We start from the raw sequence: 57,671 nt of genomic DNA on the forward strand, positions 1-57,671 counted from the left end.
CGTCACCTACGAGCGGGTGTTTGTGATGAAACTGAATGCCAACGGGAATCAGATCCTGTGGAGCACGATTCTGGACACCCATACGGGTGATGGCAACGGTAATGAACTGAATGTGGGACTGGCAGTAGGCTCGGACAGCAAGCCTGTCATACTGATGTCTACTACCACGGGTGCTGTAGGTGGTACTCCTGGCAATATTCCCCCTTCCTATACAACGCCAGGCGCCTACCAGCCCGCCACGGCAGGCTTGTTCGATGCCTATCTGGCGAAACTGTCGGCCGATGGCGGCACGGTGGAGTGGAGTACTTATTTCGGAGGATCGGGCAGCGACATAGCGGTTGTTGGTGGCGCAGCTCAGCCCATAGGTATCGACGGCAATAATAACATATACTTCACGGGGGTCACCAACAGTGCTGACCTGCCGGTCACCGCGGGTGCTTATCAGTCGTATTACAAGGGGAGCGATGACCAATTCATGGCGTCATTCAGCCCGACGGGATCCTTGCGTTGGAGTACCTATTTTGGCAGTAGAGGCGCTGATCGAACAACAGCCGTAGAAGTCGATGCAGACGGCACGTCTTACACATTGGGCTCGACCGCTAACCTCTCCAGCTACCCGCTGACGGTCAACAGTGTCCCAACTAGTTACACCGCCCGCGCAACTACGGTAGTCAAACTAAGCAGCACGGGTGCCTACCTGGCTTCAACGGCTGTACCATTCGATATTCTAGCAGTGAGTACAGCCGGCGGCGGCATTGGCGCGTACCCAATGGCTTCGGATGGTACCGGGGTCTACTTTCCGGGCCGGGAGTTACTGGTAAATGCTACGCCAATTCCGTTCACGGGGGCGCTTCCTCCGGGGGCGACGGCCACCTCAAGAGTTGTTCCGCTGATTGCGATTAATAAGTCCGATCTGTCGCTCAGGTACGTTCGAGCAGCCGCTAATGCTACGGAAGTAGATTTTCCGTCGATAGCGGCCAACGGCAATGGGAGCGTGATGTTACTGGTGCGGGGCCGGGATAACATCATGACGGGTCCCCAGTACATATCGCCTGATGCTTGTATCACATCGCCCACGCCAAACCCTACCATTAACACGAACCCAACGTACATCGCGACGTTCAACACCACGACCGGCGATACGCAGTACGGCAGCTTCGTCAATTTCGTGGCCATGTCGGTCTATAATCCATCGACCCGCATTTTGCTGAAGGGGTGCAATTTATATGTGTATTCCACCACGACTGGAACCAATGCCAAGTATTACCCTTGGACGCCGTCGGCTTATGATGCGAGTGGGAACACCATTACGGGGTATTCAGGCCCGAAGGCCGATCAGGATTTGTTGCTCGCCAAGTTTGGTCCTGTAAAACTGAAGCAAAACACCCTCACGTTTGCAGGGAGCAGCACTACCTACTGTGCCAACTCGGTGGTGCCGGCCATTGTCGGGAACGATGCTTCGCTGAACCTGAACATCCCGGCTACCAATCAGGCCTCGCAGTGCCCCCCGCAGGTGTTCTACCAGTGGCAACGGGGCAACAGTGCGGGTGGCCCCTGGACCAACGTCACCAACGCAACGGGTAAAGATTATGCGCCCATCTGTACGGGTGGGACATCGTTTTACCGGCGTATCGCCTACTGCGCCAGCTACTGGCTCGGCAGCGCCTGCAAGGACTCGCTGCTAAGTGTGGCGGTGCAGGTAAACTGCGGCGGCAATGCAACACACCGCACCAACATCGACCCGAAACCCTACGCGCATTGCGCCGGGTTGCCCATAAGCCGCACCTTTGCTGTAGTGCCGGGGGCCGACGGGGCTAAACCCGCCTACACCTACCGCTGGGAAAACGCGAGTAGCACTACCGTGTCGAGCGGAACCATTGCCGCCAACGGTACATCGCCCATTCCGACTGGCTTCACCCAGGATGGTACCTATTATCTTTACGCAACCGACGCACGAGGCTGCACCAGTAAGGATACGCTTCAGTTGACCACCTTGAGCTTACCGGCCGCTTCCAGCACAACCCTGGTTACCTGCGGCGCCCCTACTGTCAAACTGGGCCCTCTGGACGCACCTGATTTGGCGGACGATCAGACCCTGACGTTTACCTGGACGCCCGCTACCGGCCTGAGCGGCACGACTATCCTCAATCCGACCCTGAATACATCCGTAATTCCATCCGGCGGATCGGCGACCTATCGACTGACGCCCACGCTGGACGGCGTCGCCTGCGCGTCTACGTCGGTGGTGGTGGTAAATACAAGCCCCACCCCCTTACCTGCCCTTCCCAGCCTGACCGCCTGCCAGGGGGATAACCTCACGCTGGGGCAGGGCATCACGCCCGACCCGTCCTTCACCTACCAATGGTCACCCGGTACCGGGATCGTATCGGGATCGGCCGTGCCGACCACGCTGGCAACCGGTTCGCTGGCTCCGGCATCCGTGAACGCCTACACGTATTACCTGACAGCCTCCCAGGTCAGTTCGGGCTGTTCGCTAACGACATCCCAGAACGTCACGGTGTATAAGGTGAGCAATAACGCCGTTGCGGGCAGTTATCCGGTCATACTCTGCCCAACCGATGCGAACAGCACCGCAAGCTGGACATTTGGAACCCCCGCCGAAGCGGGCATTGGCTATACCTGGACGGCCGTTGTGTCGGCTACCGCTACCGACGCCGGTACACCGACCAGTGCGCAGGCCGTGGCGCTGCTGAGCAATTCAACGGCCAGCACCACAACATTCCAGATTCCGAGCGGGGTGGTTTTCCCCAACGGCGGCAAATCGAAGTTACCGTACACCATCACCTACACTCGCACCAGCTACAACCTGGCCAACCCAAGCTGCAGCCGTACGGATGTGATCGAAATCCGATACTCACCGGCCTGCGATGGCAGTGGCGACGTCCCGTATTGCCAGCTTACGCTCCCGGCCGGGGCGGAAGGGGTTTGTGCCGGCGCTAACACGGTCATTGGCCCCACCCAGGCGGCTACCGGCGTAAATTACTACTGGTCGCCGATTGCCGGGCTGAGCGATGCCCAGACTAGTGTGCCCCTGAGCGGCACCGGCCCGTTCTCGCCCTACGTAAAAGCGAACCCCACCACCACGACATCCTACACGTTGACGGCCGTATACCCCGGCGGGCAGGTTTGTCGCCTAGTTATCAAGGTGTTCGGGGCTGCTACGTCGTTGCCCACGCAGAATTTTCCCAACAATGTAGCGACCTGCGCCGGACAGCCGGTTACGATCGGTGGGGCGGCCATACAGGGGTATTCCTACCTGTGGACACCGCCGACCGGTCTGTCGAGCACAACCCTATCGCAGCCGACCTATACGCCAGGTACGTCTCCGTCGGCGCAGTTTATCGTCAAAATAACCGACAAGGTCTCGACGTGTTTCATTTACGACACCGTCAACGTGGTGGTGCGAACCGTTGCCGTACCCGTTGGAGTAGGCGGTACGTTCTGCCGAACGACGGGCCGATCGGTGACGTTGGGCACGGCGGGACCCGCCAACCTGACCTATTCGTGGGCTGTAACGGCGGGAACGGCTACCATCGCCTCGCCCGGCAGCAGCACCACTACGGCGAATATTCCGGCTCAGACAACCGACGTGGTTTTTCGACTAACGGCCACTGACCCCATCACGGGCTGTTCGAGCGTGTCGAGCGTCACCTACACCAGTGTGGCTAATCCCACCCTCAGCCTGACCAACCAACTGCTGAGTTGTCCGGGGGGCGCGATCAATATTGGCAGTGAAGCCAATGACCCCACGCTGACCTACGCCTGGACCTCCACCTCGAGTGGGAACGGCCTTACCGCGTCGGAGGCGGTCAAGCGCAACCCGAAGGTGACGACAACGGGCAGCGGCCCCTGGATTTATACCGTTACGGCGTCTTACAACGGCTCGTGTGCTACCACCCAGAGCGTGACCGTTACGGCCGCGCCCACGCCTACGGTCAACACCGTTAGTGGGGCGCCCTGTTCGGCTACAGGTGTGCTGCTGTCGGTAACTAACGCGGGCTCCCTGTCAGGCTATACGTACAGTTGGTCGCCGTATGCAGGCGTACTGGACCCCCCGGTTGCCCTGTCGACAACCGGCACGTCAACCAGCAGCATTCAGGTGTATCCGAGCGTAGCGACGTCGTACACCCTCACCACGACGGCCCCCGGGGGTTGTGTGCAGCGGTTTGTTTTTAACGTACCGGCGCCGGCCTATACCGCCCAGGCCAACCCCATCAGTATCTGCCTGCCCCGCACGACTAACCCTACCGTTGGGCTGAGCAACACCATTCCCACTGGGGCCACCGTTTCGTGGACGACCGTTTCGGGCTACACAAACCCCACCACCGGCCGGATTTCCAACACCGCCGCGGCCAACTCGACCTTCATCGTCACGGACAATCCACCCTCGGGCATTTATAAGTACCTCATAACGGTCAACTACGGTAATGGGTGTTCATCGACAGTGGAGCAGGATATTACGGTGAACAGCATAACGCTGGCCGCCGGAAGCGACAAAGTGATTTGTGCCAATACCTGCGTTACCATTGGGCCGGATGTGAACGGGCCTTACAATTATAGCTGGAGGGCGGTGCCCAGTTCGGCCGCTACCGATGCGACGATCGACAACCCGGCTAATTTCCAGACGCTGGTCTGCCCGACGGGCACCACGACCTACGAGGTAACGGCCAGTGACCCGGCTTCGGGCTGTACGCTTACCGATCAGGTTTTGGTAACGGTAACGCCCTCACCCACCCTGACGGTGAATTCGTCCATTACGGCCTGCCAGAATGCGCAGGGAACGACAACGGTGAGCCTGGCGGCGGCAGCGGCTCAGAGTTCGGGGACTATTAGCTACTGGCTCGATGCCAGCGCCCAGACGATCCCGGTATCAAACACGGCGGCCGTCCGGGCCGGTACGTATTACGTCAAAGCAACGACGAGCACAGGCTGTACGACGATTCTCCCGGTGTCGGTGAGTTTCAATCCGCTGCCCGCCATCGCCTTTGGTACACCCGCCTGTCGGCCCAACAGCACGTTCTCCGTGCGCTTCACCGTTTCGCCGGCTACGGCTACGGTAACGGCAAACCTGGGGACGGTACAGGGCGACAGTGTCTTCAACGTACCTGCGGGACAAACCCTTACGCTGACCGCCAGTTCGAGTGGGTGTGTATCTTCCACTACCATAACGGCCCCCAATTGCTGCTCGATAGCGGCTGCCCTGACGTCCGCCACCATCTGCACAGGCCAGTCGGCGACGCTGACGGCTACGGGCGGCACCAGCTATACATTCACAGGCGGTATGGTCAATACCACGGGCAGGCTGGTAGTGAGCCCGACAACGACGACGACCTACTCAGTGACGATAGGTAATGCCAGTGGTTGCGTAAGCACGACTACCGGGACAGTAACGGTGAACCCGTTGCCCACGCCCGCCTTAACGTCTTCAACCATCTGCGTGGGCCAGTCAGCGACGCTCACCGCTACGGGTGGTACGTCATACACCTTCACGGGTGGCACCGTGACTACCACCGGTAGATTAACCGTGAGCCCGACCAGTACGACGACTTACTCAGTAACAGTGGCCAACGCCAGCGGTTGCATAAGTACGACCACGGGCACGGTGACGGTCAATTCGTTACCGACGGTCAGTGCCACGTCAGCTACGGTCTGCCAGGGTCAATCCGGCACATTGACCGCTAGCGGGGCCAGCACATATCGGTGGAGCACGGGCGCCACCACGGCCTCTATCTCGGTGAGCGTGGCAGGACCGTATTCAGTAACAGGTACGTCGTCGGCGGGTTGTTCGGCCACGGCCACCGGCAGCCTGTCGGTCAACCCACTGCCGGTGGCTGCGCTGAGCTCGGCCACGATCTGCGCGGGCCAATCGGCCACGCTGACGGCTACAGGGGGCACTAGTTATACCTTCACAGGTGGGACAGTAAATACCACAGGCACCTTGGTGGTGAGTCCTGCCAGCACGACGACCTATTCGGTAACAGTGGCCAACGCCAGCGGCTGCGCGAGCACTACCACAGCCACCGTAACGGTGAATCCATTACCGCTAGCCTCGCTCTCGTCGGCCACGATCTGCGTGGGCCAGTCAGCGACACTCACCGCTACGGGCGGCAGCAGTTATAGCTTCACGGGCGGTGTGACCAATACGACCGGTACCTTGGTAATCAATCTGGCTAGTACGACGACCTATTCGGTAACAGTGGCCAACGCCAGCGGTTGCATAAGTACGACCACGGGTACGGTGACGGTCAATTCGTTGCCAGTGGTCAGTGCCACGTCAGCTACGGTCTGCCAGGGTCAATCCGGCACATTGACCGCCAGCGGGGCCAGCACATATCGGTGGAGCACGGGCGCCACCACGGCCTTTATCTCAGTGAGCGTGGCGGGTACGTATTCGGTAACGGGCACCTCCTCGGCGGGCTGTTCGGCCACGGCTATAGGGGCGTTGACGGTCAATCCCCTGCCAGTGGCTGCGCTGAGCTCCGCGACGGTCTGCGCGGGCCAATCAGCGACACTGACGGCTACGGGAGGGACCAGTTATAGCTTCACGGGTGGTGTTATCAACACCACAGGCAGTCTGGTGGCGAGCCCTGCCAGTACGACGACCTATTCAGTGACGGTGGCCAACGCCAGCGGCTGTGTGAGCACCACCACAGCTACCATAACGGTGAACACCCTGCCAGTCGTAGCAGCTACGTCAGCTACAATCTGCCAAGGCCAGTCAGCGACACTGACGGCCAGCGGGGCCAGCACCTACCGCTGGAATACGGGAGCTACTACGGCCTCTATTCTAGTAACGGTAGCGGGTGTCTATTCGGTAACAGGTACGTCGTCGGCGGGTTGTTCGGCCACGGCTACAGGGGCGTTAACGGTCAACCCACTGCCGGTGGCCACCATCAACCCCAGCAGCGCAACCATCTGTCAGGGACAGACAGCTACGCTGACGGCCGGGGGCGGCGTGGCCTATGGCTGGAGCACAGGGGCCAATACCGCCACCATAACGGTTAGCCCTGCGGTAACAACGACTTATTCGGTAACTGTCACTAACGCCAGCGGTTGCGCAAGTACCACCGCGGCCACTGTTACCGTCAACGGTCAGCCTCAGATCAACCAGATACTTCAGGGGGCCTGCATCGGTAACACCAGCAGTTTGACAGTCGATGCCACGAACGGTGGCAATGGCACGCTGGAATATAGTCTCAATGGTGGCGCTTTTACCACAACCAACAACTTCACCCTTAGCGCTGCTACGTCAACTACTGCAACCGTCGTGGTGCGTACTCAAGGAAGCAGTTGCTCGGCGGTTCAGTCAGTGGAGGTGAATTGCGCCTGCCAGACTCCGGCCAGCCTGACGCTGCTGCCCGCTACGCCGCAGATTTGTGCGGGTAGCTCGGCCAGCCTGACGGTAGGAGTGAGCGGGGCAACCTCGGCCAGCCTGACTAGCAGTGGCAGTGGGGTGTTTAGCCAAAGCGTGATCAATGGCGGGCAGACGGTGAGTTACCTGCCCTCTGCAACCGACGTACAAGCGGGCAGCGTAACACTAACCATTACGAGCGCAGACCCCGATGGAGTGGGAAGCTGCCAGTCGGCGAGTCTGAGCCGTGTACTAGTTATTAACCCCCTTCCGGTGGTGGCCGTAACGCCCCAGTCGGCCACTGTGTGCAGTGGGGCGTCGGCTATCCTGGCAGCCAGCGGGGCTAGTACGTATCGGTGGAACACGGGCGCCACCACGGCCTCTATCTCAGTGAGCGTGGCGGGTACGTACTCAGTGACAGGTACGTCCTCGGCGGGCTGCTCAGCCACAGCCACGGGTACGTTGACGGTCAATCCCCTGCCGGTGGCTGCGCTGAGCTCCGCGACGGTCTGCGTAGGCCAATCGGCGACGCTCACCGCCACGGGCGGCAGCAGCTACACCTTTAACACGGGGCTAATGAATACCACCGGTACCTTGGTGGTGAGCCCCACAAGCACGACGACTTACTCGGTGACGGTGGCTAGCGCCAGTGGCTGCGTGAGCAGCACCACGGGTGGGGTGACCGTCAGCGCCAGCCCAACACTGAGTGTGAGTGGGGTAGGGGCCAGCTGCACGGGGGGGATCGCTAACAGCGATGCCCGGCTTGTGCTGCTGGGCAGCAGCGCGGCCAGTCGCTACAACGTTAGTGTGGGCAGCAGCTACAATGCGGCCTCAGCGCTGTTTGGCACGGATCAGGCGCTGCCGGCAGTGGGTGGGTCGCTGCTGAGTGGTCAGGCCAACCCGGGGCTGGCTGCGGGTGTGGGCTACACGGTGCGGGTGTATTCGGCCCAAGGCTGCTACAACGACGTAGTGGTGGTGATTCCGTCGGCAACGTGCGAATGTCCACCGGTCACATGCGTCCCCATTTTGATCAAGGTCATCAGACGCTGATCTGACGCCGGTTAGGTTGGAAGTAGTGTTTATAGTCCAGCCAAACCAGCAGTCGAACGATGGGCTGAGCCACGCCAACGGACCTGCGTTGGTCATGCGGGCGTGACAAGGGCCGATTAATCGTGAAAAAGGCGACTTCACTACGAAGTCGCCTTTTTGATGCTTGTGGAAGGATTAGCACATCGACGCTTTTGACAGAAGCGATGTTTGCTGGTTTTCGTAGAAATTGAACTGATTCATGAGGCTCCGGGCAATCTGCCGCAGCGCCTCTTCGGTCAGGAAACCCTGGTGGGCCGAGAGCAGTACTTTGGGATGGCTCCGAAGTCGGTTCAGTAGCGGATCGTCGATGAATTGATCGGAGAAATCGTAATGAAAAAAGGCCCGTTCCTGCTCGTACACATCGGCGGCGTACCCAGCCAGCCGGTTATTGTCGAGTGCGTCGAGCACCGCCCGGGTTTTGACCAGCTTGCCCCGCCCCGTATTCACCAGCCAGGCCGATGGCTTCATGAGGGATAGCGTTTGGTCGTTGATCAGGTTTTCGGTCAGGGGGGTAAGCGGGCAGTGTAGTGAAACAACGTCGGCTACCCGGAGCAGTTCCGGCAGGGCCATGTAGTGTACGCCCCGGTCGAGCAGCGAGCGATCGGGTTGGATGTCGTAGGCCAGCAGCTTACACCCAAATCCCTGCATGATTCGGGCAAATGCCTGGCCGATATGCCCGGTGCCCATAACCCCGACCGTCTTGCCATGCAGGTCGGTACCCGTGAGCCCGTCGATGCGGAAGTCGCCCCGCAACACGCGTTGGTGGGCGTCAGGTACGTGCCGGATCAGGCCCAGCAAGAGCGCCACGGCCTGTTCGGCTACTGAATGGGGCGAGTAGCCAGGTACGTGCAAAAGCGTCATACCCAGGTTGTTCAGAGTGATCAGGTCCACGTTGTCGATACCCACGCAACGCATTCCGACCACGGAAACACCCAGCCCGTTGAGGGTTTCGATGACCGGGCGGCTGAGGTCATCATTGACAAAGGCACAGACCGCGCGGTGGCCCATCGCCAGCCGGGCGGTATCGAGGGTAAGCGGCTGGTCAATGTACGTAAGGCGGTGATGGCTGCGATACTGATCGAACCACGTCTGCTCGAAAGGGAGTGTACTAAAAAAGGCGATGTTCATGGCATGATTCGGTGCTGATTCATGCCGATAAAACTGCCGGTTAGCCGGTGAATAAAGCCTGACACAGGTCAGCGTCGTCACTGACTTTGCGACTACGCATCGGGCCGGTTCAGCGTGGTCGGGTGTGCGACCAGTGGAAACCGGACCTGTACCGTGGTGCCAACGCCCTCCTGCGAGTCAATGAGCAACTGGCCGTTGTGCAACTGGACGATGCGCTGCGTCAGGGCCAGACCAATACCGTGGCCCGGTGCCTTGCTCGTGGTATGCGACGAGCGGTAGAACGGCTGGAACAGGTGGGGGAGATCGGCCGCCGGAATGCCATAACCTTCATCCCTGAACGTTAATTGAACCTCTTGCGGCGCGAAGCCAATCCGAACGTCCATGCTGTGGTCAGCCGAATACTTACAACCGTTTTCAATCAGGTTCTGGAACGCCGTCCGCAACAGCGCTTCGTCGCCCGGGATGGTCAGGTCATCGTCCTGATCGGGCAGGTTGTCGAAGTCAATCGTCACCGTGCAGTCGGGCGATTTCTGTAGCAGGTTGGCGCGGGCCTGCCAGAGTAGTTCGTCGAGGCGGGTGGGTTTGAACGACACGCGCGACGCATCCGAACTGGCGCGGGCCAGATCGAGCAGCCCATTGGCGAGGTCGATCATTTTCTTTACTTCCTCCAGTACCTCGTTGATGGTCTGCTCGTAATAAGCGACGTCACGGGGGAGCATCATGGCCACGTCGAGGTTGCCCCGCATAATGGCTAGTGGCGTTCGTAACTCGTGCGACGCGTGGGAGACGAAACTGCGCTGACTGATAAAGGCTTCTTCGAGCCGGTTCAGCATCATGTTGAAGGTACGGGCCAGTTCGGCCAGTTCATCGCGCTGACGGCTGACGTGCAGCCGCTGATGAATGTTGGTGGCCGAAATGGTATTGACCTGCTCGATGATCTCCGACACAGGCCGCAGGGCGTCGGAAGCAAACAGCCAGCCCGCAATGCCAACCACCAGCAGGCTACCGAGCCAGCCAAAAAAGAGAATTTCGCGCAGGTGCAGCAGTTTGTTGAAGCCGTAGCGGTCGTAGGCCGAGGCAATCACCACAAGCCGCTGCCCATCGCGGCTGCGGTAGTTTACGCCGAGTGTTTCGGTGTTTTCATCGGTCAGGTGCAGCTCGTGACCCTCACGAATGTGGTTGAGCTGAGGAGCGGGCAGGAGGGGGGCTTCGCCTTTCCCCACCGAAAAAATGACCTGATTGGCCGGGTTGTAGATAACGACGTGCTCGTTGGTAAGCAACGGCAGGTCATTGCGGGCCACTTCGCCGGCGTCTTCCCGCACGCGGGCCGTGGTGATGGCTTTTTCGCGCAGCCGGTCGAAAAAGTCAATTTCCCGATATTGATTATAGAGTAAATAGATCGACAGCGAAAAAAGCAGCAGAATCGACCCAACGAGCAGTGAAAAAAGCAGCGTCAGCCGGGCGCGAATGTTCACTCTTCCTTCATGATATAGCCCATCCCGATCACCGTATGGATGAGCTTGGTCGGGAATTCTTTGTCGACCTTTTTACGGAGGAAATTCACGTATACGTCGATCACGTTGGTGCCGGTATCGAAGTGAATATCCCACACTTTTTCGGCAATGTCGATTCGCGACACTACCCGACCCCGGTTGCGCATCAGGTATTCGAGCAGGCCAAATTCTTTGGCGGTCAGTTCGATCCGCTTGCCGCCGCGCCGCGCCACTTTTTCGTTAAGGTCTAGTTCAAGATCGGCCACGCGCAACACGTTGATTGTGCTGCCGCTGTCTGAACTGCGCTTGTGCAAGACCCGGATGCGGGCCATCAGCTCGCGAAACTCAAACGGTTTCACCAGGTAGTCGTCGGCACCGGCTTCAAAGCCCGACAGTTTGTCTTCGACTGAGCCCATCGCCGTGAGCATCAGGATGGGGGTTTTGACCTGTTCCTGCCGAATGGTTTGCGCCAGATCGAGGCCGTTTACTTTGGGTAGGTTAACGTCGAGGACGATCACATCGTAGCTGTTGGTCAGCGCCATAGTCCGGCCAATCTGCCCGTCATAGGCCAGATCAACCTCACACCGTTGCTCTTCCAACCCTTTTTTGACGAAAGACGCCAGCTTCGGCTCATCTTCCACAATCAGAACTTTCATATCGGCAAAGTACATCGTATCGACAAAAATTAAAAGGTTGAACTGACCTACTTGATCTATTAACTGAGTATACGGTAAGGTCGAGACGGGCTCGGTTTTGGGGCACTTTTCGGCAACGAACGTATTGCTCCATGATTAAATGGCGTGAAAATGGGCGTTAAAAGACTATTAAGCAGCTGAAGCCGTTGGGGAGAGATCATAACCAACTGGTAGGTTTTGGCGTTCTGCCTCTACTAGTCGATCTCTATTATTTACTCTGCGTTATGACATCCCAACCTGCGCGCCCCTCGTCCGACGAGATTGAGGCCGAAAAATTACCCTATCCGGCTCGGCAGTCGGATATGAAACAGCAGCCCCAGACCGATCTTTCCAGTTACAAAGCCGCCAATAAGCTAGTGGGCCGGGTGGCGCTCATCACCGGTGCCGACTCGGGTATTGGCCGCGCCGTGGCGATTGCCTTCGGTATGGAAGGTGCCGACGTGGCGATCCTCTACAACGAGAACACCGAAGACGCCGCCGAAACCAAACGGATGGTGGAAGAAAAAGGCGGCCGTTGCCTGGTGATTCAGGCCGACGTGCGCCGTTCCGAGCAGTGCAAACAGGCCGTCGAACAGGTCGTTGCGGAATACGGCAAACTGAACGTGCTGGTCAACAACGCCGCCTACCAGATGGCGCAACAGAAGCTGGAAGACATCACGGAAGAGCAACTGCGCCGCACCTTCGAGACCAATATTTTTGGCTATTTCTTCATGGCACAGGCCGCGCTGCTGCACCTGCAGAAAGGCGATTGTATCGTCAATACGGGTAGCATTGTAGGCATCGTGGGTAACCCGATTCTGGTTGATTACACGGCCACCAAGGGTGCCATTCACGCGTTTACCAAATCGCTGGCCATCCAGCTGGGCGAGCGGGGTATTCGGGTCAATGCCGTTGTGCCCGGCCCCGTCTGGACGCCCAACATTCCGGGTACGATGCCCGAAGATGAAGTCAAGAATTTCGGCCATGAAGTGGCCCTGGCCCGCCCCGGTCAGCCCGATGAACTGGCGCCAGCCTACGTGCTGCTGGCCTCGGCCGATGGCAGTTTCATGACCGGCTCGCTGGTGGAAGTAACCGGCGGCAAGCTCGGATAAGCCGACACAGGTTTGAGCATTTGAGTTTGGCGTTTTCAGTTAATTGGCGCTCAAGTAGGCTTGCGCCAGCCAACCGGAAACGCCAAACGCAAAACTCAAACCGGAAAACTATAAACTCAACACGCCCCCATGTCCCCTTTACTCGACTCGCCTTTTGTGAGTTCGGCGACGCGTTCGGCCCTGCTGGAACGCTTACAACCAACCACCACACCACCGCGCTACTTCTCCGGCCCGGAACTGACGCTGCTCCAGGCCGTTGCCCTTCGGCTGGCCGGCCCCATGCCCGCCGCCGGGCCGATCGACCTGGCGAGCCCCATCGATGAACGGCTGGCCGACCGAAAATCGAACGGCTGGCGCTACAACGATATGCCCGCTGATGGCGAGGCCTACAAACTAGGGCTGGCGGGCATCGACCAGCACGCCCAACGGCGATTCGGGCAGACCTTTGTGGCTCTCGCCGATGCCGAAAAAGACACCATCCTGATCGACGTACAACAGGGCGACGTACCTGACGACACCATCTGGCAACAGGTAGTGCCGAAGCGGTTCTTCGAAGAACTGCTGACCGAAATCACCGAGTACCTCTACGCCCATCCCCACATTCAGGAAGCCATCGGGTACGTTGGTTACGCCGATCTATGAAACACTACACCACTGAAGAAACCGTCGACGCCGTTGTCATTGGGACCGGCGCGGGCGGTGCACCGTTGCTGGCCCGGCTGGCCAGCGCAGGCCTGTCGGTCGTGGCGTTGGAGGCCGGCCGGTTCTGGGATCCCAAACGCGATTTTGCCACCGACGAACGCAAGCAGGAATTTCTGTTCTGGAACGACGAACGCCTCAGTGCCGGTAACGATCCCATTGCCTTCGGGCGCAATAACTCGGGCATTGGCGTGGGCGGCTCGACCCTGCACTTTACCGCCTACACGCCCCGCGCCCAACCCGACGATCTGCAACTGCATACCGAGTTTGGCAAGGGCGTCGACTGGCCCCTGGCCTTTGAAGAGATCGAGTCTTACTACGATGAAATCGAACAGTTTCTGGGCGTGTCGGGGCCGTCGCCTTACCCATGGGGACCAGCGCGGCGGAAGGCCTACGCGCTGCCACCGCTGCCGCTGAACAGCGCGGCCGTTCGGATGCAGCGCGGCTGTGCCGAATTGGGCATCCGTACGTCGCCCGCCGCCAATGCGGCGCTGTCGGCGCCCTATTACCAGCCGGGCGTGGGCTGGCGACCCGTCTGCACCAACCGGGGTTTCTGCCAGGCGGGGTGCAGCGTGGGGGCCAAAGCCAGCATGGACGTGACCTACCTTCCCGTCGCGATGGCGAACGGGGCCGAAATCCGGTCGGAGTGCTTCGTGACGGAACTGCCGCTTGATACCCAGGGCCGCATCCGGGAGGTCGTGTATGTGCACAACGGGCAGACCTACCGGCAGCGTTGTCGGCACGTCTTCCTATGCGCCGGGGCGCTAGAAACCCCGCGTTTGTTGCTGCTCAATGGGCTCGCCAACAGCAGTGGACAGGTGGGCCGCAACCTGATGGCCCATACCGGCCCGCAGGTGTGGGGTACGTTCGAGGAGCCTACGTACCCACACCGGGGGATACCCGGCGGGCTGATCTCTGAAGATACGCACCGCCCCAAAGACCGTAGTGGTAACCCCGTCGATTTTGCGGGCGGGTACCTGCTTCAATCGATCGGTGTGATGCCCGTAACCTATGCCTCGCAACTGGCCCGCACCAACGGCCTGTGGGGGCAGGCGCTGCACGACGCCATGACGGCCTACAACCACACGGCGGGGATTAATATTCTCGGCGATTGCCTGCCCTACGATCACAACTACCTCGAACTGTCGGACGAGCTCGACAATCGGGGCGTGCGCAAACCGCGTATTTATTTCACCAACGGGGAAAATGAAAACCGGCAGATCGACCACGCGCTGGCGCTGATGACCGACATCTGGCAAGCGGCGGGGGCCAAAACAATGTATACGGTGCCCCGGTCGGCCCACGTCATCGGTACGTGCCGGATGGGCCACAGCGGCGACGCGGCCGTGGTTGACCCCAATGGCCGTTCGTTCGACGTACCCAACCTCTATATCAGTGATAATTCGACGTTTCCGTCGGCCCTGAGCGTAAACCCCGCCCTGACAATCATGGCGTTGTCGCTCCGAACAGCCGACCAGTTTTTAGCGCGATGAGAGGTGGGTTATGAGCTAAGGATGGTGAATTATGAATTAGATCAAAGCACACAGGTACGTTGTCTGGCTAAGCCAATTCACAATTCATCATTCCAAGCTCGTAGGCCCTCCCGCATCGCTCTTTTTCCACACAACGTACCATGGATTTTCTGGGACATATTAAGAAACACTTTGGGACTGGGAACTACGAAGGTGACCAGTTTGGCGGGGCTAGCGGCGGCGATGGCAGCGGTCTCCCGGATGGCTCCCCAACCAATTTTATGTTTGCTACGGGCATCGAATGCTCGTATCCTACCATCAATGGCGGCAAAACCCGCCGCGACCAGCTGCGCGAATGTGGTCATTATGACCGCTACAAGGAGGATATCGGCCTGGTGAAAGAGTTGGGGCTGAAAGTGTTGCGCTACGGCTTACCGTATCATAACATCCACTTGGGGCCGGGTAAATTTGATTGGGAGTTTGCCGATCTGGCGATGGCTGAAATCCGGCGGCAGGGCATCACGCCCATCCTCGACCTGATGCATTTTGGCGTGCCCGATTGGGTGGGCAACTACCAGAACCCCGAGCTACCGGTGCTGTTTGCCGAGTATTGTGCGGCCGTAGCCGAGCGATACCCCTGGGTACGTTACTACACGCCCGTCAACGAGATCTACGTGACGGCCCGCCACAGCGCTAAAGACGGTCTCTGGAACGAACAACTCCGCGATGACCGCTCATTTGTGACGGCCCTGAAGCATACCGTGGCAGCCAGCATTATGGGCACGCAGCAACTGGCCAAACGCCGTAACGACCTGATTATCATTCAGAGCGAAAGCGCCGAGTACATCCACGAAGTGCGCGCCGTGCCGTCTGCCGAGATCCGGCTGCACAACGAGCTGCGCTTTCTCTCGCTCGACCTGCTTTACGCCCATGCACCCATCGCCGACGTAACGCTGTACCTGCTCGACAACGGCATGACCCGCGACGAATACAACTGGTTTATGGCCGGGCAGCCGCCGGGTTATCAGGTGATGGGTAACGACTACTACGGGCGGAATGAACAGATAAAACTGCCTGATGGCAAGCTGTTTAGCTCAATGGATGTGCTGGGGTGGTATCAGATCACCAAAGAGTACTACAACCGGTATAAGAAGCCGGTCATGCACACCGAAACTAACGTGTTTGAGGCCGACGATGCGCCCATGTGGCTCTGGAAGCAGTGGATCAACGTGATGCAGATGCGGCGTGATGGCACACCCGTACTTGGGTTTACTTGGTACAGCCTGATCGACCAGATCGACTGGGATACCGGCCTGGCTGAAGAGAACAACCGCGTCAATGCCTGCGGGTTGTATGACCTCGACCGCAAGCCCCGCCCGGTGGCCGAAGCCTATAAAATGCTGCTCAAAGAGTTTGGGCAGATTACCATCGTGCCGTATGGGCAGATGCTCGAAATCACCGATCGGCCCGCCCGCATCAAAGTCGACGCTTAATGAAATTAGTCTTTTTGCATTATTTCGGCGGGTCGGCGGCGTCCTGGCAGTACGTTATTGACCAGCTTACCCCCGACTTGGCCAGTTACGCGCTCGACCTGCCCGGCTTCGGCGCAGCACCGGCGCTGTCGGCCCATCAGACCGTCGACGACGTAGCCGACGCCGTGGCCCGCCAAATTGATGGTTGGGTTGGTCAGGAACCCTTTGTGCTGGTGGGGCATTCGATGGGCGGAAAAATCGCGCTGGCGTTGGCGGCGGGTTCTGCGCAGCGGCCGGCCCTGGCGGGGTTACAGGGGCTGGTCCTGCTGGCCCCGTCACCGCCTAGCCCCGAACCCATTCCCGACGAAACGCGGCGGGAGATGCTCGCCCGCCCCGATCAGACGCCCGACGAACGCCAGCAAACGGCCGAAAAAACGGCGACGACCATCACGCATCAGGCCATCAGCCCTACCATGCGGCAGCAGATCATCGCCGATAACCTGCGGGCCTCCACCGAAGCCTGGGTCGCCTGGGCTGCGGTGGGCAGTCGGGAAGATATCACGAGCCGGATGGACCGCATTGCGGTGCCGGTAGCCATTCTGGCCGGCGATCAGGACGAGGCACTGCCGGCCTCGGTGCAGCCAGAGCAGGTGGTGCCCTGGCTACCGCAGACCACACTGCGGGTGGTGAGCGGCGTGGGGCATCTGTTACCCTACGAAGCACCGGGCGTGGTGGCGGCCAGCATTCGGGCGATGGCCCTACCGCTCACTAACTAAAAGACCAACGCCTGAACAGACGTTGGTCTTTACGAGTAAACCGAATGCATAAAGGGAAAGGTATTGACAGATGAGGCTGATTAGTGAACGACGACAGGTTAGGTTAATAAGCGATTTCGCAGATGCGCTTCACCCGATCGCGTGACCGCTTCAGGCGCATCTTGACGGCGCTGTCGTTCAGGTTGAGGCGATTCCCGATCTGCCGAACATCCAGGCCGTCCTGGTATTTGAGGCGCAGAATGGCGGCATCCTGATCCGAAATGCTTTTCATGGCCCGCCCCAGTTGTTGCAGGGATGGCTCGAGGCTCTCGGCCGAGTCGTCGGTGTGGTGAAACATACCGTATTCGGTCATTTCATCCATACGGGTGGTCGGAATCCGTTTGGCCAGCCGTAGCTGATCCAGGCAATAGTTATAGGCAATGGCGTAGAGCCAGGTAGAGAAGGTAGAACGGCCCTGAAAACGATCGAGGCGGGCAAACATGCGGATGAAAATATCGTGGGTAAAATCGTGGGCAAGGTCCGCATCTTTTGTCATCGACAAACACCGACGGTATACCTTTTGCATGTAACGATTATACAGGATTTCGAAGCAATAATTTGGGCGAAGGGTGAAGTACTGCTGGATAACCTCTTCGTCAGATAATAAATGTTTCATAACTTGTTCGTTGATGGCAACGCCTTCACTTTAGGGTTAAGTCATTAGCTGCGGATGACGTGACAAAAGTGTGTTACCTTCACGCATTCATATGAATGTATTCGATGAACTGCATATTTTGTCCGTTTTTTGGGAGCGTCTGCCGGATAGCGATGGCCGACTGGGTTCCGAATCAGCGCGGGCAGGCAGCGACCAGCGTTAGTCTTTCACCTCATTTTTGAATGAAAGGATTTGTTTTTACGGAGTTTCTGGAGATGGTCGAAGAGGCACACGGCTACGAGTTAGTCGATAAGCTGCTGCTGGAAAGCCATCTGCCGTCAGGAGGGAACTACACCTCGGTTGGTACCTACGACCATGCCGAGATGATCGCGCTGGTCAACAAGCTGAGCGAGCACCTCAACCTGCCCACAGGCCAGTTACTACGTACCTACGGCCGGTACATGTTCGGCTCGTTCAAGCGGGACTATGGCCTGTTTATCGACAAGGCCGATTCGGCATTCAGTCTGCTCAGTTCCATTCAGCAGTACATTCACGTGGAAGTACGAAAGCTGTATCCCGACGCTGAGTTACCCCATTTTACCATTACACAACCTGCCCCCGACCGTCTGGTCATGCATTATGAATCAGAGCGTAAACTGGCCGATTTCGCCCACGGCCTGATCGAAGGCTGTCTGGCCCATTTTGGCGAAGAGGCTGTTGTGACTGAGTCCAGACGGGCTGCTGATGGCAGCGACGTGATTTTTGAGATTACCAAGAAAAGAAACGAGTAAACGGTTCGTAGCAACAGGTACAGGCAGGTATGGAGAATATTGGTATGCTGAAACGGCGATTGGCCCGCGAACGGGCTGCCCGGCGCGAAGCAGAACGGTTGCTGGAAGTAAAGGCACTGGCGCTCTACGAGGCCAACCAGCAGCTACAGCACCTGAATGAAAATCTTGAGCAGCAGATTCGGGCCAAGCTGGAAGAGCAGCGCGCCAACGAACTGCACCACCGGCAACTGATTGAGTCGGTACAGGACCTCATTTTCAAAGTGTCGCCGGCGGGGCGGTTTACGTTTGTGAGTTCGGCCGCCGAAAAAATGCTCGGCTATTCCGAAGCCGAATGCATTGGCATGCGCGCTACGGATCTGGTGCAGCTAAGCCACCGGCAGGCCATGGTCGAGTATTATACCGACATGATTGCCCAGCAGCGGGAGAGTAGCTATGACGAATTTCCAATAACCACCAAAGATGGCCGCACCATCTGGATCGGGCAGTCGGTACGGCTGGTGGCCGAAGCCGGGCAAGTCGTGGAGATGGTGGCCGTTGCGCGCGATATCACCGACCGGAAACTGGCCGAAGTGGTACTGAAAACCACCCAGGTACGTTTGTCGACGCTCATCACCAGCCTGCAATCGGGGGTGTTGGTGGTCGACGAGCAGGGCCGGATTCTGCTCATTAACCAGCTTTTCTGCGACATTTTCAGCCTTGATCTGCAGCCCGATCAACTGACGGGGCAAGACTCAGGTACGTTGTCGGAAGCCTCGATGCGGGCCGTTGAGAACCCCGAAGACTTTCTTGTACAAACCCGGTTTCTGCTGAGTCAGCGGCAAACGTCGGTGGGGGAGGTGATCAACCTCAAAAACGGCCGGATTCTGGAGCGCGACTACATTCCGCTGTTCCTGAATGAGCAGTATCTGGGGCATCTCTGGCAATACACCGACGTCACCGAGAAGCACACCGCCCGCGAGCAGATTCGCCGCAGCGAAGAGAAGTACCGGGGCATCATGAACAACATGGAGCTCGGCCTGCTCGAGGTAAACAACGAGCAGATTGTCGTGCGGGTCTACGAGCGGTGCTGCCAGATGCTGGGCTACCGTGAAGATGAACTGCTGGGGCAGCACCTGTCTGACCTGCTGGTTCCCAAAGAGTTCCGGGAGGTGATCGACCGGCAGCAGCAGCAACGGCTGCGCGGCGTAGGGGGGTCGTACGAGCTTCAGTTGCTTAAAAAAGACGGCTCCCGCATTTGGGTGCTGGTGAGCGGCGTGCCCATCTACGACGAAGAAAGTCGATTGGTGGGGTCGATGGCCATTTACTACGACCTGACCGAACGCAAGCTGCTGGAAACGGAGCTGGCCAACGCCAAGCAGGTTGCCGAGGATGCCCGGCAGGCCGAGAAGCAATTTCTGGCTAACATGAGCCACGAAATTCGGACGCCCCTCAACGCCATCATCGGCATGTCGCACCTGCTGTTCGATACGCAGCCGACCTCGCAGCAGCGCGAATACATTGATATCCTGAAAACGTCGGCCGACTTTCTGCACGGTCTGATTTCGAACCTGCTCGACATGACCAAGATCGAGGCGGGGCGCGTGGAAGTAAACCCCCGTCCGTTTGATCTGGCTGGCCTGCTGCGTTCTACGCAGAAGGTGTTCGAGATGAAGCTTCAGGATCGGCCTATCCAGTTCCACATTATGCTGGATGCCCGCATCAGTGGCAATTTCATGGGCGATGAGGTGATGCTGAACCAGATTCTGACCAACCTGGTCGGCAATGCCGAGAAGTTCACCGAGGTGGGCAGCATTCAGCTGACGGTACGGATCCGGCACGAAGACGCCAACAATATCTGGGTGGAGTTTGCCGTGGCCGATACCGGCATCGGGATTCCCGCCGAGAAAATCGGGTTGGTCTTCCAGAAGTTCAAGCAGGTTAACCCGCAGGGCCATAAGCACAAAGGCACGGGGCTGGGGCTGGCCATCACGAAGGAACTGGTCGATCTGCTGGGCGGCACCATCAACGTAGAGAGCCGCGCCGGGCACGGCAGCACGTTCACGTTTGTGTTACCTTTCCCGAAAATTATGGCGCCCCTGAACGCCAACCTGATCGACGCGCCGCCGCCCGCCAGCGTTAAGCCGGAGGTGGGGCACGTGCTGGTCGTGGAGGATAACCTGATGAACCAGAAGTATATCGGTAGCCTGCTGCACAAGTGGCAGGTTCGGTACACCCTGGCTTCGGATGGGCGACAGGCCGTGATGGAGGCCCGCCGCCAGCGGTTCGACCTCATTCTGATGGATATTCAGATGCCGGTGATGAACGGCTACGAAGCCACCGTAGCTATTCGGAACACGCACAACCCCAACCAGCATGCCCCCATCGTGGCGCTCACGGCCTCGGCCATGCTCGACCACAAGAACGTGGCGCTGGAAGCGGGTATGACCGATTTCCTGACCAAGCCCTTTGATCCCGGTCAGCTGATGTTGCTGTTGCGGCAGTATCCGCACAGTGAACCCGGCGAACAAGGCGGTTTCCAACTGGATCGTAACCGGCTGACCGAATTGTATGGCGATGACCGGATCGCGGCCGCCGAAATGTTCAATACGTTCTTGACCAGTATCGTGCCCGACCTGTTGCAACTACCCGGACTCTGCCGCCAGCAAAATTGGCCTGAGCTGGTGCGACAGGCCCACAAACTAAAACCAACCCTGGGTATGGTGGGCCTCACCCGGCTCGAAAACACCATGCACCGCCTGGAGAAAGCCTCCCGGCACGCAGCCGACCCCGACCTGGTGAATGTATACTGCCAGGAAGTGGTCACGGCGCTGCAAGAGGCGATTCCCCTTTTAGAAGATGAAGTTCAGCTACTTAACGAGACCTAACCTATGCGTTTGAGTTGTATCATAGTTGAAGACGAAATCATGTCTCGAAAGCAGCTACAGCGGCTTTGCGAGGAACATGGCAGCTTAGACGTATTGTCCGCTTTCGACAACGCCACCAGCGCGTTGGATTTCCTCACCGAACAAGCTGTCGACCTGATCTGGCTCGACGTGGAAATGCCGGGCCTGACGGGCTTCGGCCTGATTGAACAGTTGCCGGCGATGCCGTATGTGGTGCTAACGACCAGCAAGACAGAATACGCCTTTGAGGCATTCCAGCATCAGGTGACCGATTACCTCAAAAAACCCGTAACCCGCCCCCGCTTTAACCTGGCCGTTGAAAAGGTGCTCGAACTGAAAGCGCGGGAGAAAGCCAATGCCCCCGTCGCCAATGAACGAAAAGAGATCTACGTAAAAACGGAAGGCCGTTACATTCGCCTGCCCTTCGATGCGATCGATTACATCGAAAACACGGGGGATTACGTGAAAATCGTTACCAACGGCCAGACCCACATCGTCTACGCCACCATGAAGTACATGGAGGAAAAACTAGGCGAGCAGTTCCTGCGGGTTCACCGCTCCTTCATCGTGCATCTGGATAAAATCGTTGATATCGAGGAGAATACGCTCGTGGTGAAGCAGAAAGTAATCCCCATCAGCCGGGCCAACAAACCGGAGTTGATGAACCGGCTTAATTTGCTGTAACGCGTTCTGCGTGTAAAGTTTGAGGTGTAAAGTTGGCCGATGCAAGCAACATATGCGTCGGCCAACTTTACACCTCAAACTTTAAATGCGAAACTTAACTTTGCGCCGTAACGAACGTGTTTAAGAGTCAACATGGAATACCGCATAGAGAAAGACACGATGGGACAGGTGCAGGTGCCTGCTCACGTGTATTGGGGTGCCCAAACCCAACGCTCCATTGAAAACTTCAAAATCGCGCAGGACATCAACAAAATGCCGCGCGAGATTATTCAGGCCTTTGCGTACCTGAAAAAAGCCGCCGCCCTGACCAACCTCGACGCGGGTGTGCTCTCCCAGGAGAAATGCGACCTGATCGGGCGCGTTTGCGATGAACTGCTGGCGGGCGAACTCGCCGATCAGTTTCCGCTGGTGGTCTGGCAGACGGGCTCCGGCACGCAGAGCAACATGAACGTCAACGAGGTGGTGGCCTACCGGGCGCACGTGCTCAACGGCGGCTCGCTCACCGACGAAAAGAAGGCGCTGCACCCCAACGACGACGTAAACAAGTCGCAGAGCAGCAACGACACCTTCCCGACGGCCATGCACATTGCGGCCTACAAAATCCTGCTCGACGTCACGATTCCCGGCATCAAGAAACTGCGCGATACGCTCGACGCTAAAGCGAAGGAATTTATGCACGTGGTGAAGATCGGACGTACTCACTTCATGGACGCGACACCGCTGACGGTAGGGCAGGAGTTTTCCGGGTACGTGTCGCAGCTCGACCACAGCCTGCGGGCGATCAACAACTCGTTGGCGCACCTGAGCGAACTGGCGCTGGGGGGTACGGCGGTGGGTACGGGCATCAACACGCCCCCTAACTATGCCGAAAACGTAGCCAAACACATCGCCAGCCTGACGGGACTCCCCTTCGTTACGGCCGAAAACAAGTTTGAAGCCCTGGCCGCCCACGATGCCATTGTGGAGGCCCATGGTGCACTGAAAACGGTAGCCGCCAGCCTGATGAAAATCGGCAACGACATCCGCATGTTGTCGAGTGGTCCACGGGCGGGTATTGGTGAGCTGTTTATCCCTGACAATGAGCCAGGCAGCAGCATCATGCCGGGTAAGGTCAACCCCACGCAGTGCGAAGCCATGACGATGGTGGCCGCGCAGGTGATGGGTAACGACGTCGCCATCAACATCGGCGGCATGACCGGCCACTTCGAGCTGAACGTGTTCAAGCCGGTGATGATCTATAACTTCCTGCACTCGGCCCGCCTCATCGGCGACGTTTGTGTGTCGTTCAACGACAAATGTGCGGTAGGGATCGAACCGATTCGGGCCAATATCGACAAGCACGTGCAGAATTCGCTTATGCTGGTAACGGCGCTGAACACGAAGATCGGTTATTACAAAGCGGCCGAGATTGCGCAGACCGCCCACAAAAACGGCTCGACGCTCAAAGAAACGGCCGTGCAATTGGGTTACCTCACCCCCGAAGAATTCGATCAGTGGGTGATTCCCGGCGACATGGTAGGTACGTTGCCGGCCTAACATAGCCAATCTAATTTCAATGGAGTGCTGATGCGAAGTTCATGGCTTCGCATCAGCACTTTTTTATGGTATTAGGGCCGCGGAAATAAAAAAAGGATATATTGGTTACATGCTCAAGGGTGAAAAGCGATATTTTTGTAGGATAGGATAACGTATACGGGCGGTACAGGCTGAAGCGAAAAGAGTATGAATGCGAGTTTATTGGGCGTAATTGGTTGTATATGGAGTGTAGCCGTGCACACAGCCACTGCCCAGACTAAGGCAGTTGACCCGCCTGGAGGCCAGGTAGAATACCGTGACAAAGGGTTGTATTTTGAAAAAATCGTCTACGCTGATAAGCCAAGGACCTATTTTACGATCAATACGTACCTGAAAGACAGCACATTATACAGTATCGAAACGTATAAATATGTTGAACGAGAAGGGCCAACTGGGTTTTCGGAATATGGAACAGTCCGGCATGGCATGACAAAAATTCTGTATCCAGATGGGCGCCTGCATGTGGTCCGTAACTATAAAAAAGGCCGTCTGGACGGACCGTTTATCGTGCATTATCCGTCGGGCGTAATCAAACGAAAAGAATTCTATCGGCGGGGCGAATTGCAGAAGGGTACGTGCTATGATTCAGTAGGCGTACCTACGTCGTATGAACCGTTTCTCAAGCCACCCACGCCGACGGCGAGCTTGAATCAGCTCCGGGTGTATTTGGAAGAACGACGATTGCCCATTTTCAACCGATACACCATGCAGGGGCTGGTGCAACTGGCAATCAATCAGGCGGGCGAAGTTGCCACGACGACGTGCCACTTAACCAAGAGAGACCCACTGATTGCCAGACAAGTTAAGGACGTAATCAGCGCAATGCCGCGTTGGGACGAACAGAAGCCGAACTGGAATCCAGGCACCGTGGATGGCACGCCTATGGCCTCAGAATGGGTGATACAGATTTATAAACAAGATAATGGGCTGAAAATGGTGCTGCCCGTCCCTGACTGATTGGTTTGCATGCCTACAAGTGCCAACCTATGGATTGTAGGTAGCCAAGCTCGATAGAGGGGCCATTTTACACGTACGCCACTCCTACTAAATTCGATCTTACCAGTCGTTAGCTAACTAGCCAGATCCCGTTGTTCGCAACAGGATGCCCTTAGGCCAGAACAGGACAGATTTATGTAATTTCCCTGAAAATCAGGGTATTACGAAAACAGGCGCCGATACACTTGTCAGTTGTCTTCCGTTGTCGAGTTCAACCGTTATCGTAAAACGATGCCGGACTATCTGATCCGGGGCTACCTGTAGTTGCAAGATGATGCGGTCATTGGCAAAGCGTGCAGCTGTCGCTAAATAATTGGTTACCGATTGGGTATATGCACCATCGTACGGAAAAATGTGGATGAATGGGGCCAGGTTTGTACCCGCAGGTAGGCCCGCGCTGTATGGCTGGTCGCTAGTGATGGTCATAGCTTTCAGTTTATCCAATGGACTATTGACAGGATCGCAGGCCATCAAACTACTGCCCCCCGCTGTTACCTGACTAACAAAGATTGGCTTGGCCAACAGTTGTAACTCAAGCTTCTGATAGGGTATCGTATCATTGGCCGATACCCGGCTAACCGTTGATTGGTCGGGACGTGTTTTCTCGTTACGGAATAAATCAAGTTGATAGGTATCAATACGATACGAAGAGCCGCGGCAACCGTCCCCGCAGCCGATGAGGCCCGTCAACAGGGCGGGACCAAGTGCGAGCATCATGAAAAGGACAACGCGCTTCATAAGCTGATAGTATGTTTAAAGTACACCCGGTTAGGACCTCGTCACGTTCCTAACCGTTGTAACCTGCGACTGTATTTAGGGCACGATTTTTTGATAAGACAGATAATATAGCCTGTATGAAATAACAATCATTGATGAATTGATTCTTCAAAAAAAGCCCGGCCCCTTCACTATCGATGATTTTGCACGAATCACTGCTGGTAAAAGGGCCGGGTTTCCTTACTCTGCTAGTTCAAACATCGCTTCGATTTCAACGGAGATGTTGCCGGGCAGCGAGCCCATCCCGACGGCGGAACGTACCCCGACGCCGTTTTCTTCGCCCCAGATCTGTAGGAAAAGCTCGCTACAGCCGTTGATGACTTTGGGGTGTTCGCCAAACTCGGGTACGGCATTCACCATGCCCAGTACTTTTACCACGCGTTTGATGCGGTTGAGGCTGCCGAGCGCCGCCTTGAGCGTAGCCAGAATGGCCAGGCCCGTTTGCTGCGCGGCCGCTTTTCCGAAGTCCATGTCCACGTCGGAACCCACGCGACCGGTCATCAGACTGTCGTCGGGCATGTACGGGCCATGCCCCGATACGTAAATGAAATTGCCGACGATCAGGCAGGGTTTGTAGACGCCCTTGGGTGCTGGAGCAGGTGGAAGCTGGAGGCCGAGGGCCGCGAAATTTTCGTCTGGAGTAGTCATAATGCGTTTGACGGTTGTGGTGTAAAGTTGGTTGGTGTGTACGGGCTACTAATCGATGGCTGCTAAAACCCGCTTTACCATGCCATCCAGGGCTTTATTGTCGATCCAGCGGACCACCATCACCAGGTCATGTTCGGCGTCGACGTAGACCATGTTGGTGCCATTGCCGAGGTGGTAAAAACTGCTGGCCGGCGCCGAGGGAAGCAGCTTGCGATCGGTATTCAGGAAGTAGTTCATGTAGCCGTAAGTGGGTTGGGCCGGTGTCGGTGTCGTGGCCTGCGCGATCCACTGCGCCGACAGCAGCTGCCGGCCGTTCCAGTTGCCTTTGTGTAGGGTGAGCAAGCCAAAACGGGCCATGTCGTAGGCGTTGATGAACAGTCCGCCGCCCCAATGCCCGCCGCCACTCACCGACTGTACCGGTTGCCCGTCGAGCACAATCCAGGCGTTGCGGTAGCCCGTCCAGCGCCAAGTGGTCGACGCGCCGATGGGGTCCATGATTTGCTCTTTCAACACCTGCGGCAGCGGTTTTCGCCAGACGCTGGTTGCTGCCAGGGCGAGCGCATTAACGCGCACGTCGTTATACTCGTAAACCGTGCCAGGTACGTTGCGCGGACGGTTGAGCCACTTGGCCGGGTCGGGGTCGGGGCGGTCGGCCCAGTCGGGTTTGCCCCAGAGCGTACCTTCCCAATCGCTGGTCTGGCGGAGCATGTGGTCCCAGGTAAGCGTGCGGTTGTGAGGCGTCTCGAAGGGCGTAAGCAACTCGGGCTGGCCGAAGTCGTCGGCGGGCCGCGCTACCGGTTGGCCGTACAGTTCAATGGGCGGCACGTACGGGGCTACGGTGTCGGTTACGCTGCGGATCAGCCCCCGATCGACGGCCAACCCGACGACCGTTGAGAGAAAACTCTTGGTCACGCTATGGGTGATGTCGCAGCGGTGTGGTTCGCCCCATTCCGCCACGATATAGCCTTTGTACACGATCACGCCCGACGGCTCGCCCCGGTCGGCAAAGGGGCCAATCGCGTAGCCGTAAGGCTCTTTACCAAACGTCTGGTAGTGCGACTGCTCCATGCTGCGCGGGTTTTTGATCTCGTTGGCCCGATGGAACGCGATTGCCTCCTGAATGGCGCCGGTGCTCAGCCCCAGTTGGGAGGGAAGCTTATGCTGCCAGACCTGCGCCGTGGGGAAATAGGGGGTTTCTTTCTGGGCTGTTTTGCGCTGGGCGACCGCTAGCGTCACGCAGGTCAGCCCCAACAGCAGCGTTGTGTTGATGGTAGCGGGTAAGGTCATAACTCGAAGCATTAGTCGGTAGCCGGGCTTTCAGTGCGCCACGTCCTGCACCGTAAAGGTATGGCTGGCGGTCGTAAAGCGGCCATCGGCGGTGAGGGCCTGCACCACTACCAGATAACGCCCCGCCTGATCCGACGTGTAAAACGTGAGGCCCGCTTTCCCGGCCGCCTGCGTGGTTACCTGCGGGTTCCAATAGAGCAATTGCCGGAGATCGGGAAGGCGGCTGGCCTGCTGCGCGGCGGTGCTGTAGCTGGGGGCGGCAAATTCGCGGCGGGCCTGAAGGCCATCGTAGTCGAGCACCACCGCTTTGGGGTCGAGACGATAACCCGCCAGATCCTGCTTGTAGGAGTTGAGGCTCAGCACGCCCGAATAAGCCAGTGGTCCCAGAAAGTAGCGGCTCGTCATGACGTCGATGGTCCGGAATTTGAGCGGGCTAATGGCCATAAGCTGATCGGTATCGAAAACAGGTACCCCGTCGATCAGCATCAGCGGTGGCTCGTCGAAAAAGGCTTTGCCGGGCAGGTTGTTGGCCCGTAACGCGAACCGTCCGCCTGATAGTCGTTTCACCGCTATCCCCGGTACGTATTCGCTGAACACTTCTTCCATCGTCTGAAACCGCGTGTAGGCGTCCAGCCGGTAGTGTTCGTCGGGGCGGCCGTAGAAGGTGCTGCTGTCGGCTGCCGGGAGGGGCGGCGTTGTAGCAAAATAATGATTCTGAACCTGCATGGCCAGGCTGCGGGTCGTCAGGGCGTCGCGCATGGTGGGGGGCAGGTCGAATAGGGGTAGGGATGAGGCCGTCGCCGGTTCAGCATAGGGACTGAGTAGGTCAACCCGGTAGCTGCTATCTACTTGTGCGGGTTGTAGCACCAGTTCGTGCGGCCCCACCAGTTGGGGTAGTTCATACCGAACGTACCCAGCCGCATCGCTGCGGCGACTATAGAGGCGGCTCCCCTGGCCCGGCACCGAGAGGTAAGCCGGTACGTCGGCAGCGGGTTGGCCGGTGCGGGCGTTCAACACCCGCCCCCGGACGGTCAAGCCTCGTGACTCGGGTAGGATGGGGATGGCACTGGGTGTCGGGTTCAGCACGTTGTCCCACCGGAAACGGCGCCAGCCGTGGGTCAGCATCAGGTTGTTGCGGGCCAGATCGGCGTCGGGGCCGGACTGCGTCAGGTAGTAAGCCGGGTTCTCGACCGCACCCCGCAGGTCGGAGGCGAGCCAGAGGTACTCTGGCAGGTTGACCGGATCGAGTGGGGCGAGCGAATCGAGTTGAAACACCGCAACCGACGCATCGGCTGTAGCGGTGGTGCCACTGGGCAGGCTGGTGGCGAGCGTCAGGGCCACGGGCGTGCGCGCGGCGTAGGTGCTTTTGTCGGTGGTTAGCCGGGCCGTGAGGCTGGCGCTAGGCTGGCGGAACCAGAGCCGTTCACAAACGGGCTGCCCCGCGGCCGTGAACACAGTAAGGTGCGACACGCCTTCGCCCAACTGCTGCACGGGCACCGTGAACGTGGCCTGTCCATCGCGCAGCACCTGCCGATCACTCACCCCAATCACCTGCCGCGTGTGGCCGAGCAGATACACCTCGGCGTTGGTCTGGCCAGGTACGTTGCTCCGTACCGTAACCTGAAGCTGCTCGTTCGGCCCCGCTTCGACCTGCATGGTATACCCTTCTGGCGTGACGGCCGGCGTGATGGGCCGAACCACACTGCGCCCCCGCACATCCGTGAGCCGGAGGCGGTAGGTGGTGTTGGCCGTGGGTGTCAGCCGGAACGTACCGATCCCGAATCGATGCGTGGTAAACCGGGCCACGGTGTCGTTGGTCTGCGTCAGCACAACGCCCCGATAGGCCGCGCCGCGCCCCGTCTTGAGGTCGGTAGCCTGCACCGCCACGGTGGCTGGCAGGCCTGCCACCAGTTGCCCACCTTCGGGGTAGCTCTGCACCGACCAGGAGAGGGTATCCGCCGGGAGTGGCAGCTCGGGTTTACGAAACGGGTTGACGAGGGTAATGACCTTTTCGAAGAAAAAATCGGGGCTGGTTCCCCGCATCCACTGGGTATAGGCCCGCAACACATACGTACCCGACGGCATCGACACGGGCAGCGCCATGGCCCCGTTGCCGCCTTTGTCGCCCAGCGCAACGGTATGTTGAAGCACCGCCCGCTGGTCAGTATTGATCAGCTCGATATAGGCTACCTTGCTTACTGACAGGGGTTGGTGCGCCGACCCATCGACGTAGAACAGCCGGAACCAGAGGGTTTCGCCGGGCAGGTAAACCGACTGATCGGTGTGCACATATAGTTTCTCCTGAAGGTGTTGTTTCCGGTACGTGTCGAACCGCGCCTGGATCTGCGGCAGGGGTTGCGCCAAGACCGACCGGATGGTGAGACACAGGCCCAGCCAACCCAGGTAGTTACGGTGATTCAGGAAAACGTGCAGCATGGTCGAAATAGGGTACGTTGGGTATGTGGCTAAACAGGACTAAGGCCAGTAGGCCGGTTTGACAATGGTGCCCCGATCCCGGCAATCGGTACAGGCCACCCCCGTGGCGATGTAGCTGCCTTCGCTGCCCGGCACGGGGGCAACCACCGCGTAGCCGCCCACCTGCCCCAGAAAATTGGCCAGGGGCTGGCGTGGTTTGGGAATGGTGTCGAGAAAACAGCCTTCATAACCCGTGCGAACCAGATCAAGCGAGAGCGCAGCGGGGCGGTCGATGAAGACGCGGCGCTCTTCAATCGTGCGGCCTTCCAGAAAGCCCAGCACCGGCTCGGTGGGGTTGGTCAGGCAGGTGAAATTGCCCCCCACCTGCGACGGGAGCGGATCGAAGAGGCTACCCAGTTGCTCGGTCGTTTTTTGCAGGTTGTCCCAGTACGCGTAGGCTTCGGGCGATAGCGCAAACTGCCGCACCAGCAGGCTATAGCGGATGGCCAGTTTGGGCGAACTGCCCGGAATGAAGAGCAGCGGCGCCCGCTGCACGACATCCTGCGACAGCCGGGCCGTGGAGCCCAGCAGAATGCGGGTCGACGCTTCGGTGCGCCAGCAGTGGTTCAGGTCGGGGCCTTCTCGCTGTACCACTTTATTGTTCACAAAGGCGTAGGGTGACTGATAAGGCGTGCGGAATTCGAAGGTGTCTTCGTAGTTCCAGCGATAATAGCGCGTCTTATTGGCCGGGTCGTGGGTGTTGACGTAAATCTGCAACCCGTTGTTTTCGACGGACCAACTGATGCTATCGATTTTCGGCGTGGGCTGAATGGTGATGAGCTCCGACTGGTACTCGCTGCCCCCCGTCGTTTTGATCCGTACCCGGTACGTCTTGCCCTGCACCAGCGAGGTGGACTCGAGGGCGTAGGTGCCCTGCCCTCGTTCGGTGAAGGCGTAGGTAGCCCCGTCGGTGGCCTCGACCCGGATCGTCGCCTTGAGTTCGGGCGACGGGGTGCGGGGCTCTTCCAGGTTTTGCGTGCGCGACAGCTTGATTACGCTGACGCCGTTGGTCAGCGCCCCGTCGACCACCAGATAGCGGTTCGGGGCCGTAATCTCGGGCGGCCGGTAGGGGTCTACGCAGCTGTCGAGCAGGATCGGTAGGAACAGGGCCAGCAGGCGGCAGGCATCCCAGGTAAGGCGCATATCAGAAGCGAAAGTTGTAGGTCAGCGTTGGAATGGGCTGGCCAAAGATGGAAAGTTGATACCCCCGGATGCGCCCGTTTGCCGACGTGAAATAAACCGAATAGGCGTTGCGACGGCCCGTCAGGTTATACACGCCCAGCGTCCAGGAGCTGTGCGCCAGCTTCCTGATTTTGTGGTTGCCTTCGATGTTCAGCGACAGGTCGGTGCGGAAATAGTCGGGAATACGATACTGATTGCGTTCCGAATAAAAGACCCGCTCGGTGCCGTCGATCACGTACCGGGCCAGTGGGAGCGTAATGGGCCGGCCGGTGCTGTAGGTGGCATTGACCGAGATGCTCAGCCGCCGGTTGATCTTGTAATTGCCAATCAGCGTGACGTCGTGGGGTTTATCGTAGCTGCTCGGGTAATAGCTGCCGTTGTTGACCGATTCGGCCGTGTAGGGCGTCACAGTGCGCAGGAGCGAGCGGGCGTAGGTGTAGCTGAGCCAGCCGTTGAGTTTGCCGCTTTGCTTTTTGAGCATCACCTCCACACCATAAGCCACCCCCTCAGCGCTTACCAGATCGGTTTCCAGGTGTTGGTTGAGCAGCAACGTACCCCCGCTCCGGAAATCGAGCTGGTTTTGCAGGGTGCGGTAATACCCCTCCACCGACAGCTCGATGGTGCTGGCCCGCAGGTTCTGGTAAAACCCAAGCGAATACTGATCGCCCACCTGCGGTTTCAGGTACGTGTCGCTCAGCTTGTAGATATCGAGCGGCGAAACGGCTACGGTATTCGACAGCATGTGCAGGTACTGGCGCATGCGGTTGTAGCTGGCTTTCACCGACAGGTTATCGGTGATCAGGTAGCGCACGCCCAGCCGGTATTCGAGCCCCCCGTTGGTGGATACCGTACTTCCCGCCCCATACTGGAGCGTGTCGGTGATGGTGCGTTCGGTGCGGGCCTGGTTGGGGGCGTAGGTAAAGACGCGGCTTGGGCCAAGGTTCATGAACAGCGAATAGCGCAGCCCCCCGTTGATCGACAGCCGGGGCGTCACGTCGAAACGGTCGTTGATGTACACCGCGTTTTCGAGGCCCTGTTCGTTGGGTACCACCGACGGCTGAATGAGCGAGGCCTCGCCGGTGGGTTGCAGGTTGCCGGGCCGCAGGCTGTAGTGCGTGGTGCCAATACCGAAATCGACCACGTGACTGGGATTCGGGAAGTAGGCAAAGTCGATCTTAGCCGCACTCTGCCGAATGTCGAACCCGAAGCGGAAACCCTCCGTCGGCTTTTTGTCGCTCGACACGCCGTAGTTGTAGCGGCTGTAGGTGCCCGTCGTGACCGCGTACAGCTTGTTGGAAAAGACGTGCTTCCATTTGGCCGAAACAACCTGGTTCTGATAGGTATACAGGCTGTCGCCGCCAATTTTGAACTGATCGCGGCTGAGGTAGGCAGTCAGGTAAAAGCTGTTTTTGTCGCTGGCTTCGTGCGTAATGCCCAGATTCACGTCGTAAAAAGCGGCCTGGCCGTTGTTATAGGTGCCGTTGGGCAATTGGCGCAGCAGCCAGTCGGAATAGGTAGTGCGCCCGCCAATCAGAATGGACGTTTTGTCGGTTACCAGTGGTCCTTCGAGCGTAAGCCGCCCCGTGACGGGACCAACGCCACCCGCGCCGACCCATTTTTTCTTGTTGCCGTCGCGGGTCGTGATGTCGAGTACCGACGACAGCCGACCCCCAAACCGGGCCGGAATGGCACTTTTATACAGATCGACACTTTTGATGATGTCGGGGTTGAAGGCTGAAAAGAAACCGAACAGGTGCGACGGGTTGTAGATGGTGGCGTCGTTGAACAGGATGAGGTTTTGCCCCGCCGAGCCGCCCCGCACGTTGAACCCAACGGTGCCTTCGCCCACCGATTTAACGCCCGGCAGGGTCAGCACCACCCGGATGAGATCCGCTTCGCCCAACACGGTGGGTACCTGTTTAATGGTCTTGATGTCGAGCCGTTCGGAGCCCATCTGGGTGCTGGCTACGTTTACGTCTTTGCGGGAGTTGATAGTCACCTCGCGCAGGGGCACCACGACCTCGTCCATGTCGAGGTCGAGCTTGCCATCGCTCCAGATCACGACCTGCCGCTTCGTGTCGAGCAGGCCAATGCTCCGAAACGTCAGCTCGTGTCGGCCACGCGGCATGGGCAGGCTATAGTAGCCGTAGGCGTCCGTGACCACGCCCGTGCGCGGTTTGTCGAGCATGACCGTTACGCCCACGGCCGGTTCTCCCGTGGTGGCGTTGCGGATCCGTCCCGCCAGGGTGGCATTGCCCCCGCGTCCGGCGTTGGCCCGCTGCCCAATCTCCACGACTCGCGTTTCCAGGGATAACCGGGCTTTGTCGCGAACGGCCCCAAATTCGACCGCCACCGTGTCGCCCGGCCCATTCCCCGCCCCCCGATCAAAGTAATTAGGCGGTAGTTCAGTGCGGATGGCCTGGTCGGCCGTGATGAATACGCGCTGTTTCTGGTCGATGGCAAAGCGCAGGTTCGTACCCGCCAACACCTGATTGAGTACGGGCGCCAGCGGCTGATTGGTCGCCTGCACACGTACCTGAAGGCTGTCGACGTCGCGGCGGGCGTAGAAAAACCGGTAGGGCGTCTGGGCCTCCACCTGCTTCACAAACTGCTCAAAAGGCACACCGGCAAACGATCCGCTGACCGTGGGCTGGGTCTGGGCACAGGCCCAGCCACTCACCCCCAGGTAAACGACGACAAGAAAGAGACGGTAGAGGTTGGTCATTGGGGCTTGTTTAGTTCGTCGTAACGTTGAGCCAGTGCCTGTAGGGCTAGTTCCGGGTCTTCCTTGAAACGAGCCTTCTGCTCGCGGGCATAGGCCGTTAGTTCTTTCCGCCGATCGGCCAGTAGTTTCACCAGCGCTTTTCGGGAGCCTACTTTTACATACTCACCCTGTCGGTAGACGTAGTAGGTGGTGGTCAGCAGGTATTCGCCGAAGTTGTTCGGCACGGAGCCAATCAGGATTTTCTTCGTGTGGCGCGCCAGCAGGCGGGAGGGACCGTCGTAGAGCAGATCGTAATAACCGGCGGGCAGGCGCGATTGGGTGGTGTCGGTGAGCCGGATGAAGGTGTGGTTCAGCAGGTGAAACGACTGAATGGTTTCGCCGCGGGGCACCATCCAGTACCCCGCCCGGTGGTCGGCTACCAGCGCATCATCGACCAGATCGTAATGGATTGGCAATGTATAGGACTTGCCACCTGCCTCAACGCGGCCTCGGACGGCGCTGTCGGTGCCAAAGTAAGCGTGACCCCGTAGCCGCCGGTCGTGGCTAATGTACTGAACGCCATTAAAGAGCCCGTCCGTAGTGGAGTCGGCCCGCTCCGCCCGTTGCAGGGCAAACTGAATGGCGTCGTGGCGGAAGGCCGTGTCGGGGCGGGCCGTCTGTCCAAAACCAGGAATAAGCTGTTGAGTAAGGCAACACAGAAAAAAGAGGAAGCGCATAGTGGTCCAAATACCGAAACAACGGGCGCTAAAACAAGTAAAACCCCGCCGGATTTACTCGGCGGGGTTAACAAAGTTGCCATTTGCGTAAACGTTGCGCTGTGGAGCGTGTACTCAATCGGATTTGACTCCGTACAGGCACGTACCTGAAGTTGGGTTGGTGGGGTTTCGGGCCGCAGCTACCGGACGCCGGAACCCTTCGTCTTGTGCAGGACAATCGGTACGCAGATTTGGGTTGGACAATCACAGGTGGCCGGGAACAAGGTCACGGTAACGTCGGTAAAACAACCGCCGCTGTTGGTAACCCGAACGGTATACGCCTGCGCCGTTACCGGATTGGGCAGGGTGGTCGCGATCAGGCCGTTGGCCGGAATCAGCTGGGGAGCGCCTGAGAGTACATTGGCGGCGTCGAACGTAGCCCCAGCCGAATATTGAAACGTGTGGGTCGTATCGAACCCGCTCAGCACAAGCCGCCCGTTTGCCTGAACACTATTGCCGATGCAGGTGGCTGCAATGGTAATTGCCTGAAAGACAGGTGCGGTGTCAGCTTCAACGATAAACGGACAGCACGAAAAGTTGGGGCACTGGCTACCGGCTTGGTCGATACCGAGGCTGTACGAACCTGGCTCACTGACGATCAGTTCATTCGTGGTTTGGCCCGCAATCAGTACCCCGTCTTTAAACCAGCGGTAACTGGCGCTGCCCGCTGGCACCGAAAGCAAATACCGGTCGCCCGCGCAAAGCTTAACCGGTACCGACGTACACACCCGAACGGTATCGCCCGGAATAAACGCGGTGTTGTACAGAATGCCGGGCTGGTCGGCGGTAGCCTGGAAGGTAAGGCTCAGACTCTGCCCGGCCGCTAGGGTCGCAATGAGCCAGCTGCTGATTGGTGAGCCGGGGGTAAACGTGGTACCGGCGGGTACCGTGGCGGAATTGGGTACGTAGGTGAGGCCCGCAGTGGTCGAATCGCGGACCAGCACGTTGCTGGCCGGGCCATTCCCCGTATTAGACAGCACAAGGGTATACGTGAGGGTGTTGCCCTGCCGGATGACCGAGCGATCGACCGATAGGCTGAGCGTCAGGCTGGGGGCCACCACAACGTACCCGGCGTTGACCGTTGTGTTGCCCGGCGCCAGGGTCAATGGGCCCGAAACGCCGCCCGACGGGGCCGTGACCGAATAACCGGTTGGCGTGGTGAAGCTCAGCGAGTAGACACCGCCAGCAGTGAGGCCGCTGAAACTGTAAACGCCGGCTGCGTTGGTCGTGGTCGATTCCACGGCGGTACCGCTGCTATTGAGCAACGAGACCACGACCCCGGCAAGTGGTGGTTCGCTTCCGTCCCGAACCCCGTTTGCGTTGCTGTCGGTGTAGGTAAGGCCGCTCAGACTGGCCGGCGATGAAGGAGCCGACGTGCAGGAGGCCGGGGCGGTGTAGGTAACACTGGCCGAGCTACAGCCCGGACCGGTTACCACGACGGTGCGCGAACCCATTCCCGACAGCAGGGCTGGCAGACCAAACGCAACGGACGATTGCCCCGTCGCGACCGAAACCGTGGTCGTGCTGCTGCCGTCGGTGATGGTGAACGTACCTGCCACGGCGGCTGTGAGCGACAGGGTGCCTGTCAGGTCGTAGGTATTCGTGGCTGTATTGCAGGTGGGTTGCGAGGTTATGGCCACCGATACGCCTGTAGCGTAGTTGGTTACGCTATTATCGCTGATGGAAATAGCCCCGGCAACGGATAGGGCCCTGCCCTCAAGGGTAGCCCCTGCCAGCAGGCTGATGGCACCGTTGGCCAGAATAGTCCCCCTGAACAGAGAGCCAACGCCGAGGTCAACCGCACCATTGACCTGAAAATAAACGTCATTGAGACAAGCTCCATTCGTCAGCGTAATGGTTGAACCCGTGTTGGTTGTCAGCGCGCTGTTGAGTTTAATAATGTACGTACCTGGCCCATTCAGCGTCAGCGTACCGTTGATCGACGAGGGCGAGGCGGTAGGCTGGCAGTAGATGCCCGGCGTCAGCACCTGCCCGTTGCCCAGCGTTGCCCCGATGACCGTGCCGCAGCCAAGCGCCGCTACCGAAGCATAGGCGGCCGTAATGTCGGTGGCTGCCTGATTGGCCTGCGTGCTACCCGGCAGCCGTATTTGTCCAACCACCGACCCCGGCGGGAAGGCGGTAAACGAACCCACGTTCGTGCCCACATCGCCGATCACGGTGGCGGCACCTGTGCTGGAAAAAGCGCCGTTGGCCGTAAAAAGCGCAAACGTCGACGCCGTGCCCAGGTTGGGTGCCTGCCCAAACCCGAGTGCGGGCAACACCAGCAGGAGCGCATGCGTGAGAAGCGAGCGTAGTTCTTTCTTCATGATTGCAGAAATTGGTAAGCAGGACGCCTACTGTAATACGGTTAACTGGCTAGTGACTGAGTACCGGCTTCATGCAGAACGCAAGCGTTTTGCTTGTATACACCAGCCTAAATGAGCCTGGGTTGGGCCTGTATCAACGTGAAAAAGGAACTGAAGAAAGAAAGGAAGACCACCAAAATGAGGTGCCAAAAACAAGGTGCCAGCAAAGAAGAAACTAGTGGCGTACAGGGAAATAGCCTAGTAATGCTATGTATAATGTAACCTCTACAAAAGTCAGGCCGCAATTGATTTACAGTTAAGAATGATGCGTAAACGTTGTTTAGGCTTATAAATTCTGATAGAATCTTATGGGTAACGAATCCTTTTCTATGTGTACAACAGGTAAAAAGTATTGTGCCAAAGAACCCGCGCCGATAGCCTTATCAGCCTGACGCGGCCGCTCATGCCGCCGGGCTCAACTAAACTGCTGGCATTGGGTATGGGTAAATACAGGCACCAAACAGAGACACGAGCAGCGGCCGAATCAGAATGATGGCATAAATCGCCGCTGACCGGCTAGCGGAAGGCGTTGTCACAAAAAAAGCCTGCCCCGCTAGCGGAACAGGCCTTTCTGGTAACTGTAAAAAGTAAGGTTATGTCGTGTACTCAAACTGGCTCAGGCCCAACACCTGCCCCGTATGCTGACGTACCTGCTGAAGCAGGGCCGCATCCTTGGCCAGCGACTGCCCAAAGCTCGGGATCATCTCCCGGAATTTGGCCTGCCAGGCTTCGGTTTGCATCTGTTCGGGGAAGCATTTGTTGAGCAGATCGATCATGATCGAAACGGCGGTTGACGCACCCGGCGAAGCCCCCAGCAGGGCCGCGATGCTGCCATCGGCGGCATTCACTACTTCGGTACCGAATTCGAGCACACCACCTTCTTCATCGTCTTTCTTGATGACCTGCACCCGTTGCCCGGCTACTTCCAGTTCCCAATCGCCCATCTGAGCGTCGGGGAAATACTCGCGCAGGGCCGCCAGCCGGTCGTCGGGTGATTGCATCACCTGCTGAATCAGGTAGCGGGTCAAGGCCAGGTTGTGCATCCCGGCCATCAGCATCGGCGCGAGGTTGCTCATCTGAATCGACTTGGGCAGATCGGCATACGACCCGTTCTTCAGGAACTTGGTCGAGAAACCGGCATACGGCCCAAACAGCAGTTCCTGTTTCCCGTCGATCATGCGCGTGTCGAGGTGCGGCACCGACATTGGCGGCGCCCCCACCGACGCTTTGCCGTAGACTTTGGCGTGGTGCTGATCGATGATTGCCCGGTTGGTGCAACGCAGCCACTGCCCGCTGACGGGGAAGCCACCGTAGCCCTTGCTTTCGGGAATATTTGATTTTTCGAGTAGCCGCAGCGAACCGCCACCGGCACCGATAAAGACAAAATTGGCGTGCACGTCGCGCTCGGCCCCGGTCGTCACGTTTTCGACGCGGATCTTCCAGCCACCCAGCGTTTTCGACCGCCAGATTTCGCTCACATCGTGCGCAAAGTGCATCGACACGCCCGGCATTTCTTCCAGCCGCCGGAACATCGCCCGCGTGAGCGCCCCGAAGTTTACGTCGGTGCCAATCTCCATGCGGGTTGCCGCCACGGGCTGCGCCGGATCGCGGTGCTGCATCACCAACGGCGTCCATTCGGCAATCTGCGCGGGATTTTCGCTGTACTGCATGCCCGCAAACAGGTGCGACTGTTGCATGGCCTCGTAGCGGCGGCGCAGGTAACTGACGTTGTCATCGCCCCAGACAAAGCTCATGTGCGGAATCTGACGGATGAAGTTGGGGGCATCTTTCAGAAAACCTTCCTCGACCAGATGCGCCCAAAACTGCTTCGACTGCTCGAACGACTCGGCGATTTTCACCGCCTTCGAGGTTTCGATGGTGCCGTCCTGCCGTTCGGGTGTGTAATTGAGTTCGCAAAAAGCCGAGTGGCCCGTGCCTGCGTTGTTCCAGGCGTCGGAGCTTTCTGCGGCGGCCTGATCGAGCCGCTCATAAATTTGGATGGTAATGTTGGGGTTAAGCTCTTTCAGCATTACCCCCAGGGTGGCACTCATGATACCCGCCCCGATTAAAATGACGTCAGAAGATTGAACGTGAGCGTCTTTACGTTTTCCCATGCGATTAGTTGACCGGCCGTGGCCCGTCAGCATAAAGACCAAAATCAGGGTCGGCTTGTTCCTAAAAAAAGCAGTTTCTGCGGATTTCATTTCCCGATAGCAACCTGTCGAGAAGAAGTTGGACGATGGGCAGGTTTGCCCTTTAAAAGCAACGGGAAATGGACCTAACAGCGTCGCTGCTGTTACCACAAGCTCGTCAGCGTATTGCAGTAGGCTTGCCAGCCCACGGTGGTTGTGGGCTTGATCAGGTACGTTAGGCAACCGCGCCGGTACGCTGCGCGGATATCGTCCTGATCGTTGGAGGCGCTGAGGATAATCACGGGAATACGGTTGAAGGGCGGCGGCAGTTGCTGAATGCCCAGCAGGGTGTGCCAGCCATCTTCGCGGCGGGGCAGGTACAGGTCGAGCAGAATGAGTTTGGGCATTGCCCAGGGCTGATGCGCATGCGACTCCAGGTAAACGAGCGCTTCGACGCCCGTAGCGGCCGGGATGACTTTCAGGTTGGGCAACCCCCGCCGGATAGCCTGATGCAACAGGGCGAGTTGATCGATATTATCGTCAATGAGCATAACCTGCGTCTGCCGGACGTCAGGCTTAGGGTGGAAACCAGGGTTATTGAGGGAAGGTGTCATTACGAAACTGGGTTGCTGGGTTTCGCAATTAAACTATGGGCTTTGTCTAGTAATACCAATAAATTAAGTGTACTGGCCAAAAAAATGATCGACTGGTACGTCTGTATCTAATTGATAGATTGGCTGTTGCTGCTTACATATTGGTTGGAATAGGCCCAGCCAAGTTTATCACATGGACCAGTTGAGCCAGTTGATCGTGAGGCCGTCGATGAGCAGGCAACCGACTTCGCCCCGAGTGTCGGCATAGTTGATCAGCGTATAGCGTCCGTAGGTGGTCGTGATGGGGTTATGGGCGTAAAACGGCTTGAACAGAAGGGGGTAAACCAGTTTGAACACGTCACCATCGCGCTCTGCCAGCAGCGTATTCCCGAGCCAGCGCAGTAGATAGAGCGGCCGGTCCTGGACAGAAAACATAGACCAGAGTTGAATGCCGTCATACCGAAAGCGGATATCGGATGGCGCGGGTGGGGGTGCTGTATTGCCCAGCGCATAGCCCGCCACCATATCGTTTTTATCGGCCAGGGTGGTTACGGGCAACGTATTTGGCGCGCTAATCTGTCTAAGGAATGCCCCACCAACGCCATGCCCGGAGCTGCTCAGGACCAGGTAGGTATCGCCTTCTTTCCGGATCGTGTTGGCCTCACTGCTACCGGTTAAGTGGACTTCGCGGCTCGCTTTGTCGTAAAAATAAAGCGTACCGCCCCACTCGCCGTGGCTCCGCCCGAAGACAATATAGCGGTCGTCTTCGGCGAGTTTGGGTTGCCGACCCATAGGTACGTTGTCGGCGTAGGGACGCCATTTGCCCTTGCTGTTCAGGGCGTAATAGCGGCCATTCGAGAAGCCAACCAACTGCCCGTTGAGCAGGCAGTGGTACTGGAAAGACTTCGTGTTGAGGCGCTTCTCATAGTCCCGGTCGCGCACCAGAGTGGGCAGCGTCAGGCAGATAAAGCCTACCGAATCGAAGAGACTCACCAGCCGGTTCTCATAAATAACTGAGTAGGAAGCGGCGTGGGCTCGATCAGCGCCGGTTTCGACCGTCGTCTGTTGGACGGTAAACGGTATGGGATTCGGACTAAGCTCAATCCGGTAACCCCGCCCTTCATACAGCACCGGTAGGCTTAGGCTGTCCTTTTGTCTTAATAGCCGCCTTGTCTCGGTGATTTCCTTGATGAGCGGCTCGAAATCGACGGATTGGGCTTTCACAGCGGGAGTCAGTAAACCGGTGATCAGGCAGATAGCCGTGGCGAACAGTAGCCCAAATGGTCTGGTTGGTAGCCTGTTTTGTAGCATCGAAATTGGCTAATTATAGATGGCTGGCGGTTTCGTTGAGGACGGTCGAAAAACCCAGTGCGAAGGAACGCCGGTGACGGAACCGGCCATTTTTGGCGACGGCCTCTTCCAGCAGAGCGTAGGCTTTGGCGGCGTCATCGGGGGTGGCGTATAGCGTCGCCCAGGCGTCGGTAGCGGAGAAGGGCGTGAGCGCAATTGCCCCGTAGTAAAAGTTGATGGGCAGGTTGACGATGCCCGGCTTGAACAGGATGATGTGGCTGTCGTGGATGGCTCGAAAAAAGAGCGCGTAAAAGGTCAGTGTATGCTTTACCCGTTGCCGAATCTGTTCGTCGGATTGGGGGGCGGCGGGCTTCCTGAAAATGGTGTTGGCCAGTTCGAGAAATCGGTTAGCGTCCTTACCCAGATTCAGCCGGTAGGCACGGTATTCCAGATCGACGGGTTTACCGTTGACCCGTTTGCCCAGCCGCATGGAAAACCCATTTGGTCTCAGGTCCAAATCGCGAAAGGTGCTGTCCCGAATAGACAGGTTTGTGCCCTGCACCAGGTAGCGGTCTCGGGTGTAGCGCCCGTAATAAATAGACTGGCAAAACCCCGTCGAGTCAAAATGCAGCAAGCCGTGGCCCAGGGTGGCGGCCAACTGCTGAATCGCGGCGTTTTCAGCATCGGTCATCCCGCGGGCTTTGTTATACACGTTGATGCGGGCCACATAGAACGTACCCAGTATTGATGACTGCGCTGCGCTGATGGCGGCACGCGATTGCTCGGTCGGTTCGCGCCAACAGCCTGTCAGCAGCAACAGCCCAAGAAGGCTCAACAGGCCAAGCGAGGCAGGTTTTGTGCGTCTGTTGCTCATAGGGATGATTGACCGATTCGATCCGAAACGGCCCGAAAAGGTAAGTGGAGAACGGGTTAAACCAGAACCGGCTCAGCGGCGAACGAGGATTTTGCGGTTATCGAATCGGTTCACATCCGACCAGGCCCCCAGTGGGTCGATCACAACGGCAACAGCGTTGTCGGGACGGGGTAGCCAGAAGGCCTTATCCTCACGCCCGGCGGTGGAGGGTTTCACCAGTTGCCGGTGGATGACCTGCCCGCGGTTGTCGAGCAGGGCCAGCGGTACGTAGTCGTTGAGGAGCCGCTCCTGCATAGCGCCGAGCCCATCGTCGAGGTATTTGTGAGCGACGATGTGTACACCAAGGCGGTCGTCATAATGCCCGATTGCGCCCACGGCCATACTGAAACCAGGGCGCTCGGTCAGGTACGTGGTGGCGTATCGGAGCGAGTCGGGGAGGGCGTTGTGCAGGGCAGCTACGTACCCAGCCGGATTGCCCGCCGGGTGCTGCTGATGGTACTGCCCAATCTGCCGACAAAGCGACTCGTGTCCCCAGACTTCGCCGATGCAGGTAAGCGAAAGGGGAGCTTTGGCCGTCGCCACATACGAGGCGGCGGGGGCGTCGCTCACGGTCGGCTCCCGCTTGAGCTGTTGACCACGCCCGCGCCGGTAGAGGGCGTCGAACTGCGCCAGCTGGATAGTTAGCCAGTCGTCGCCGCGGTGTTGCTGCACAATGCGGGTAGCCAAGTACGTGGCGAGCCCGTCGGTCAGCAGGCCATTCGGGTGGGGGGTCGGTTTCAGGCCAGCGGCGAGCCATTGGTTCAGCACCTGTTTGGTCACGGCCATATCGAGCCAGCCAGCGTCGGTGAGCCGGGCGGTGTTAGTCATCCAGCCCTCACGCTCCGACAGCCGAATCTGGCCGCGACGTGGGAGCCCGGCAACAGGCCCTGCCATCGGCGTCGTAAAGGGCGTTTCCGTAACATGCAGCGTCTCGGTCGGGAACGTACCCAGCCAGCGTGACCCCTGTTGCAAGGCCCGCCTAACGGCCAGCTGAATGGCCGCGCGGTTTTGCGGATGTACGTAATGATACTGCACGTTGATCCGCTGCGCGCCCACGCTCACCTGCTCCGTTGTGGTGGTGTAGGGTGTAATGCGTGTATTGGTAGTTGTCTGATTGTCAAGAGTATATAGCCAGTCGATGCAGCCGATGGTTGCCAGAACGACAAGCGTCAGTATGGTCAGGTACGTTGGGGTCAGGCTGGCCCGAAAGCGAGTGAGCAACCGGGGCAGACCCACCCATTCGCCGCGTTGCGCGAGCCGGGTCGCCAGCAACAGCAACCCCGCGCCCACCACCGACCACAGCACCGCCAGCCCGTTGCGAACAGCGGATAGACCTCGGTAGCCCGTCAATTCGGAATACTGGTCTGAGCCGGGCAGGTAGCTATACAGCCATTGCCCGTTGGGCCACACCGTTGCCGCCGTTGAGCTGTTGAGGTAGGCCAGACTGCCTAAACCGATGAGCAGCACCAGATGACCCGCAAACCGGTTGGGTACGATGCTTTGCACCAGCACCGCCAATGCAATAAGCTGGGCGTAGCGAAGTAGCCCATCGGCCAGCAAATCCGTGGCATACAATCGCCAGTCGATGGGCGTTTGCCCGTTGGACCATTGGAGGTAAACGCCCGTCAGAAAAATCAGGACCGTCAGGGCCGTTGCCAGTACAAACAGCGCTCCGGCTTTGCCCAGCAGCCGTATCCAGTTGGGCTGGGGCGTGGCGTCGGTGAGCAGCCAGAGGTTGGTGGTCCGTTCCCGATGCAGTAGTTCGCCCGTAAAAACGACGAGAAACAGGCTGATATACAGGTGCATGGGTATGCGAACGAACGTCATGCGCGAGGTGAACGGAAGTAACCGTTGGCCGCTGGCCAGCGCATCGGTGGGGACATCGCCCAGCCCATTGGCGTAGCCCAGAATGCCCAGCACGAGCAACAGCAAGGCCACCAGCAAGGCCGGTTGGCGGACCAGCCAGCGTACATCGGTCCAGGCCAGCCGCACCACGATGCGCCACGAAACCAGCAGGCCCGCCACTTCGGGTTTGACGATGGGTAGTGGAGCCGAAGCAAGGAACGAGGTGTCGGCAACGACGCCCTGATCAGCCTGTTTGTTCGTGTTGTTCCAGCTTTTCATCAGCTGCATCCAGCGGCGCGATAAGTTGGGAAACACAGGCCCCTGATCGAGCCAGTAGGGGAAGGAGAGCCGGGCGTCGGCGCGGGTCAGCAGCCAGCCGCTAAGGCCCAGCCAGAGCAGGCGGTTGATGAACAGCAACGCCGGCCAGCCGGGCAGGGTGGTGTTCTTGTCACTGATTGGGAGGTTCTCTACCGCCTGCCGGATCGCCAGCATCCCGAACGGGTCAAGCACCTGCATCCAGTCGAGGTCGACAACGGCCGAATAGCCCAACTGCAACAGCGTCGATCCCAGCGTGAGGGCAAGCAGGGTGAGGTAAGCGCCGGCAATGTGCCGCAACAACGCAGTCAGGGCAAACGAAAGGCAGGTAATGATCAACACGTTGGGCAGTAGTAGCCAGCCGAAGCCGTCGAGCAGAGCCAGTAGCGGGAAGTCCGTCCAGGTGGTGTTCGCCGCACCCACCGGCGTGTTGATCCAAATCGGCAGGGTTAGCACACCGAGCGTGTAGCTAAGCCCCAGCAATACCCCCACGGCCAACGTACCCAGAAAGTGCCCCAGGAAGTAGGTTCGGGCCTGAAGGGGTAAGGCATACAGGTACGTACCTACGCGATGCTCGCGGTCGCGGAGCAGGGTTTGCCCCGTCAGCAAGGCCACCGAAGTAATCAGCAGCGGCCCCAGGTTGGTAAAGGCTCCGTAGAACAAGACTGGCGCGTTGGTCAACAGGCGTACGTCGGCCAGTTGGTGGAAGGTGAGCAGCGCCGTCAGCGCCCCCTGCGCCAGCATCAGCGCGAGCAAGGCCCAAAACAGGGGTTGACGGAACTGGTAGCGAAGCGCAAAACGGACGGGAATAAGCCAATCGTACATGACATAATTGCCGGTTAGAGCCGTTATCGCCAACTAGGTACGTGCCCAGTTGGCGATAACGGATTCATTGATCGCAAAATAGTCACTGGATAAGTTCGATCGGTTTACCTTTTCTTCGTTGAGAGTGGTAATCGACCAGCCGTCACGTAGTGATGGAAAAGGCTACAGGCGGGCGTACTGGCGGATGTATTGCTGATCGACAACGGGCTGTATGTGGCGGGTGGCTACTTTTTTGCCGGTTCGGGCCGCCTCGTAAATCGCTTCGATCAGCTGCACGTCGCGCAGGCCCAGTTCGCCGGGTAGGGTCGTGGGCGTGCCATTCAGTACGCACTGCGCAAAGGCATCCATCTGTCGGGCTTGCTGGTTCACATTGTCCAGCTTCATGTTGCCCCGGCTCGTTTTGCCCCGAATGCCCCCGTAGCCGTAGGCCGGTTCCAGTTCAAACCAGCCCTTGGCCGCTTCGGCGCGAAGTTTATTGTAGGTATCGTTGTAGCTGGTGCGGCAGTCGGCCACTGTGCCATCGGCAAACTGAAGCTGAAACGTCATGCCTTCTTCCACCTCCGTGAACTTCTCCCGGTCGGTGATGGGGTGAAACCGGGCCGTCACCGACACGGGTAACTGCCCTTTCGTATAGAGGGACCCTTGTAGGCAATAAATGCCCACATCGGGCAGCGGGCCGCCACCCGCCAGGGCCTTATTGAGCCGCCAGGGCGTGTCGTAGCCTTCTTTCTGACCGTTTTCAGCGACGAGGTGGCGAACCGGCCCAAAAAGCTGCCGTTGGCCCAACTCCATCATGTTCTGGTTGTGCGGCTCAACGTGCAGCCGGTAGCCCACCGACAGTTGCTTGCCCGCAGCTTTGCAGGCGGCAATCATGCGCCGGGCGTCGGCGGTGGTGGTAGCCATCGGTTTCTCGCAGATCACGTGCTTCCCCGCTTTTGCCGCCCGCACCACAAAGTCGGCGTGTAGGGCATTGGGTAGCACCACATACACAATGTCGATGGCGGGGTTAGTCGCGATCTGGTCGAACGTCTGGTAGGTATAGATGTTTTTGTCCGGGATGTTGTAGGTCTGCTTCCAGGTTTTAGCCTTGTTGGGCGTGCCCGTCACGATGCCCGTGAGGCGGCAGTACTGGGTTTCCTGGAGGGCGGGTCCCAGCTGGCCTTCGCTGTATTTGCCTAGCCCAACCAGCGCAATCCCTAGCTTTTTTATCGTCTGCCCCGCTGCTGTCTGCGTAGTCGAATCGGTAGATTCGCCGTTGCTGTCAGCGCTGCTACCGGCGCAGTTATAGAGACTCAACGAAGGCAACGTGAGGGCAGTGAGGCCCATTCGCTGCAAAAACGCCCGACGGGCCTGCGGGCTTTCGAACAGAGGCTTGGCTTGTTGCATAAAAAGAGGCGTTTGCGCCGCATCCGGCTTTCCTCTCTTTACGCATAACCTAGCCGACCGGTCTTGATTTTCTATCCAGCGGCGGGGGAACTGAACCACCCTTACAAATAATCCATCGGGTGGTCGGCGATGCGGGTGTTGTCGAAGAAGGTATTGAGTTGCTGGAAGTCGGCCTCGGTGAGTTCGAAGTCGAACACGTCGAAATTCGCCCGGATCCGGTCTTTGTGAACCGACTTCGGGATGGTCACCACGCCGTGTTGCACCGACCAGCGCACCAGGATCTGGTAGGTACTCTTTCCGTAGCGTTCGGCGATAGCGACCAGCCGCGGGTCGTGCTGCTTCTGCCCCCGCACCAGCGGCGCGTAGCCTTCCAACTGAATGCCCTTCGCCCGGCAGTAGTCGAGCACCTCAGGTACGTAGCAGTAGGGGCTGAACTCGATCTGGTTGACGGCGGGCGTCACGGTAGCGGTCTCGAAGAGTTCGTCGAGGTGGGGCGGGTAATAGTTGGAGACCCCGATGGCCCGGGTACGTCCCTCGGCGTAGAGCCGTTCGAGTGCCCGCCAGGTATCGCGCCGGTGTTCGCGGATGGGCCAGTGAATCAGGTACAGGTCGACCACGTCGAGACCCAGCTTGGTCAGGCTCTCGTCGAACGCGCGCAACGTGCTGTCGAAGCCATGATCGGCGTTCCAGACTTTGGTGGTGATGAAAACCTCGTTTCTGGGTACGTTGCTGGCCGCGAGCGCGGCGGCTACGTCGCGTTCGTTACCGTAGATCGCCGCCGTGTCGATGAGGCGACAGCCCAGCGCAAGGGCATCTTCCACGGCTTGCTGGACGTCGTTACGCTGCTTCGGCGCATACACACCCAGGCCCAGCAACGGCATCGTAACGCCGTTATTTAAGGTAACGGAAGGAATGGTCATGGTAGGGGAGGTGGATAAATAATGAATAATGTACGATGTACAATGCACAATGAGGCCGGGCGGCGGACTGCTAACGTAAACTCATTGTGCATCGTACATTATTCATTTAAATTCATTTAAAAGGCATCGTTTAGGGCGAAGATGGGGGCGTTGGTTTTCCACTTGCCGCGGGTGAAATCGGGGACCTCGACGAGCTGCCCGCCTTTGGCGATGCTCTTTTCCGATAAGGGGCTGATGGCGCTCCAGACGGCCGCGTCGTAGACGTCGATGGGGGGCTGGGTTTTGTATTTCACCGCTTCGATAAACGCCCGCATCACGAAGAAGTCGATCCCGCCGTGGCCCGCTTTGTCGGCATTGGCGGCGTGTTTCTTCCAGAGCGGATGATCAAATTCGGCTTCGTAGGCCGCAAACGGTTCCCAGCTATGGGCTTTGGGCTTGTCGCCTTTGGCCGTGCGGTTCTGAAAAAACACACTGTCGTTATCGTCCATCCAGATGCCTTCGGTGCCCTGCGCCCGGAAACCCAGCGAGTAGGGGCGGGGCGAATTGGTGTCGTGGATAATCACGATGGTTTCGCCGTTGGCGCACTGGAGCATGGTCGTGACCACATCGCCCAGCTTGAAGTTGACGTTGGCATTCGGGTGATTGGCCCCGCCATTGTCGACGACGTATTTGTGCAGGCCCCGGCTCTTGGTAGCGGTGCTGCTCAGGGCCGTGAAGCGGTTGCCCCGGTTGATGTTGAGCCAGTGCGCCACCGGCCCCAGCCCGTGGGTGGGGTAGATATCGCCGTTGCGGTCGACGGAGTGCTGCGTGCGCCAGCGGGCCTCCGCGTAGCCCTTCGCGCCAAACTCGACACCCCCGCCGGCATAGTGTTTGCCGTCGTTGAACTTCACCGCCCGCAGGTCGTGCTGGTAGCCGCAGTGGGCATACGTCATTTCGCCAAACAGCCCCTGTCGGATCATGTTCAGCACCATTAGCACATCGCGCCGATAGCAGACATTCTCCAGAATCATGCAGGGCGACCCCGTTTTCTCAAACGTATTCACCAAATCCCACGACTCGTTGAGCGTGACCGTCGCCGAGACTTCCACGCCAGCGTATTTGCCGGCTTTCATGGTTTCGACGGCCATTGGCGTGTGCCACTCCCAGGGCGTAGCGATCACCACCCCATCGATATCGTCGCGTTTGAGCAGCTCTTTGAAGGCTTCATCCCGGCGAGCGCCCCCACCGTTGCCGTACACGACCGGGCGGGGTTTGCCGAGCTTATCGAACAGGGCAAGGGTTTGCTGTATGGCCTCGTCGCTGGTATCGCAGATGGCGGGAATCTGCACGTCGGGGCGGTAGAGCGCCTGCTGGATGTGGTCGCGGCCGCGGAAGCCCGTACCGATGAAACCGAGCCGAACGGGCTTGTCGTCGGCCATAAGTGAACCGGGCCTTGCGTTAGTCAGCAGGCTGGGTACCCCGCCAAAACCAGACAGGCTACTGGGGACGAGGGCGGCCGCAAAAGCGGCATCACGCAGGAAAACACGGCGCGTAGAACGGTTCGGCATGGGGAGGGTAGTGAGTCGTTACCTAGAGGTAAACATACGACGAAGCGCCGAGGTTTTAATGAACGATTTGAGCGGAGGGTCCGTTACGTTACTGCCCAGATAGAACCCGTATTTTGTTTAATCTTTGTGAGTAAAAGTTGAACAAGATCAGCGCGCGGCGGGTTATCTATCTGACCATTGCACGCCTGTGAGCGACGAATTTTGGCCGGTGACGATCAGTACGAAGTGACCCCGCTCTAAGGTCTGCCTGTGTTGAAGACATACTTTCTTACGACAGGTTGAACCGATTTTGATTAGAAACCTACCATGATGGATCCCAACGGAGCCGAGGCTCCACGGGTAGCTGTGTTCCGGAAGGAGCATTTCAACGCCGCCCATCGCCTGAACAATCCAAATTGGTCAGACGAGAAAAATACCCGTGTCTACGGCAAGTGCAACAACCCCAATTACCACGGCCATAACTACGAACTGACCGTGCAGGTGGTTGGCCCGATTGACCCGGAAACGGGCTATGTGATCGACATGAAAGTGCTGGGTGACCTGATAAAGACGCAGGTAACCGACCGCTTCGATCACAAAAACCTGAACCTCGACACCGACGAGTTTCGCGACCTTAATCCGTCGGCCGAAAACATCGCCATTGTCATTTACACGATTCTAAGAAAACACATTGAGCCGTCGCTCGATCTGAAAATTCGTCTGCATGAAACCGAACGGAACTTCGTTGAATACCCCGTCTAATGGTGCCGCTTCCAACGGCATCCACCTTAACGGCCACAAAAACGGCCATGCTACCCACGGTTTGTCGGACGAACTGGTTGACGAAATGGGGGATAATCACGCCCTGGCCAATCTGGAAACGCCTTTACGCCCAGACGCTTTCGATCTGGACGACGACCTGAAAATCGATCTGATTGAAGCCCATTTTCGCGAAATCATGACCATTCTGGGCCTCGACCTGACGGACGACAGCCTGAAAGGAACGCCGCGCCGGGTGGCTAAAATGTACGTCAACGAGACGTTCAAGGGCCTCAACCCCGCCAACAAACCCAGCACGACGCTCTTCGACAATAAGTACCAGTATAACCAGATGCTGGTGGAGCGCGACATTACGGTGCAGTCGTATTGCGAGCACCATTTCGTGCCCATTATTGGAAAAGCACACGTGGCGTATATCAGTAGCGGTAAGGTAATCGGCCTGTCGAAACTGAACCGGATTGTGCAGTATTACGCCAAACGCCCGCAGGTGCAGGAACGCCTGACAATGCAGATTGCCGACGAACTGAAGCGGGCGCTGCAAACCGACGACGTGGCCGTCATTATCGACGCGGCCCACCTGTGTGTATCGACCCGCGGGGTCAATGACACGGCTTCGTCGACGCTGACGGCTGCCTACAGTGGCAAGTTCGAGGACGAAGCCACGAAACAGGAGTTTTTGAAATACGTAGGCATGGCCAAGCCAACAATGTAAGGGCGTTTAGGGTTTGAGGGATAAGGTGTAAGGCCGCTCCGCAGGTCGGAAGTACCACGGTAAGCCTTACCAATCAAACCTCACACGCACTTTATGCAAGGCAAACATATTCTCATCATTGGAGCCAGTTCGGGCATTGGGCACGCACTGGCTCTTTTGTTGCAACAGCAGGGCGCGACCCTTTACACGGCGGGTCGGCGGCAACCCGAAGGCATCACGTCCACGCACATGACGTGGGATGTAACGACGCAACCCGCCGCTGAGGCGCTAACCCAACTGCCCGAAGTCCTGCACGGGCTGGTGTATGCACCGGGTACCATTAACCTGAAACCATTTCAGCGCCTCCAACCTGCCGATTACCAGCACGATCTGCAGGTAAACGTGCTGGGAGCTGTCTCGGCCATCCACGCTACGCTGGGCAGTCTGAAAAAATCGAAATCGGCAAGTATTGTGCTGTTTAGTACGGTAGCCGCCAAGCTGGGCATGGGCCTGCACTCGTCGGTATCGGTGGCCAAGTCGGCCGTTGAAGGGCTGACAAAGTCGCTGGCGGCTGAGTTTGCGCCCTCCAACGTGCGGGTCAATGCACTGGCCCCATCGCTGACCGACACGCCACTGGCCGAAACGCAGGGCCTGCTGGGTACGTCGGAAAAGCGCGAGGCGGCCAATAAACGCCACCCGCTCAACCGCGTGGGTACTCCCGAGGACATTGCCCAACTGGCGGCGTATCTGCTCGGCGATCAGGCCAGTTGGATCACGGGCCAGATCATCGGTGTCGATGGGGGCATGGGGAGTCTGAAATAATGCATTGCCTACAGGGCAGTACAGAAAAGCGGGCTCGGCAGGTTTTCCTGTCGAGCCCGCTTTTTAATGTACGTGGTGTCAGAGATCCGGTCTGACACCACGTGAATAGAAGCTGTCGTTAACTACCGTTCAGCTGGGCTTATTGCCGAATCAGCTTCACCGTTTTAGCCTGCGAGGGCGTACTCACGTGTAGCAGCAACAGGCCAGCAGGCTGGTTACCCAGCTTCAGTGTTTGGCGTTCGGTTGCCGTGGCTTTCTCCACCTGATGCTCTGTGATGGTCCGGCCGTTTACGTCGGTCAGCACGAAACGGAGGGGTTGCCCTTGTGCGCCCAGTACGTCGACTTGCACATCGTTAGTCAGCACGGGGTTACCCAACACCGATACCTGTAGGTCGGTGCCCGGCTCGTCGGCCCCGATGCGTCCGTTGGCGGTACCCGGCTCCTGCCCGTATACCAGCGACCCGTTCAGGTAGGCCGTGATCTTGGGGTTGGCTACAGCCGAACCCGCCGGGAGGTACGAGTAGTCGTTGGCTTCGTTGAAATTCGACCAGTCGTTCTTGTTGATGCGCTGCTGAATCTCGCCCGTTGAACTCAGTGGATACAACGTACCCAGCGTGGGCGAGAAGCTCAGCTCCAGGTACGTATCGGCACCCGTGCGATTCACTTTTACAAACCGGCCCGTCACCTTGCTGTTGCCCAGTTCGGCGTAATCGACCGTGTAGACCAGCGGCTGGTTGCCTTCCGCCGTAAACCAGTAACGCACCGTCAACTGGCTGTAGTCGACCGGCAGGTTGCCCTCGTTGGCTACGTTCAGATACGGTTTGATCTGGTTGCCCGTGGTGTTGCGGTTCTTGTTTTCGGCGTACACCGTCAACGTCCGCGTGGGCGTCACCAGCGCCGGTTCAACCCCGCTTACCAGCACGCCATTCCGATACACCGTGATCTTGGGATTGATGGCGTAGTTGGTGTTGCTGCTATACGAGTGGTCGTCGGCTTCGTTAAAATCCGTCCAGTTTTGCTTGGCCACCCGGCTCTGAATTTCGCCAGACGTGCCGTTCGGCGCGAGGCTACCAGCCGAGGCATCGAAGCTGTATTCTACGTACCCGAGTGCACCCTGGCGAGGCTGCGGCAGCGCTACGTATTTCAGCTTCACCTTGTTGGTGCCCAGTTGCGCCCAGTCGATGTACAGGTTGGTCATGGGCGCGAAATCCTCCACGGTCAGCCAGTAACGCACCGTCAGCTCACCATACGGAATCGCGGCCGTACCCCCATTGTTCAGCTTCAGATACGGCCGGATGGTGTTGACCTTCTTGGTATTGTTGTTGCCATTTTTGTGCAATATCGTCAGGGTCAGGCCCTGCACCGTAACGGTTGCCGAAACAGGCGCACTTACGCAGCCCGCCGCCGACTGGCATACGGCCGTGTACACGAACGTACCCGGTACGTTGGTCGAAACCAGAATGGTGTTGGATGTACCTGCGCTGTTGTTCGGACCCGTCCAGCTCAACGTACCTGAGCAGCCACCGCCCACGAGCGTTACGTCGCCCGAGGCCTGCGCGACCGTCACCGCCGACTGACCGCCCTGCGTGAGCAGCGTTGGCGTGGCGGGTGTGGGAAGTTCCGTTACGGTAGCCGTTGCGGTAGCCGTGCACTGGTTGGCGTCCGTTACCCGTACCGTGTACGTACCGGCACCCACGGCGATCGCTGCCGTCGTCGCGTTTGTCGACCAGGCATAAGCTGTGCCGCCCTGCGCCGTCAGCGTTGTGGTTTGCCCCGTACAAACCGTCAACGTACCTGCGACAGAGGCCGTTGCCCGGTTAACCGTTACCGTTGCCGTGCCCGTCAGGTTGGTCGACGCCAGCCCGTTGGCGTCCGTTGCCGATACCAGGCTGTAGGTCGTCGTCTGGCTGGGAGCCACCACGATGGGGCTGCCCGTGGTGTAGCCGGTGAGTGTGCTGCTCGACTGCCCGTCGGTATACACAACCGTGTAGGGGCCCGTGCCGCCGCTAGTGGCAATGCTCAGCGTAGTCGTCGTTCCGGCGCAAATGGCCGCGCTGCCCGTCAGGGTAGCAACTACCGGCTCGATGACCGTCACGCTCACCGTCGTTGAGGTAACCTGCTTAGTCGGAGCCGTGGCGTCACCCGCCGTAATCGTGAACGTTTGAACCCCCGCTGGCAGGCTCGATACCGTAGCGGTATTGCCGCTTGGCGTGATTGTGCCCGGCCCGCTGAACGTGTAGCTGTAAGGCGTAGTACCGCCCGACACCGTGGCCGACAGGGTGGTGGTGCCCGTTGTCAGCAGTTGGGTTGGCGTGGCTGTGGCCGACAGTACGAGCGGGGTTACCGGTGGTGCGAAGGTGAAGCGGGCTACGCTCGGGTCGTGGTCGCTGTCCGGGTCGGTAAATTCGGCGTTGATGTGCACCACGTCATACTGGTCCAGCTTGCCGAGCAGGCTGTTGCTGACCAGAATGTGGTCGATCGTCTGCGAGTTGCCTTCGAAGTTATACGTGTACCGCTCGTTGGCCGGCAGGGTTTCGATCAGGGCGTTCAGCGGCGCTCCTTTCAGGATGTTGACCGGGGCCGAAAACTCAAAATCATTGAGGTCACCCAGCGCAATGACGTTGGCGTTGGGGTCGACGGCCAGGATGCTCTGCACGAAATTCCGCACCACCGTGGCCTGCTCGCGGCGCTGTGCCTCGCTAAAGAGCGTGGCGGGCTGATTCACACCGAACAGAATGTCATCGGGGATTTTCGAGCTGAAGTGGTTACCGATGATGAAGACCGGCTGTCCGTTGAACAGAAATTCACCCGCCAGCGGTTTGCGGCTGTTGCTTGCCGGGCCCGACCCGTCGTTGTTGGCAAAGGCCGGGTTGGTCGGGTCGACGCGGCCGGGGTTAAACGACAACTGTGGCACCCCGTTGACGTTGTTGACGGTCGTAGCGGCGGTTGAGGTGCCACCCGGCCGGTCGACGAACGACACCCGGTTGGGGTTGAACAGGAAGCCCACCCGAATGTTGCCCCCCGCCTGACCACCATCCTGGTCATCGACCGGGTTGATCTGACGATACTGGTACGTGGGCCCACCGGCTGCCGTGATCGCGTTGATGAGCAGGCCGAACGTGACGTTAGCGTCGACAACGGCGTCGTTGGTCGCGCCGTTATTGTCCTGAATTTCTTCCAGCAGCAGAATATCGGGGGCCTTCAGGTTCTCCACGATCCGGCTCGCGAGGTTGTTGAACTTGCTGCTGGGATCGCCCGGCGCCAGGTTCTCCACGTTGAACGTCGAAACGGTCAGTTTGTTGGCCGTGGGGGCCAGCGTCGTGCTTTCTTTGGTTAGTCCGTTTGAAATAACCGTGGGGGCTGAGGTAACCAGTACTTCGTAGTTATCGGCTACCCAGTTCACAATTCCGACTACGGTGCTCAGCTGAGCGCCCACGTTGACGGTTGGTGTGAGGTAGCCACCGCTGGGCGGGTTCAGCATCGTATCGTCGAGTTGAATGCGTTCCGGGTTGAAGTCGTTGGCGCTGACGATGACGCCGCCGCGCGACGATTTAATGGTGGCGTTCGCGCCGTTGTCGGCCACGACCCAGATTTCACCGGCCCCGGCCCCAGACCGCACCGTTGGGCTCACCGCCAGCGGGTTGTTGATCTGCACCAGCATTCCTTCCACGCTTTCGTAAAAGTCGATGCCATCCGTCGCCGGGTCAAACGCCAGTCCACCCGTTTCGACGTTGCCCGTCTGATCTTCTATAATCGTGTTCGGGATGGTGCGGCCCCCGTTGCCCAGTACGGTAGGCGCCGGCAGCGCGTTGCCCGTCGACACCGTCACGAGGGTGGGCGTCTGAATCTGCGTGATGGTCAGGTTGTTGGAACCCGCGCTACCCCCCGACCGGAATTCGGCCACGGTGCCACTTACCAGCAGCGACGTACCCACGGCTACGGTCGGGGCAGTGCTGGTAAAGACAAAAATGCCCTCCGAGGTACGTTCGTCCGCGTCGGGATTGGGATCTTGCAGGTAAAACCCGTTCGACCGCAGGCCCGTCACGATGCCGGGTACGTTGTTGACCACCTGACCCAGCAGGGGCGAGATGTGGGCCGCGCCCTGAATATCGTGAATCCGCTGGCTGGGCGTAATCTCATCATCGGCGATGAGGGCCGTGGCCGACGCCGAACTGATGGTATAGGCGGCGTTGGTCGCGATGGTCAGGATGATGGTTTCGTTGGCATCGATCACCGCGTCGTCTACGGGCGTCAGCGTGAGCACGATCGACGACTGCCCTGCAGGGATCGTCGCTACGCCGCTGAGCGCGGGCGTGTAGTCGGTGCCGTTGGTGGCCGTACCGCCTACGGTGTAGTTGACCGTCAGGGCCGCGTCCGTGCTACCGGTGCGCGCGAGGGTGAAGGTGATGGGGTCTGTTCCGGCCTCAGCACCATTGGCATCGGTGGCCGTTATGCTGACAGACGGCAACGTAGGCGTAGTGCCGCCGCAATCCGTGGTGTGCGAACCCAGCCCGTCGAACGTATCAATGGCGAAGCCCTCCCATTGCTGACTCGGATCGAAAGCATCGCTGATGTTGACGTCGCCGCTACAAAACGCCGCTTTCCGGCGGATGGTGTTATCGGCCGTCGAAGTCAGGCCGGTGCCCCATTCGGTGCCGGGATCAAAACCCACCTGCCCGATAGCATCGACAATGGTTCCCGACGTACCGCCTTTCCGCAGCACGATGGCATCGTCGCCGTTGTAGAAGGAGGCTCCGCTTGTCTGGTTGGCTTTGGCCAGAATGGTCGCGTTGGCCGCCGATGCTGCCAGTACGAAGGTGCTACCCGGGGCAATGGTGCCCGTGAGTGAAACGTTGGTGCTGGCCGTGACACCGCCGTTGAAGTACATCTGCACGACGTATTGCCCGGCCGCCAAATCGATGGGGGCACCCGTACCGTTGTAAAGTTCAAGCGCTTTGTTGTTGCTGCTTCCTTCGATGTATTCGGAGAAAAACAGATCTGTGGGGGCTTGTGCCCAAACGGCCGACGGGAGCGCACAGAGCATGAGCATCCCTAGCCAGGCAAAAAAAGCTCGCTGTAGATATGAAGTCATGAAAAATTGGGAATTGGTTTTAACCCCCAAAACTATCATATCTATCACGCATGTGGTGTTAGCTGATTATTATTAAATAAAATCCGTCACAAGAAAGAATTGGCTATCTCGAGGATGGAACTTGCATGTATACAGTTCAAATTAGTTAGTCGATACTAACTAATAAGTGTGCTAGTCGGTAGGCTGTTACCTGAAAATGTCAAGTAAGTACTATGCTTGAATTGGTTGCTTACATGTGTCCTATAGCTAAGTCGCTTTTGTCGAGCCGTTTGCCTGCTATACACATCAGTCATTAGAACGGAATCGCTGGAATAACAACGTACCCAGCACCAATACAACCACGCCCAGAAAGATATATTGGACGTATTGTCCCAGCTCCGGAAACCGCTGCCCCAGCACGTACCCAGCCAGTACCAGCGCTGATACGTAGGCGAGGCAACTGATCGACGTCAGCACTAAAAAGCGGGGGAGGGGCAAGCCGCTACTGGCCGCCAGCAAGGGGTTAAACGTGCGGATAATGGGCAGGAAACGGCCAATCAGCAGAGCGCGCCGGGGGTGTTTGCTATAGAAGGCGTCTGACTGTTCCAGGTAGCGCCGTTTGAAGAAAAAGGTGTCGGGCAGTTGGTGCAGCCGGTTCCCCAGCCGACGGCCAATCAGGTAGCCGGTGAGGTCGCCGGCAATGGCCGCGCCGGTAAGCAGGGCAATCAACCCCACTACCGATACATGCAGCGTCTGAATGCCCGTAAGCAAGCCCGCCGTAAACAGCAGCGTTTCGCCACCGGGCACGACCAGCCCCAACAGAAAACCCGTTTCGATAAACACCAGCGCGGCAATGAGCGTGGTGCCGCCCCACTCAATCCAGTTGGTGTTGAGCAGCAGCGGATAGCTAAGCAAAACGTCCATGCGGTTGTCGGGTAGCACAGACTACCCGACCTGATAACCCGGCCCAGCCGCCGTAGTTTTACCGACAGACCGGGTGACCCCGTCAACTAGGAAGCAAACTGCTTCGTAAGGTCCACGTTGCCACCCGTCAGAATGATGCCAACCGTCTGATCGGCGAAGTCGGCTTTGTAACGCAGCACCACGGCCAGCGGCACGGCGCAGGATGGCTCGATGATGAGTTTCATCCGCTCCCAGACCAGCCGTTGCGCCGCCCGGATTTCGTCGTCGTTAACCAGCCGGATGTCGCTCACATACTGGCGGATAATGGCCAGCGTCCGTTCGCTAAGGTTCGTCATCAGCCCATCGGCGATGGTATCGATGTAGGGTGCTTTTTCTACCCGCCCGCTCCTGAACGACAGTACGGCGTCGGCGGCCCCTTCGGGTTCACAGCCCACCACGCGCGTATTGGGGGCCAGATAGTGTACAGCGAGGGCTGTGCCACTGAGCAGCCCGCCGCCGCCCACGGGGGCCAGCACGGCATCGAAAGGTAGCCCGGTCGGGTTGTCGGCGAGGAGTTCGATGGTGGCCGTGCTTT

General features: G+C 58.5%; 37 protein-coding genes (2 of these 37 running past the window's edge). 14 read left to right on the forward strand and 23 right to left on the reverse strand.

Translation table 11 applies throughout. The features are described from left to right. On the forward strand, positions 1 to 8,422 hold the 3' portion of the coding sequence (locus tag FAES_RS14565) for a DUF7948 domain-containing protein (protein ID WP_148289368.1). 869 nt of this gene lie to the left of the window's left edge; only the last 8,422 of its 9,291 coding nucleotides appear in the window; its start codon lies beyond the left edge, outside the window; it ends in the stop codon at positions 8,420 to 8,422. A gap of 174 nt (positions 8,423 to 8,596) precedes the next feature. On the opposite strand, the gene FAES_RS14570 is transcribed toward FAES_RS14565, so the two are convergent. From FAES_RS14570 to FAES_RS14580, 3 genes are all read right to left on the reverse strand, one after another. Further along, positions 8,597 to 9,589 (reverse strand): 2-hydroxyacid dehydrogenase, encoded by a 993-nt coding sequence (locus FAES_RS14570; protein WP_015331998.1) that lies wholly within the window; start codon positions 9,587 to 9,589, stop codon positions 8,597 to 8,599. A gap of 92 nt (positions 9,590 to 9,681) precedes the next feature. Further along, entirely contained in the window at positions 9,682 to 11,064 is a 1,383-nt protein-coding gene (locus FAES_RS14575; RefSeq protein WP_015331999.1) for a sensor histidine kinase, read from the reverse strand. Further along, positions 11,061 to 11,738 (reverse strand): response regulator, encoded by a 678-nt coding sequence (locus FAES_RS14580; protein WP_173401277.1) that lies wholly within the window; start codon positions 11,736 to 11,738, stop codon positions 11,061 to 11,063. The genes FAES_RS14575 and FAES_RS14580 overlap by 4 nt, the downstream gene beginning before the upstream one ends. Positions 11,739 to 12,001: 263 nt before the next feature. On the opposite strand from FAES_RS14580, the gene FAES_RS14585 reads away from it, so the two are divergent. The 5 genes from FAES_RS14585 to FAES_RS14605 all read left to right on the forward strand — a co-directional run bounded on the left by FAES_RS14585 (position 12,002) and on the right by FAES_RS14605 (position 17,287). Further along, positions 12,002 to 12,868, forward strand: a complete 867-nt coding sequence (locus tag FAES_RS14585; protein ID WP_015332001.1) for an SDR family oxidoreductase — start codon at positions 12,002 to 12,004, stop codon at positions 12,866 to 12,868. 129 nt (positions 12,869 to 12,997) lie between these two features. Then, positions 12,998 to 13,510 carry a gluconate 2-dehydrogenase subunit 3 family protein gene (locus FAES_RS14590; protein WP_015332002.1) on the forward strand — a complete coding sequence of 171 codons (513 nt, stop codon included), beginning with the start codon at positions 12,998 to 13,000 and terminating at the stop codon, positions 13,508 to 13,510. Beyond that, positions 13,507 to 15,060 carry a GMC family oxidoreductase gene (locus FAES_RS14595; RefSeq protein ID WP_015332003.1) on the forward strand — a complete coding sequence of 518 codons (1,554 nt, stop codon included), beginning with the start codon at positions 13,507 to 13,509 and terminating at the stop codon, positions 15,058 to 15,060. The genes FAES_RS14590 and FAES_RS14595 overlap by 4 nt, the downstream gene beginning before the upstream one ends. Positions 15,061 to 15,200: 140 nt before the next feature. Beyond that, positions 15,201 to 16,532, forward strand: coding sequence for a family 1 glycosylhydrolase (locus FAES_RS14600; protein WP_015332004.1), 1,332 nt, complete (start codon positions 15,201 to 15,203; stop codon positions 16,530 to 16,532). Further along, positions 16,532 to 17,287, forward strand: a complete 756-nt coding sequence (locus FAES_RS14605; protein ID WP_015332005.1) for an alpha/beta fold hydrolase — start codon at positions 16,532 to 16,534, stop codon at positions 17,285 to 17,287. Before FAES_RS14600 ends, FAES_RS14605 begins: the two co-directional genes overlap by 1 nt. Before the next feature lie 103 nt (positions 17,288 to 17,390). On the opposite strand, the gene FAES_RS14610 is transcribed toward FAES_RS14605, so the two are convergent. Further along, positions 17,391 to 17,942, reverse strand: coding sequence for an RNA polymerase sigma factor (locus FAES_RS14610; RefSeq protein WP_083891489.1), 552 nt, complete (start codon positions 17,940 to 17,942; stop codon positions 17,391 to 17,393). A gap of 221 nt (positions 17,943 to 18,163) precedes the next feature. Between FAES_RS14610 and FAES_RS14615 the strand changes: the two genes are divergently transcribed. From FAES_RS14615 to FAES_RS14635, 5 genes are all read left to right on the forward strand, one after another. Further along, positions 18,164 to 18,712 (forward strand): heme NO-binding domain-containing protein, encoded by a 549-nt coding sequence (locus FAES_RS14615; protein WP_015332007.1) that lies wholly within the window; start codon positions 18,164 to 18,166, stop codon positions 18,710 to 18,712. A gap of 29 nt (positions 18,713 to 18,741) precedes the next feature. Further along, a complete protein-coding gene (locus tag FAES_RS14620) occupies positions 18,742 to 21,576 on the forward strand; it encodes a PAS domain S-box protein (RefSeq protein ID WP_015332008.1) in 2,835 nt (944 codons plus the stop codon). Between the two features lie 3 nt (positions 21,577 to 21,579). Next, positions 21,580 to 22,278 (forward strand): LytR/AlgR family response regulator transcription factor, encoded by a 699-nt coding sequence (locus FAES_RS14625; protein WP_015332009.1) that lies wholly within the window; start codon positions 21,580 to 21,582, stop codon positions 22,276 to 22,278. Positions 22,279 to 22,410: 132 nt separating this feature from the next. Then, a complete protein-coding gene (fumC, locus tag FAES_RS14630) occupies positions 22,411 to 23,814 on the forward strand; it encodes a class II fumarate hydratase (protein WP_015332010.1) in 1,404 nt (467 codons plus the stop codon). A 186-nt stretch (positions 23,815 to 24,000) separates the two neighbouring features. Then, on the forward strand, positions 24,001 to 24,810 hold the full coding sequence (locus FAES_RS14635) for a toxin-antitoxin system YwqK family antitoxin (protein ID WP_015332011.1): 810 nt from the start codon (positions 24,001 to 24,003) through the stop codon (positions 24,808 to 24,810). Between the two features lie 192 nt (positions 24,811 to 25,002). Here FAES_RS14635 and FAES_RS14640 read toward each other — a convergent pair whose 3' ends face one another. The 16 genes from FAES_RS14640 to FAES_RS14715 form a co-directional block, all read right to left on the reverse strand. Further along, the gene (locus tag FAES_RS14640; protein ID WP_041257902.1) at positions 25,003 to 25,587 is read right to left on the reverse strand and encodes a hypothetical protein; all 585 of its coding nucleotides are present in this window, start codon (positions 25,585 to 25,587) and stop codon (positions 25,003 to 25,005) included. 219 nt (positions 25,588 to 25,806) lie between these two features. Continuing rightward, positions 25,807 to 26,274 carry a RidA family protein gene (locus FAES_RS14645; RefSeq protein ID WP_015332012.1) on the reverse strand — a complete coding sequence of 156 codons (468 nt, stop codon included), beginning with the start codon at positions 26,272 to 26,274 and terminating at the stop codon, positions 25,807 to 25,809. Between the two features lie 48 nt (positions 26,275 to 26,322). Continuing rightward, a complete protein-coding gene (locus tag FAES_RS14650) occupies positions 26,323 to 27,561 on the reverse strand; it encodes a serine hydrolase domain-containing protein (protein ID WP_041257903.1) in 1,239 nt (412 codons plus the stop codon). A gap of 30 nt (positions 27,562 to 27,591) precedes the next feature. Next, on the reverse strand, positions 27,592 to 29,997 hold the full coding sequence (locus FAES_RS14655; RefSeq protein WP_015332014.1) for an MG2 domain-containing protein: 2,406 nt from the start codon (positions 29,995 to 29,997) through the stop codon (positions 27,592 to 27,594). Positions 29,998 to 30,036: 39 nt separating this feature from the next. Next, positions 30,037 to 31,179, reverse strand: a complete 1,143-nt coding sequence (locus FAES_RS14660) for a DUF4249 domain-containing protein (RefSeq protein WP_015332015.1) — start codon at positions 31,177 to 31,179, stop codon at positions 30,037 to 30,039. Between the two features lies 1 nt (position 31,180). Next, entirely contained in the window at positions 31,181 to 33,943 is a 2,763-nt protein-coding gene (locus FAES_RS14665) for a TonB-dependent receptor (protein WP_015332016.1), read from the reverse strand. Next, positions 33,940 to 34,659, reverse strand: a complete 720-nt coding sequence (locus FAES_RS14670; protein ID WP_015332017.1) for a hypothetical protein — start codon at positions 34,657 to 34,659, stop codon at positions 33,940 to 33,942. The genes FAES_RS14665 and FAES_RS14670 overlap by 4 nt, the downstream gene beginning before the upstream one ends. A 179-nt stretch (positions 34,660 to 34,838) precedes the next feature. Beyond that, positions 34,839 to 37,025, reverse strand: a complete 2,187-nt coding sequence (locus tag FAES_RS29010) for an ice-binding family protein (RefSeq protein WP_015332018.1) — start codon at positions 37,023 to 37,025, stop codon at positions 34,839 to 34,841. Between the two features lie 632 nt (positions 37,026 to 37,657). Next, a complete protein-coding gene (locus tag FAES_RS14680; protein WP_041258980.1) occupies positions 37,658 to 39,178 on the reverse strand; it encodes a malate:quinone oxidoreductase in 1,521 nt (506 codons plus the stop codon). A 182-nt stretch (positions 39,179 to 39,360) separates the two neighbouring features. Then, complete coding sequence (locus tag FAES_RS29015; RefSeq protein WP_015332020.1) at positions 39,361 to 39,810, reverse strand: response regulator; 450 nt, start codon at positions 39,808 to 39,810, stop codon at positions 39,361 to 39,363. Positions 39,811 to 39,978: 168 nt separating this feature from the next. Further along, positions 39,979 to 41,013 carry a hypothetical protein gene (locus tag FAES_RS14690; RefSeq protein ID WP_148289370.1) on the reverse strand — a complete coding sequence of 345 codons (1,035 nt, stop codon included), beginning with the start codon at positions 41,011 to 41,013 and terminating at the stop codon, positions 39,979 to 39,981. A 100-nt stretch (positions 41,014 to 41,113) separates the two neighbouring features. Continuing rightward, a complete protein-coding gene (locus tag FAES_RS14695; protein ID WP_015332022.1) occupies positions 41,114 to 41,953 on the reverse strand; it encodes a hypothetical protein in 840 nt (279 codons plus the stop codon). Positions 41,954 to 42,025: 72 nt separating this feature from the next. Next, the gene (locus FAES_RS14700) at positions 42,026 to 44,977 is read right to left on the reverse strand and encodes an ABC transporter permease (RefSeq protein ID WP_015332023.1); all 2,952 of its coding nucleotides are present in this window, start codon (positions 44,975 to 44,977) and stop codon (positions 42,026 to 42,028) included. A gap of 162 nt (positions 44,978 to 45,139) precedes the next feature. Then, positions 45,140 to 46,363, reverse strand: a complete 1,224-nt coding sequence (locus FAES_RS14705) for a Gfo/Idh/MocA family protein (RefSeq protein WP_015332024.1) — start codon at positions 46,361 to 46,363, stop codon at positions 45,140 to 45,142. Positions 46,364 to 46,464: 101 nt separating this feature from the next. Beyond that, a complete protein-coding gene (locus FAES_RS14710; RefSeq protein ID WP_015332025.1) occupies positions 46,465 to 47,283 on the reverse strand; it encodes an aldo/keto reductase in 819 nt (272 codons plus the stop codon). A gap of 116 nt (positions 47,284 to 47,399) precedes the next feature. Beyond that, positions 47,400 to 48,830: a Gfo/Idh/MocA family protein gene (locus FAES_RS14715; RefSeq protein ID WP_015332026.1), complete on the reverse strand. Its 1,431-nt coding sequence runs from the start codon at positions 48,828 to 48,830 to the stop codon at positions 47,400 to 47,402. 306 nt (positions 48,831 to 49,136) lie between these two features. On the opposite strand from FAES_RS14715, the gene FAES_RS14720 reads away from it, so the two are divergent. The 3 genes from FAES_RS14720 to FAES_RS14730 all read left to right on the forward strand — a co-directional run bounded on the left by FAES_RS14720 (position 49,137) and on the right by FAES_RS14730 (position 51,102). Beyond that, the gene (locus FAES_RS14720) at positions 49,137 to 49,571 is read left to right on the forward strand and encodes a 6-pyruvoyl trahydropterin synthase family protein (protein ID WP_015332027.1); all 435 of its coding nucleotides are present in this window, start codon (positions 49,137 to 49,139) and stop codon (positions 49,569 to 49,571) included. Further along, positions 49,534 to 50,301: a GTP cyclohydrolase I FolE gene (folE, locus tag FAES_RS14725; protein WP_015332028.1), complete on the forward strand. Its 768-nt coding sequence runs from the start codon at positions 49,534 to 49,536 to the stop codon at positions 50,299 to 50,301. Before FAES_RS14720 ends, folE begins: the two co-directional genes overlap by 38 nt. A gap of 93 nt (positions 50,302 to 50,394) precedes the next feature. Then, positions 50,395 to 51,102 (forward strand): SDR family NAD(P)-dependent oxidoreductase, encoded by a 708-nt coding sequence (locus FAES_RS14730; protein ID WP_015332029.1) that lies wholly within the window; start codon positions 50,395 to 50,397, stop codon positions 51,100 to 51,102. A 139-nt stretch (positions 51,103 to 51,241) separates the two neighbouring features. On the opposite strand, the gene FAES_RS29020 is transcribed toward FAES_RS14730, so the two are convergent. The 3 genes from FAES_RS29020 to FAES_RS14750 form a co-directional block, all read right to left on the reverse strand. Beyond that, the gene (locus FAES_RS29020) at positions 51,242 to 56,194 is read right to left on the reverse strand and encodes a cellulose binding domain-containing protein (protein WP_148289371.1); all 4,953 of its coding nucleotides are present in this window, start codon (positions 56,192 to 56,194) and stop codon (positions 51,242 to 51,244) included. A 285-nt stretch (positions 56,195 to 56,479) separates the two neighbouring features. Next, a complete protein-coding gene (locus FAES_RS14745) occupies positions 56,480 to 57,097 on the reverse strand; it encodes a DedA family protein (RefSeq protein WP_051054155.1) in 618 nt (205 codons plus the stop codon). A gap of 86 nt (positions 57,098 to 57,183) precedes the next feature. Beyond that, positions 57,184 to 57,671: the 3' portion of a threonine ammonia-lyase gene (locus FAES_RS14750; protein WP_041257906.1), read on the reverse strand. The gene runs 463 nt beyond the window's last position; 488 of the gene's 951 nt are visible here — the last part of the coding sequence; its start codon lies beyond the right edge, outside the window; it ends in the stop codon at positions 57,184 to 57,186.

This window comes from Fibrella aestuarina BUZ 2 (assembly GCF_000331105.1).
Lineage (GTDB): Bacteria > Bacteroidota > Bacteroidia > Cytophagales > Spirosomataceae > Fibrella > Fibrella aestuarina.

Excerpts from the sequence above, each read along its gene's own strand:
- FAES_RS14665 (WP_015332016.1), bottom strand. The coding sequence starts at position 33,943 with ATGACCAACCTCTACCGTCTCTTTCTTGTCGTCGTTTACCTGGGGGTG.
- folE (WP_015332028.1), top strand. The coding sequence starts at position 49,534 with ATGAAACCGAACGGAACTTCGTTGAATACCCCGTCTAATGGTGCCGCT.
- FAES_RS14660 (WP_015332015.1), bottom strand. The coding sequence starts at position 31,179 with ATGCGCCTTACCTGGGATGCCTGCCGCCTGCTGGCCCTGTTCCTACCG.
- FAES_RS14700 (WP_015332023.1), bottom strand. The coding sequence starts at position 44,977 with ATGTACGATTGGCTTATTCCCGTCCGTTTTGCGCTTCGCTACCAGTTC.
- FAES_RS14650 (WP_041257903.1), bottom strand. The coding sequence starts at position 27,561 with ATGACCTTACCCGCTACCATCAACACAACGCTGCTGTTGGGGCTGACC.
- FAES_RS14620 (WP_015332008.1), top strand. The coding sequence starts at position 18,742 with ATGGAGAATATTGGTATGCTGAAACGGCGATTGGCCCGCGAACGGGCT.
- FAES_RS14600 (WP_015332004.1), top strand. The coding sequence starts at position 15,201 with ATGGATTTTCTGGGACATATTAAGAAACACTTTGGGACTGGGAACTAC.
- FAES_RS14705 (WP_015332024.1), bottom strand. The coding sequence starts at position 46,363 with ATGCAACAAGCCAAGCCTCTGTTCGAAAGCCCGCAGGCCCGTCGGGCG.
- FAES_RS29020 (WP_148289371.1), bottom strand. The coding sequence starts at position 56,194 with ATGACTTCATATCTACAGCGAGCTTTTTTTGCCTGGCTAGGGATGCTC.
- FAES_RS14715 (WP_015332026.1), bottom strand. The coding sequence starts at position 48,830 with ATGCCGAACCGTTCTACGCGCCGTGTTTTCCTGCGTGATGCCGCTTTT.
- FAES_RS14730 (WP_015332029.1), top strand. The coding sequence starts at position 50,395 with ATGCAAGGCAAACATATTCTCATCATTGGAGCCAGTTCGGGCATTGGG.
- FAES_RS14655 (WP_015332014.1), bottom strand. The coding sequence starts at position 29,997 with ATGCTGCACGTTTTCCTGAATCACCGTAACTACCTGGGTTGGCTGGGC.
- FAES_RS14745 (WP_051054155.1), bottom strand. The coding sequence starts at position 57,097 with ATGGACGTTTTGCTTAGCTATCCGCTGCTGCTCAACACCAACTGGATT.
- FAES_RS14580 (WP_173401277.1), bottom strand. The coding sequence starts at position 11,738 with ATGAAAGTTCTGATTGTGGAAGATGAGCCGAAGCTGGCGTCTTTCGTC.
- FAES_RS14570 (WP_015331998.1), bottom strand. The coding sequence starts at position 9,589 with ATGAACATCGCCTTTTTTAGTACACTCCCTTTCGAGCAGACGTGGTTC.
- FAES_RS14720 (WP_015332027.1), top strand. The coding sequence starts at position 49,137 with ATGATGGATCCCAACGGAGCCGAGGCTCCACGGGTAGCTGTGTTCCGG.
- FAES_RS14595 (WP_015332003.1), top strand. The coding sequence starts at position 13,507 with ATGAAACACTACACCACTGAAGAAACCGTCGACGCCGTTGTCATTGGG.
- FAES_RS14615 (WP_015332007.1), top strand. The coding sequence starts at position 18,164 with ATGAAAGGATTTGTTTTTACGGAGTTTCTGGAGATGGTCGAAGAGGCA.
- fumC (WP_015332010.1), top strand. The coding sequence starts at position 22,411 with ATGGAATACCGCATAGAGAAAGACACGATGGGACAGGTGCAGGTGCCT.
- FAES_RS14635 (WP_015332011.1), top strand. The coding sequence starts at position 24,001 with ATGAATGCGAGTTTATTGGGCGTAATTGGTTGTATATGGAGTGTAGCC.
- FAES_RS14640 (WP_041257902.1), bottom strand. The coding sequence starts at position 25,587 with ATGAAGCGCGTTGTCCTTTTCATGATGCTCGCACTTGGTCCCGCCCTG.
- FAES_RS29015 (WP_015332020.1), bottom strand. The coding sequence starts at position 39,810 with ATGACACCTTCCCTCAATAACCCTGGTTTCCACCCTAAGCCTGACGTC.
- FAES_RS14590 (WP_015332002.1), top strand. The coding sequence starts at position 12,998 with ATGTCCCCTTTACTCGACTCGCCTTTTGTGAGTTCGGCGACGCGTTCG.
- FAES_RS14585 (WP_015332001.1), top strand. The coding sequence starts at position 12,002 with ATGACATCCCAACCTGCGCGCCCCTCGTCCGACGAGATTGAGGCCGAA.
- FAES_RS14625 (WP_015332009.1), top strand. The coding sequence starts at position 21,580 with ATGCGTTTGAGTTGTATCATAGTTGAAGACGAAATCATGTCTCGAAAG.
- FAES_RS14670 (WP_015332017.1), bottom strand. The coding sequence starts at position 34,659 with ATGCGCTTCCTCTTTTTTCTGTGTTGCCTTACTCAACAGCTTATTCCT.
- FAES_RS14645 (WP_015332012.1), bottom strand. The coding sequence starts at position 26,274 with ATGACTACTCCAGACGAAAATTTCGCGGCCCTCGGCCTCCAGCTTCCA.
- FAES_RS29010 (WP_015332018.1), bottom strand. The coding sequence starts at position 37,025 with ATGAAGAAAGAACTACGCTCGCTTCTCACGCATGCGCTCCTGCTGGTG.
- FAES_RS14605 (WP_015332005.1), top strand. The coding sequence starts at position 16,532 with ATGAAATTAGTCTTTTTGCATTATTTCGGCGGGTCGGCGGCGTCCTGG.
- FAES_RS14680 (WP_041258980.1), bottom strand. The coding sequence starts at position 39,178 with ATGGGAAAACGTAAAGACGCTCACGTTCAATCTTCTGACGTCATTTTA.
- FAES_RS14710 (WP_015332025.1), bottom strand. The coding sequence starts at position 47,283 with ATGACCATTCCTTCCGTTACCTTAAATAACGGCGTTACGATGCCGTTG.
- FAES_RS14610 (WP_083891489.1), bottom strand. The coding sequence starts at position 17,942 with ATGAAACATTTATTATCTGACGAAGAGGTTATCCAGCAGTACTTCACC.
- FAES_RS14695 (WP_015332022.1), bottom strand. The coding sequence starts at position 41,953 with ATGAGCAACAGACGCACAAAACCTGCCTCGCTTGGCCTGTTGAGCCTT.